Genomic DNA, 57,005 nt, shown 5'->3' with positions numbered 1-57,005 from the left:
CGCGCCCAGGTGCGCGGGGTCGGCCAGCTCGAAGGTGAACCGGCTGATCGCCACGCGGTCGCGGCTGGTCTGGACCGACGCCGAGAGGATGTTGACCCGCTCGTCGGCCAGCGCCTTGGTGACGTCGGACAGCAGCCGGTGCCGGTCCAGCGCCTCGACCTGGATGGCGACCAGGAACATCGCGCCGGGTTGGCTGCCCCACTCGACCTCGACCAGCCGCTCGGGCTTGCTCTGCAGGTCCGCCGCGTTGGTGCAGTCGGTGCGGTGCACGCTCACCCCGCCCCCGCGGGTGACGAACCCGAGGATCGAGTCCCCCGGCACCGGGGTGCAGCACTTGGCGAGCTTGGCCCACACGTCGGTCATCCCGTGGACGACGACGCCCGGGTCGCCGCTGGCACCACGCCGCGGGGTCGGCCGGCGGGTCGGGATCGCCGTCTCGGCGATGTCCTCGGTCGCGCCCTCGCTGCCGCCGAGGGCCACCATGAGCTTCTCGACCACCGAGGCGGCCGAGAGCTGGTTCTCCCCCACCGCCGCGTACAGGGCCGTGACGTCGGCGAACCGCAGGTCCTTGGCCAGGGTGGACAGCGCCTCGCCGCCCAGCAGCCGCTGCAGGGGCAGACCGGCCTTGCGCATCGCGCGGGTCAGGGCCTCCTTGCCGGCCTCGACCGCGTCCTCCCGGCGTTCCTTGGTGAACCACTGCCGGATCTTGGTGCGCGCCCGGGACGATCCGACGAACGTCAGCCAGTCCTTCGACGGCCCGGCGGTGGGCGACTTGGAGGTGAAGATCTCGACGACGTCACCGTTGGAGAGCTTGCTGTCCAGCGAGACCAGCGAGCCGTTCACCCGCGCGCCGATGGTCCGGTAGCCGACCTCGGTGTGCACCGCGAAGGCGAAGTCCACCGGCGTCGACTCGCCGGGCAGGCTGACCACGTCGCCCTTCGGCGTGAAGACGAAGACCTCCTGCGGGCCCAGGTCGTAGCGCAGGGTCTCGAGGAACTCGCCGGGCTCCTGGGCCTCGCGCTGCCAGTCCAGCAGCTGGCGCAGCCACAGCATGTCGTCGGCCGACCCCGCCTTGGCCGCCGGGGCACCGAACTCACCGGCGCTGGGCTTCCCTCCGGCGCGCGCCTTCTCCTTGTACTTCCAGTGCGCCGCGATGCCGAACTCCGCGGTGCGGTGCATGTCGTGCGTGCGGATCTGCAGCTCGACCGGCTTGCCCTGCGGACCGATCACGGTCGTGTGCAGCGACTGGTACATGTTGAACTTCGGCATCGCCACGAAGTCCTTGAAGCGGCCCGGCACCGGCTGCCAGTGCGCGTGCATGATGCCCAGCGCCGCGTAGCAGTCGCGCACCGAGTCGACCAGGATGCGGATGCCGACGAGGTCCCAGATGTCGGTGAAGTCGCGGCCGCGCACGATCATCTTCTGGTAGATCGAGTAGTAGTGCTTGGGCCGGCCGGTGACGACCGCCTCGATCTTCGCTGCCTTGAGCTGCTCGGTCACCTGCGAGGTGACCTCCGCGATGAACGTGTCGCGTGAAGGCGCCCGCTCGGCGACCAGGCGGACGATCTCGTCGTAGCGCTTGGGGTACAGCGTGGCGAACGCGAGGTCCTCGAGCTCCCACTTGATCGTGTTCATACCCAGCCGGTGCGCCAGCGGGGCGAGGATCTCCAGCGTCTCGCGCGCCTTCTTCTCCTGCTTCTCCGGCGGGAGGAAGCGCAGCGTGCGCATGTTGTGCAGCCGGTCGGCCAGCTTGATGACCAGCACCCGGGGGTCGCGGGCCATCGCGACGATCATCTTGCGGATCGTCTCGGCCTGGGCCGCATCCCCCAGCTTCACCTTGTCGATCTTGGTGACGCCGTCGACCAGGTGCGCCACCTCCGAGCCGAAGTCGGTGGTGATCGTCTCCAGGGTGACGCCGGTGTCCTCGACGGTGTCGTGCAGCAGGGCCGCGATGAGCGTCGTGGTGTCCATCCCGAGCCCGGCCAGGACGGTGGCGACGGCGAGCGGATGGGTGATGTAGGGGTCGCCGCTCTTGCGCTTCTGGCTGCTGTGCGCGGCCTCGGCGACGTCGTAGGCCCGCTGCAGGAGGGCCAGGTCGGCCTTCGGGTGGCTCTGCCGGTGCAGCGCGGCCAGCGGCTCGAGCACCGGCCGCACCAGGCTGGTGCGCTGCCCGGCGACGATGCGGCGGGCCAGCCGGTCGCGCACCCTCCGGCGCGGCGCCTCGGACTCCGGGTCGACCGGCTCGGACCCGACGTCGTCGGGCCGGCGGACCACCGGGCGCTCCGGCAGGGGGCTGCGGACCGGGAGGACCTCCTCGGCGGGCGATCCGGGCCGCGCGGGAGCCGCGTCTGCGGCTACTTCGGAGGCCACGGTTGCTCCCACGGGATCGAGGAGGGGGGACCCTCCCCATGCTAGCGGGACGGCGCGGACTGCCGCCGTGTGCGGCGAGCGCGTCTCACCCGGGCAGGCGAGGGGGAGCTCAGGTGATCCAGAGGGCGTGCACGGTGTGCGGCGCCAGGCGGTCGCGGCCACCCAGTGCAGCCAGCTCCACGACCACCGCCACCGCCGTGACGACCCCGCCGAGCTGCTCGATGAGGGCCACGGTCGCCGCGAGCGTGCCACCGGTGGCCAGCACGTCGTCGACGACCAGCACGCGCTGGCCGGGGCGGATCGAGTCGGAGTGCAGCTCGAGGGTCGCGGTGCCGTACTCCAGGTCGTAGTCGGCGGAGATCCGCTCGCGGGGCAGCTTGCCGGCCTTGCGCACCGGGACCACGCCGACGCCGGCCTGCAACGCCACACCCGCGGCCAGCAGGAACCCTCGGGCCTCCACCCCGACGACGACGTCGAAGGACCGCTCCCCCGGACGCGACTCGGCCAGCGCTGCCGCCCGCGGGTCGGAACCCTCCGGCGTGGCGAGGCCGTCGATCACCCGCCGGAAGGCGGGGCCGTCGGCGAAGACCGGTGTCAGGTCCCGGAAGAGAACGCCGGGCTCCGGGTGGTCCGGGATGTCGACGGTCAGCCCGGCGATCACCTCGTCCAGCGGAGGGAGCGCCTGCGGGGTCACCGCCGGCGCTTGCCGGGTCGCTGCTGCGGTCGCGCGCCGGGCCGCGGCGCGGCGGTCGCACCGTGCGGGCGGTCCGGGCGCACCGTGGCCGGCGACTCGACGACCACGTCGGCGTCCACCGTCTCCGGCAGCTCTGCGACCGCGACTCCCCCGCCGCCGCGACGGCGTCGAGCACTGGCGACCGGGCCGGTCGGAGCGCCGCCGCTGCGGGCAGCCGACGCACGGCGGGCGAGCACCCGCCGGCGCAGCGCCACCTGGGCCGGCTCGCGCTCCTTGAGGTCGGCGACGATCGGCGTGGCCAGGAAGATCGACGAGTACGTGCCGGCGGCCAGACCCACGAACAGGACCAGCGCGAGGTCCTTGAGGGTGCCGACCCCGAGCAGGCCGGCGCCCACGAAGAGCAGGCCCGCGACCGGCAGCAGCGCGATCACCGACGTGTTGATCGAGCGCATCAGCGTCTGGTTCACCGCCAGGTTCGCCGCCTCACCCCAGGTCAGACGGGCGCTGCGGTCGAGGTCCTTGACGTTCTCGTCCACCTTGTCGAACACGACGACGGTGTCGTACAGCGAGAACCCGAGGATGGTGAGGAAGCCGATGACGGTCGACGGCGTGACCTCGAACCCGATCAGCGAGTACACGCCGGCGGTGACGACGATGTCGTGCACGAGGGCCGCGATCGCCCCGATCGCCATCTTCGGCTGGAAGCGCACGGCCAGGAACAGGATGACCGCGACCAGGAAGACCACGAGGGCCACCAGGGCCTGGTCGGTGATGTCCCGGCCCCATTCGGCGCTCACCGACTCCGGGCTCACCTCGTCCGGGGCGATGCCCGCGGCGTCGGCGAGGCCCTGCACGACGGCGCGCTCGCCGTCGTTGTCCAGCTGCTCGGTGCGGATCAGCAGCGTGTTGCCGCCGACCACCTGGGCGCTCGCCACCTCTGCGCCGGCCTTCTCGGCCGCCGCCCGGGCGTCGGCGAGCTGGGACTCCGAGCCCGGCAGGCGGAAGCTGTTGCCACCCTCGAAGTCGATGCCGAAGTTGAAGCCGCGGAACAGCATCGAGGCGATGCAGAGGATCACGACGACGGCGGTGATCCGGTAGATGAGCGTGCTGCGCCCGACGACGTCGAGCCCCGCCTCACCGTTGTAGAGGCGGTGGCTCAGCCGGCCGCGCCGCTCGGATCCGCCGGCCGTCGCGGCCTCGGCGTCGCCACCGGGGTCCTGGGGAAGACCGGCGTCGGCCAGGGCCTCCTCGCCGGCGCCCACCGGGGACTCCTCCGTGCTCTGGTCGGTCGGGCGGGTCATGAGGTGCTCCTGTCCGTGCGACCGGCACCGGCAGCGGCACCGGCGAGCGCCCGCCCGCGGGCCGGCGCAGCGGCCCGGCGGGTGTGCTCGACCCGGCCGAGCCCGGAGAACCGGTTGGTGCCGAAGGACTTGATCCGGGCGAGGACCGCCATCAGCGGGTGGGTGAAGAGGAAGACGACGACCAGGTCGAGGACCGTGGACATGCCCAGGGTGAACGCGAAGCCCTTCACGTCACCGATGGCCAGCAGGTAGAGGATCGCCGCGGCGAGGAAGCTGACCGCGTCGGCCGAGAGGATCGTGCGCCGGGCACGGACCCAGGCGCGGGGCACCGCCGAGCGCAGCGACCGACCCTCGCGGATCTCGTCCTTGAGTCGTTCGAAGTAGACGACGAACGAGTCGGCCGTGATGCCGATCGAGACGATGAACCCGGCGATCCCGGCGAGGCTCAGGGTGAAACCGATCTCCCGGCCCAGGAGCACGAGGCAGCCGTAGACCACCACGGCCGACAGCCCGAGGCTGGCGATCATGACCAGGCCGAGGAGGCGGTAGTAGAGCAGCGCGTAGACGAACACCAGGGCGATGCCGATGGCCCCGGCGATCAGCCCCGCCTGCAACTGCTCCTCCCCCAGCTCGGTGGAGATCGACTGGGCCGTCGCCTGGGTGAAGGTCAGCGGCAGCGCGCCGTACTTCAGCTGGTTGGCCAGCTCGGTCGCCGACTCCTGGTCGAAGGAACCCTGGATCGTGGTCTGCCCGTTGATGGCGCCCTGGATGGTGGGTGCGGAGATGACCCGGCCGTCGAGGGTGAACGCCACGTTCTTGCCGACGTTGTCCGCGGTGTACTTCGCCCAGGTGTCGCGACCGCCGGACTTGAAGTCCAGCAGGACGATCCAGCTGCCGTCGGTGGGGTCCGTGGCGGCACCGGCGTCGTCGATCTCGGTGCCCTCGATGATCGTGGGGCCGAGCAGGTACTTGGCGGTGCCGTCCTCGTTGCAGGAGGCGACGTAGTCCTCGGGCCGCGAGGTCTCCCCCGTGACGTTCTCCTTGTCGCAGGTCAGCGTCGCGTAGGCCGCCTGCGCCTGCTCCTGCGTGACCGGGGGCGCGTCCGGGTCCGGCAGCGCCGGGTCGGCGACCGCGCCGTCGCTCGGCCGGGCGGCGTCCGTCGGCTGGGCGGCGTCCGTCGGCTGGGCGGCGTCCGTCGGCTGGGCGGCGTCCGTCGGCTGGGCGGCGTCGGTCGGCTGGGCGGCGTCGGGGGCGGGCGTCTCCTCGGCCGGCGCGGCCGGCTCCGGCCCGGTGACCACCGGGCGGAAGCGCAGCTGGGCGGTGGCGCCGAGCTCGCGCGCCTGCTCGCCGTCGTCGCCGGGCACGGAGATGACGATGTTGGAGTCGCCCTCGGTGACCACCTCGGCCTCGGCCACGCCGAGACCGTTGACCCGCTGCTCGATGATCTGCCGGGCCAGCTCCAGGTCCTCCTGGGCGGGGGCCTTGCCGTCAGGTGTGCGCGCGGTCAGCGTGACCGTGGTGCCGCCGCGGAGGTCGAGCCCCAGCTGCGGTGTACGGGTGTCGCCGACGAAGAAGATGAGCCCGTAGATCAGGGCGATGATCGCGACGAGCGCGGCGAAGTACCCCCGCGCCCGGGCCGGTCGGTTGGCCACGGACGTGCTCCTCCTGCTCAGACGGTGCCGTCGGCCGGGTGGGCCGGGCTGTCGTCGACGACCACCGGCTCGGCCGGGGTGCGCACCTCGAGGATCGCCTGCCGCACGAAGGTGACGACGACGCCGGGGGCGATCTCCAGGTCGACGGTCTTCTCGCCGAGGGCGGCGACCGTTCCGTGCAGCCCGCTCGTGGTCAGCACCGGGGTACCGATCTCGAGGGCGGCCTGCATCGCGGCGGCCTGCTCCTGCATGCGGCGGCGCTGGCGCGCGGGCAGCACGATGAGCACCACGAGCATGACGGCCAGGAGGATGAACGGGAAGAACTGCTCCACGACAGGTGTGCCTCTCTACCGCGTCGGGCGCCCGCGGTGGGTGCGGTCCGGATGAGGATCCGCTCGGGTTCGTCGGCACCGGCACGCGCGGCGACCAGACGCGACGCGCACGTCCGGCCTGCGAGTTGCGCGCCAGCGGCTCGTGAGTCTAGGCGTCGAAGAGGGCTTCTGACGACGCCCCCGATACCTGTGGGTCAGCTGTGACCCGACCGAGGGGGATGCCGCCCCGCGGCAGGGGCTGACCGAGGTGCTGCCAGGCCGCCTCCGTGGCGACCCGTCCGCGGGGTGTGCGCGCCAGGAGACCGGCCCGGACGAGGAACGGCTCGCACACCTCCTCCACGGTGTGCGGCTCCTCCCCCACGGCCACCGCGAGGGTCGCGACGCCGACCGGGCCCCCGCCGAACTTCACGACCAGCGCCTCGAGGACCGCGCGGTCGAGCCGGTCCAGGCCCAGGTGGTCGACGTCGTAGAGCGCCAGCGCGGCCTCGGCCACCTCGCGGGTGACCCGGCCGTCGGCCTCGACCTCGGCGTAGTCGCGGACGCGCCGCAGCAGCCGGTTGGCGATGCGGGGTGTGCCACGGGAGCGGCCGGCGATCTCCGCCGACCCCTCGGCGGTGAGCTCGACACCGAGCAGGTCCGCGCTGCGGGCCAGCACCTGCTGCAGCTCGGCGGGCTCGTAGAACTCCATCTGGCCGACGAAGCCGAACCGGTCGCGCAGCGGCCCGGTCAGCAGACCGGCCCGGGTGGTCGCGCCGACGAGGGTGAAGGGGTTGATCTCCAGCGGGATGGCCGTGGCGCCCGGTCCCTTGCCGACGACGACGTCGACCCGGAAGTCCTCCATCGCCATGTAGAGCAGTTCCTCGGCGGGACGGGCGATGCGGTGGATCTCGTCGATGAAGAGGACGTCGCCGGGCGCGAGGTTGGACAGCATCGCGGCCAGGTCGCCCGACCGCTCGATGGCCGGTCCGCTGGTGATCTTCACCGAGGTGCCGAGCTCCGAGCCGATGATGAGCGCGAGGCTGGTCTTGCCCAGCCCGGGAGGGCCGGAGAGCAGCACGTGGTCCGGGGTCCGACCGCGGCGCTTCGCGCCCTCGAGCACGAGCGCGAGCTGGCGGGCCACCTTGGGCTGGCCGATGAAGTCGTGCAGCGAGTGCGGCCGCAGGGCCGACTCGACCACCCGCTCCTCGTCACCGGCCTGCGGGGACACCGCCCAGTCCTGTCCGTCGCCGACGGCCAGCTCACCGGTCAGCGACCGGTCGAACGGCGCGCTCACGACCTACCCAGCAGCTGGAGCGCCTGGCGCAGCAGGACGGCCACCTCGACGCCTCCGGAGGCGAGGATCTGCTCGTCGGCGACCGGGGCCAGCTGGACCACGGCCCCCTCCGCCTCCTTCGCGCTCCAGCCGAGGCCGACCAGCGCGGAGGTGAGCTGGTCCCGCCACGGGGCGACCGGAGCGACGGCGGGCAGACCCGCGGGAGCCGGGGCGTCCAGCGACGTGTCGGTCGCCGTCGAGCCGAGCCGGTCGCGCAGCTCCAGCACCAGCCGCTCCGCGCCCTTCTTGCCGATGCCGGGCACCTGCATGAGCGCCTTCAGGTCGCCCATGATGACCGCGCGGCGGATCTCCCGCGGCGGGTGGATGGCCAGGATCGCCTGGGCCAGTCGCGGGCCGACGCCGTTGGCCGTCTGGAGCAGCTCGAACAGCTGGCGCTCGTCGTCGTCGGCGAAGCCGTAGAGCGTGAGCGAGTCCTCGCGCACGACGAGGCTGGTGGCCAGCCGTGCCTGCTCGCCCACCTGCAGCCGGGCGATGGTGCCGGGCGTGCACTGCACCGCCAGCCCCACCCCGCCGACCTCCACCACCGCGCCGTCCGGACCGACGGCGGCCACCCGGCCGTTGACCGAGGCGATCATCGGGCCGCCACCCCCTGCCAGCGCGGCAGGGTGCGCTGCACCACCGGGGCGCCGATGCCGCCGGCGAGCGCGGCCGAGCGCAGCCGCTGCTGGGCCGGGCCGCGCCAGGCATGGCACACCGCCAGCGCGAGGGCGTCCGCCGCGTCGGCGGGCTTGGGGGCGGTGGCGAGCCCGAGCACTCGGGTGACCATGAGGGTGACCTGCTCCTTGTCCGCGCGACCGTTGCCGGAGATGGCCGCCTTGACCTCGCTGGGCGTGTGCCAGGCGACCGGACGGTCTGCCTGGGCCGCGGCGAGCGCCGCGACACCGGCCGCCTGCGCCGTGCCCGTGGCGGTGCCCTTGTTGTTCTGCGTGAACACCCGCTCGATGGCGACGACGTCGGGCCGGTGCTCCCGCAGCAGCGCGGTCACCGCCGTGTGCAGCTCCAGCAGCCGGAGCTCCAGGTCCAGCTCCGCCATCGTGCGGACGACCCCCACGCCGATCGCCGTCGGCCGGGCGCCGGGACGTCCGTCGACCACCCCCCACCCGCACCGGGTGAGGCCCGGGTCGATGCCGAGCACCCGCATGGTCACGCTCCCGTCAGCCGAACGCCTGTTCGACCGAGGCTAACCGGAGGGAGGGACTCCTCCGCGTCGCAACACGCCTAGGCGTCGGCGGCGACCTTCTCCATGACGTCGTCGGGCACGTCGTAGTTCGCGTACACGTTCTGCACGTCGTCGAGGTCCTCCAGGGCGTCGATGAGCCGGAAGACCTTCGCCGCACCCTCCTCGTCCAGCTCGACCTGCACGCTGGGCAGGAAGCCCATGTCGGCCGAGTCGTAGTCGATGCCGGCGTCCTGCAGGGCCGTGCGCACGGCGACCAGGTCGGTGGGCTCGCACACCACCTCGAAGGTGTCCCCGAGGTCGCGGACCTCCTCGGCGCCGGCGTCGAGGACGGCCATCAGGACGTCGTCCTCGGTGTTGCCGGCCGCGGGCACCACGACGACGCCCTTGCGCGAGAACAGGTAGGACACCGAGCCCGGGTCGGCCATCGACCCGCCGTTGCGGGTCATCGCCGTCCGGACCTCCATGGCCGAGCGGTTCTTGTTGTCGGTGAGGCACTCGATGAGCACCGCGACACCGCCGGCCGCGTAGCCCTCGTAGGTGATGCCCTGGTAGTCGACGCCGCCGGCCTCGGCACCGGACCCACGCTTGACGGCGCGGTCGATGTTGTCGTTGGGGACGGAGCTCTTCTTCGCCTTCTGGATGGCGTCGTAGAGAGTCGGGTTGCCGGCGGGGTCGCCCCCGCCGGTGCGGGCCGCGACCTCGATGTTCTTGATCAGCTTGGCGAAGAGCTTGCCGCGCTTGGCATCGATGCCGGCCTTCTTGTGCTTGGTCGTCGCCCACTTGGAGTGGCCACTCACGACTGTCCCCTCTCGTGACGGCGCACGATGTCGACGAACAGCGCGTGCACCCGGCGGTCCCCGGTCAGTTCCGGGTGGAAGCTGGTGGCCACCACGTTTCCCTGGCGGACCGCGACGATCCTACCGTCGGCCGGTCCGCCCTCGACCCGGCCGAGCACCTGGACCCCCTCGCCGGCCTCCTCGACCCACGGGGCGCGGATGAAGACGGCGGGCATCGGCGGGCCGTCCAGCCCGGCGAACCGCACGGTCGACTCGAAGGAGTCGGCCTGCCGGCCGAACGCGTTGCGCCGCACCGTGACGTCGAGCCCGCCCACCGTGACCTGGTCCGGTGGGGCGTCGAGCAGCCGGTCGGCCAGCACGATCATCCCGGCGCAGCTGCCGTAGGCCGGCATCCCAGAGGTGACGGCGTCGCGCAGCGGCTCGAGCAGGCCGAACCGGGCGGCGAGCTTCCCGATGGTCGTCGACTCGCCGCCGGGCAGGACGATGCCGTCGACGGTCGCCAGCTCCTCCGGCCGGCGGACGGGGCGCGCGTCGGCGCCCTCGGCCCGCAATGCCGCCAGGTGCTCGCGGACGTCGCCCTGCAGCGCGAGCACTCCGACGACGGGGACCCCGACGACCGGCGCGCTCACCAGCCGCGGGTGGCGTAGCGCTCGCTGTCGGGCAGCGTCGCCACGTTGATGCCGACCATCGGCTCGCCGAGCCCGCGCGACACCTTGGCGATCACGTCGGGGTCGTCGAAGAACGTGGTGGCCTGGACGATCGCCGCCGCGCGCTGGGCCGGGTCGCCGGACTTGAAGATGCCCGAGCCGACGAAGACGCCCTCGGCGCCCAGCTGCATCATCATCGCGGCGTCGGCCGGGGTGGCCAGGCCGCCCGCGGTGAAGAGCACGACCGGCAGCTTGCCCGCCGCGGCGACCTCGCGGACCAGCTCCACCGGGGCGCGCAGCTCCTTGGCGGCGACGAACAGCTCGGTCTCGTCCAGCGTGGCCAGCCGCCGGATGCCGGCGCGGAGGGCCCGCATGTGCCGGGTGGCCTCCACGACGTTGCCGGTGCCGGCCTCGCCCTTGGAGCGGATCATCGCCGCGCCCTCGGAGATCCGGCGCAGCGCCTCCCCGAGGTCGGTGGCCCCGCAGACGAACGGCACCGTGAAGGCGCTCTTGTCGATGTGGTGCGCCTCGTCGGCGGGGGTGAGCACCTCGGACTCGTCGATGTAGTCCACACCCAGGGACTGCAGCACCTGCGCCTCGACGAAGTGGCCGATCCGCGCCTTGGCCATCACCGGGATCGAGACGGCGTCGATGATCCCCTGGATCATGTCCGGGTCGCTCATGCGCGCGATCCCACCCTGGGCCCGGATGTCGGCGGGCACCCGCTCGAGGGCCATCACGGCGACCGCGCCGGCGTCCTCGGCGATGCGCGCCTGCTCGGGCGTGACGACGTCCATGATCACGCCGCCCTTGAGCTGCTCGGCCATGCCGCGCTTCACGAGCTCAGTGCCGGTGCCGGACCGGTCGGGAGAGGGAGCCACGGTTTCCGCCTTCAGGTCGACAACGTCGGGCGGTCGCGACTCTACGGGCGTCAGCGGGCCGGTCGGCCCGCGGTGTCGGCGTCCTTGGTCACACTGCCGATGCGGTCGTCGATGTCGAAGTAGCGCGGCAGCGGCCGCGACCGGTGCAACCCGACCCAGCGGGGGAACCGCCGGCCGCGCAGCTCCCGGGTGTCGCGCACGGCGTCGTTGTAGAACCGCCGGGCCAGCGCGACCCGGGTCAGCGTCCCCGCCAGATCGGTCCGCAGCGGAGCCGGCACGCCGGGGAGGTCCGACGAGAGCCGGCGCAGCTCCTGGCCCAGCGCGTTCTCCGCCAGCTCGCGGTCCCCGCCGCGGGAGGCCCGGGCGTCCGCGGCGGCGGCCGCCAGCCGTTCCGCCGTCTCCTCGCCCAGCGCCGCCGGGTGGTTCCGGGCGAGCTCCTCGGCCAGGCCCGCCCGCCGGCGCAGCTGGGCGTCCAGGGCCGCCTCCGCCCGCTGCACCCGCACGGCCAGCCGACGCAACCGGGTCAGCGTCCAGCCGGCCCACACGAGGAGCAGCAGCAGGACGCCGGCGGCGATCAGCAACCACACCTCGGACGTCACGGTCGTCGAGGCTAGCGGTGCCCCCGCCGGATGCGGGGAGGTCGCGCCGCGGTCCCCGTCGGCGGCACACCGGGCACGTCGTCGTCCGGGCCGGCGGTGACCGTCCCACCGCCGGCCGGCAGGACCGTCTCGTAGACGGCGAGGATGCGCCGGGCGAGCAGCTGCCAGTCGTAGCGCGCGGCGACCGCCGACCCGCGGGCGGAGAGCTCGGCGCGCCGGACCGGGTCGGCGAGGAGGTCCGCCAGCGCCCGCCCGAGCTGCGCCGCGTCGTCCCGGCGCACCACCACCCCGGCCGCCCCGTCGTCGAGGACCGTGACGAAGGCGTCGAGGTCGCTGGCGACCACCGGCGCGCCGGCAGCCATCGCCTCGATGAGGATCACGCCGAAGGACTCGCCCAGCAGGTTCGGGGCGCAGTAGACGTCGATGCTGCGCAGCAGCGCCGCCTTCTCCGCTTCGGGCACCTCGCCGAGCAGCGTGACGTGCGCGCGGAGGTCCTCCCCCACCAGCGACCACAGCTGCTCGGCGTCGCCGCGGCCGGCGACGAGCAGGCGGGCGGTCGGATGCTCCCGGACGACGGTGCGCATGGCGCTCAGGAGGACCGGCAGCCCCTTGCGCGGCTCGTCGAAGCGACCCACGAAGCCGATGGTGGGTCCGTCGGCTCCCCGGGGACGACCGGTGAGGGTCGGGCCCTCGGCGAAGAAGCCGACGTGCACGCCGTTCGGGATGATCACCGCGTCGCCGCCCAGGTGCTCCACCTGGACGCGTCGCGCGAAGTCCGAGACGGCGATCCGCCCGGCGATGCGCTCCAACCAGGGCCGAGCGGCCGGACCGAGCACGACCAGCATCTTCGAGCGCGTGGTGGCCGTGTGGAAGGTGGCGACGATCGGCCCGCGGGCGATCATGCAGACGAGCAGCGACACCGACGGCGTCGACGGCTCGTGCACGTGCACGACGTCGAACCGCCCGTCCCGGAGCCAACGGCGCACCCGGGCGGCCGAGACCGGGCCGAACTGGATGCTGGCCATCGAGCCGTTGTACGGGACCGGCACCGTGCGACCGGCGAAGGTGATGTCGGGGTCGGTGATCGACTCCTCGCGTTCGGCCGGGGTCAGCACCTCGACGTGGTGCCCCATCCCGCGCAAGGTCTCGGCCAGGTCGCGCACGTGGTACTGGACGCCGCCGGGGACGTCCCACCGGTAGGGGCAGACCAGGCCGATGCGCATCAGCCGCGGCTCCGCTGCGGCGTCCGGGGGGCGTCGGCCGGCACGTCCGCCCAGATGCGGCCCAGCATGTGCCAGTCCTCGGGCCGCTCGGCGATCGAGGTCGTGAACGCGTCCGCGACCGCCTGCATCGCGGTGGGCACGGCGTCCCTGGGGTCGTCGGCTGCGGTCAGGGGAACCTCGGGGTGCACCTGCAGGTGCCACCCGCGCTCGGTGAACCGGCAGACCACCGGGTGCAGCGCGGCCCCGGTCTCCGCGGCCAGGAGCGCTGCACCGCCCGGCATCCGTGCCTCGCGTCCGAAGAACCGCACGGGCACACCGCCGGCGCCCAGGTTGCGGTCGACCAGCAGGCAGGCCGAGCCGCCGTCGGCCAGCCAGTCCCGCAGCACCTCGGAGCTCGGCCGGTCGCCACCGGTCAGGGGGACGACCCGCATGCCGAGCGTCTCGCGGTACTCCAGGAAACGGCGGTAGAGCGACTCGGGCCGCAGCCGCTCGGCGACGGTCATGAACGGGCCGCCGAGCCAGTTGATGAACCAGACGCCGGCGGCGTCCCAGTTGCCGCTGTGCGGGAGGGCCAGGATCACGCCCCGGCCGGCGGCGCGCGCCTCCTCCAGGTACTCGATCCCGGGCACGGTGGTGCCGGCGACGATCCGGTCGAGGCCGAGCGTCGGCAGCCGGAACGCCTCCTGCCAGTACCGGGCGTAGGACCGCATGGCACGCCGGGTCAGGTCGTCGAGCTCGGCCTCGGGGAGCGTGCCACCGGTGACGACGCGCAGGTTGGCCCGGAGCCGGCGCACGCCGGCCCCCTCGCGTCCCGCCGCCCAGTCACCCGCGCGGTCGAACAGGGTGCGTGCCGCGGGCTCGGGCAGCATGCGCACGGCGCGCCAGCCCGCCGCGTACCCGGAGTCGGCCACCCGGCCGAGCAGTCGCTCGCGGGCGCCGCTCACGGCGCCTCGACCACCGGGATGGGCCGGCCGCGCCCGGCCCGCCGCACGGCGAGGAAGCGCTGCGTCACCGTCACCGCGCTGCCGGCGAGCAGGATCCACAGGCAGACGTGCAGCGCGTACGGGATGCCCAGCCCGACGAACCCGGTGCCGACCAGCGCCAGGATCAGCCGCTCGGTGCGCTCGACCACGCCCACGTCGCAGGGGATGCCGACGCCCTCGGCCCGCGCCTTGATGTAGGAGGTCAGCAGCCCGAGCCCCGCACAGAGCAGGGCCAGGAGGACCAGCAGCCGGTTGTCGCCCTCCCCGGAGAACCACCAGACCAGCGCGCCGAAGATCGCGGCGTCGACGGCCCGGTCGCCGGTGGAGTCCAGCACCGCGCCGTAGAGGGAGCCGCCGCCGCGCGCTCGCGCCAGCGCCCCGTCGAGCATGTCCAGGAGGACGAAGACGGTGACGGTGAACGCGCCCCAGAACAGCACGCCGCGGCCGATCAGGCCCAGTGCACCGGCCAGCGCACCGAGCGTGCCCACCGCCGTCACGACGTCGGCGGTGATGCCGGTCCGGAGCAGCCCGCGCACGACCGGCTGCCAGAAGCGGGCGACCGCGGGCCTGAGGTTGGCGCCGAGCACGTCAGACCTCCGTCGCCGGGGCCACGGCGTGGTCGGCCCAGGCGGCGGCGAGCAGGTCGCGGGTCTCCCCCAGCACCTGCGGCAGGACGCGGGTGAGCCCGACGACCGGCATGAAGTTCGTGTCGCCGCCCCAGCGCGGCACCGCGTGCTGGTGCAGGTGGTCGGCGATGCCGGCACCGGCGACCGAGCCCTGGTTCATCCCGATGTTGAACCCGTGGGCTCCGGCGACCGCGCGGATCGTCCGCATCGCGGTCTGCGTGAAGGCGCCCAGCTCGGCGACCTCGGCGACCGTGAGGTCGGTGTAGTCGGGCACGTGCCGGTAGGGCACCAGCATGAGGTGCCCGGCGTTGTACGGGTACAGGTTGAGGACGGCGAAGACGGCCTCGCCGCGCGCCACGACCAGCCCGTCCTCGTCGCTCATCGTCGGGATGACGCAGAACGGGCAGTCGTGGGCGCCGGTGGGCTTGCCCTCCCCCCGGATGTAGGCCATGCGGTAGGGCGTCCACAGGTGCTCGAAGGCCTGGCCGGGGCTCTGCGCCACGGTCGGGCCGCCGTCGTCGCTCATCCCGCGTCCCCTGCGACGTTCTCCGCCGTCGGGTCGGCGTTGTTCCGGGCCGCCACCCAGCGCGCGATCTCCTCGACGGCCTCGTCGACCGGCACCCCGTTGCGCTGGCTGCCGTCGCGGAAGCGGAAGGACACCGCACCGGCCTCGGCGTCGGTGGCCCCGGCGATGAGCACGAACGGCACCTTCTGCTTGCTGGCGGTGCGGATCTTCTTCTGCATGCGGTCGTCGGAGTCGTCCAGCTCGAACCGCAGCCCGCGCGCCTCGAGCTTCAGGGCGACGTCGCGCAGGTAGGGCACCTGGTCGTCGGTGATCGGGATGCCGACGACCTGGACCGGAGCGAGCCAGGCCGGGAAGGCACCCGCGTAGTGCTCGGTGAGGACGCCGAAGAAGCGTTCGATCGAGCCGAACAGCGCGCGGTGCAGCATCACCGGCCGCTGCCGGGACCCGTCGGCCGCGGTGTACTCCAGCCCGAACCGCTCGGGCAGGTTGAAGTCGACCTGGATGGTCGACATCTGCCACGTGCGGCCGATCGCGTCCTTCGCCTGGACGGAGATCTTGGGGCCGTAGAAGGCGGCGCCGCCGGGGTCGGGGACCAGCTCGAGGCCGGAGTCCATCGCAGCCTGGCGCAGCGCCTCGGTGGCCCGCTCCCAGCCCTCGTCGGTGCCGACCGACTTCTCCGGGTTCCGGGTGGACAGCTCCAGGTAGAAGTCGCGCAGCCCGTAGTCGGCCAGCAGCCCGAGCACGAAGTCGAGCAGCCCGCGCAGCTCCCCGGCCATCTGCTCCGGGGTGCAGTAGATGTGCGCGTCGTCCTGGGTGAAGCCCCGTGCACGGGTCAGGCCGTGCACGACGCCGGACTTCTCGTAGCGGTAGACGGTGCCGAACTCGAACAGCCGCAGCGGCAGCTCGCGGTAGGACCGGCCGCGGGAGGCGAAGACCAGGTTGTGCATCGGGCAGTTCATCGGCTTGAGGTAGTAGTCCTGCCCCTGCCGGCGGACGTTGCCCTCGGCGTCGCGCTCCTCGTCCAGCTGCATCGCCGGGTACATGCCCTCGGCGTACCAGTCGAGGTGACCGGAGACCTCGAAGAGGTGCCCCTTGGTGATGTGCGGGGTGTTGACGAAGGAGTAGCCGGCCTCCTCGTGGCGGCGCTGGCTGTACTTCTCCAGCTCGCGCCGGATGATGCCGCCCTTCGGGTGGAACACCGCCAGCCCCGAGCCCACCTCGTCGGGGAAGCTGAACAGGTCCAGCTCGGCGCCCAGGCGCCGGTGGTCGCGGCGCTCGGCCTCGGCCACCTGCTCCAGGTGGGCCTTGAGCGCGTCCTTGCTCTCCCACGCGGTGCCGTAGATGCGCTGCAGCTGCGGGTTCTTCTCGCTCCCCCGCCAGTACGCGGCCGCGCTGCGGGTGAGGCCGAAGGCCGGGATGGCGTTGGTGCGCGGCAGGTGCGGGCCTCGGCACAGGTCGGTCCAGACCCGCTCGCCGGTGCGCGCGTCGAGGTTGTCGTACATGGTCAGCTGCGCGCCGCCGACCTCCACGTCGGCGCCCTCGGCGTCACCTGCACCGCCCTTGAGGCCGATCAGCTCCAGCTTGTAGGGCTCGGAGGCCAGCTCGGCCTGCGCGTCGGCGTCGCTGATCTCCCGCCGGGAGAAGTTCTGCCCCGCACGGACGATCTCGGTCATCTTCTTCTCGAGGGCCGCCAGGTCCTCGGGCGTGAAAGGCCGCTCCGGGTCGAAGTCGTAGTAGAAACCGTTCTCCACCGGCGGTCCGATGCCGAGCCGGGTGCCCGGGAAGAGCTCCTGGACCGCCTGTGCGAGCACGTGCGCGGTCGAGTGGCGGATGACCGCGCGTCCGTCGGCGCTCGAGGCCGGGACGGGCTCCACCTCGGCGTCGGACTCCGGCGCCCAGGCCAGGTCCTTGAGCTCACCGGTCACCAGGTCGCGGACGACGACGGCGCCGTCGGGACCCTTGAGCGGGACCCCCGCGTCCTTGAGCGCCTGCATCGCCGTCGTCCCGGCCGGCACCCGGATCGAGCTGGACGCCCCAGGCTGGCGTGACGACGAGGGCGGGGTGGACACACGTACTCCCAGGGGTCGGCGCGACGGTTCGATCACCGGACGAGGCCGGTCACCGGCCCTGAGCCTAGTGCGCCGCCCGGTTCACCCCGGGACGATGCCCAACCCGGCGGCGACGGCGCCGCGCCGGTCCAGGACGGCGGCGATCCGGGCTGAGCTCGCGGGGTCGGCCGGGACCACGCGCACGGAGCCGGTCCCGATCTCGATCCGCAGCGGCACCGCCTCGGCCCGCGTCACGGCGAAGCGTCCGTCGTCCCCGCGGGTGAAGGTGAACCGCGCGGCGACCGAGTCCTCGGTCGGGTGTCCGCGCGTCTCGTGCTCGGCCAGGTGGTTGCCCAGGCCGTAGGCCACCCACTTCCCACCGATCTGCTCGAAGGGCTGGACGACGTGCGCGTGGTGGCCGAGCACCAGGTCGACGTCGGGCGAGGCGAGCAGCGCACGGACCGCGGCCACCTGCGCCGGCGTCGGGTCCTCGTCGTACTCCCGGCAGCAGTGCAGGCTGGCGACGACGATCTCCGCCCCCGCGGCCCGCGCCGCCGCGGCCTGCGCCAGCATCCCGTCCACGTCGGGAACGGCCGCGACGTCCACCGCCCAGTCCCTGCCCGCGGGAAGCGGCACCCCGTTGAGGCCGAAGGTCGCCGCGACGTGCCCCACCGCCACCCCGTGGACGTCGACGAGCGTCGGGCTCTCGGCCTCGCTGCGATGGGTCCCGGTGTGCGCGACACCGGCCTCGTCCAGGGTGTCGAGGGTGCGCGTCAACCCCTCGAACCCGGCGTCCAGCGAGTGGTTGGACGCGGTGGAGCACAGGTCGTAGCCGGCCCCGGCCAGCGCACCGACGATCTCCGGCTGGACCGCGAAGCTGGGATAGCCGCGGTAGGGGCCACCCTCGGGTGCCACCGGCGTCTCCAGGTGGCAGATCGCCAGGTCGGCGCCGGAGACCAGCCCGGCCACGGGGGCGAACACCTGGCCGAAGTCGTAGGAGCCGTCCGCCTGCCGCGCACCCGTGGTGAGCGCCCGGCCCTGGTGCACGAGCACGTCACCGGTGGCCAGGATCGTCAGGCTCTCCGGCTCGGGGGGCGCGGGCGCGCTCGCCCGCGGATCGGGCGCGAGGGCCGGGTTCTCCGCCGTCCCGGCCTCGGGACCGCAGCCGCAGAGCAGGACTCCGGCCGCGACGGCGGCCACCCAGCGGCGCATGCCGCGCAGGCTAGAGCAGGACGGCGTCCCCGACGGTGATCTCGCCGGGGCGGCGCACCTCGGCGTACACCCCGAGGCAGTGCTTCGGCGTGCGGGTCACGTGCAGCTCGACCGCGCCGATGCGGACGGTGCGGCCCACCCAGTCCCGCTCGTCCCCGTCGGGGAGGTCGAGCAGGACGTTGGCGCGCGGGTCGTCCGCGGAGCACCCCTCGGGGACGTCGCCCGACTCCGCCCGGTCGATCGCCTGCCGGGAGACCAGGTGCACGGCGGCGGCGTCGACCTGCGGCCCGGCATCCCCGGTCGCGAGGCGCACCGGCCGGCCCAGCACCTCGGTGAGGGTGATCGTGTCGGCCTCGGTGTCCCCGGTGGCCACCACCTGCCGCAGCTCCGGCGCGGTCTTCACCGGAACGCGCTCGCCGGTGTCGGCGTCGACCACCGCGTAGGCACGATCACCGCGCAACCCGGCCGGGTCCACGAGCGCCGCCGGGACGCTGCGCCCGGCCAGGGACTTCACCGGGTACACCGAGATCGACGCGACCGTGCCGACGGCGCGCCCTGCTCCCTCGCTCATCCCCGACACGCTACGCGGACGTGGGACGGCGAATTTGACATCAAACCGATCGGCTTACGAGACTCGCGCCATGACGGGAGACCGGGGAGTCGGCGGAATGCTGACCCGACGCCGGCACGTCGACCTGCTCCGGGTCGACAGCGCGGCCTGTCCGCGCCTCCGCATCGTCCGTCGCTGAGGCGGCCGGTGCGGCTCGCCGCCCCCACTCCTCCGGCACGCCCACGCCGCGCGCCGGGATCCCACGTCTGGACTCGTCATGACCCGCGTTCCCACCCTGCCCGCACCCACCGACCCGTTCGCCGTCGCGCCGCTTCCCGGTGGCGGCCGCCGTCCCCTCACCGCGCACTGGTTCCTGCCCACCTACGGCGACTCCCGGGGCCTCGTCGGCGGCGGCCACGGCATGGCGGCCTCGGCCGCCGGCGCCGCACGCCCCGCGACCCTGCACTACCTCACCCAGGTGGTGCAGGCGGCCGAGTCGGTCGGCTTCGAGGCCGCCCTGACCCCGGCCGGGCTCTGGTGCGAGGACGCCTGGCTCACCACCGCGATGCTGGCGGGGCGGACCGAGCGGCTGAAGTTCCTCGTCGCCTTCCGTCCGGGACTGCTCTCCCCCACCCTCGCCGCGCAGATGGCCACCACCTTCCAGCGCCACTCCGACGGGCGGCTGCTGCTGAACGTGGTGACCGGCGGCGAGCCCGCCGAGCAGCGGGCCTACGGCGACTTCCTCGGCAAGGACGACCGCTACCGCCGCGCCGGCGAGTTCCTCGAGGTGGTCCGCCGGCTGTGGCGCGGCGAGACCGTCGACCTCGCCGGCGAGCACGTGCGGGTGGAGCAGGCCCGGCTGGAGTCGGTCCCCGATCCGATCCCCCCGGTCTACTTCGCCGGTTCGTCCCCCGTCGCCGGGCAGATCGCCGTCGAGCACAGCGACGTCTACCTGACCTGGGGCGAGCCGCCCCGGCAGGTGGCCGAGAAGATCGAGTGGATCCGCGGCCTGGCCGCTGCCCGCGGGCGCAGCGTGCGCTTCGGCGTCCGGCTGCACGTCATCGCGCGCGACACCGCGGACGCCGCGTGGGCGCAGGCCGAGGCGCTGCTGGCCGGCATCCCCGACGGGATGATCGAGAAGGTGCAGGCCAACCTGGCGCGCAGCGAGTCCGAGGGTCAGCGGCGGATGCGCGCGCTGCACTCCGGGGGCACGTCGCGGGCGGCCGACCTGGAGGTGTCGCCGAACCTGTGGGCCGGCGTCGGCCTGGTCCGCGGCGGCGCCGGGACCGCCCTGGTCGGCAGCCACACCGAGGTGGCCGACCGGATCGCCGAGTACCACTCCCTCGGCATCGACGAGTTCATCCTCTCCGGTCATCCGCACCTGGAGGAGGCCTACTGGGTCGGGGAGGGTGTGCTGCCCGAGCTCGGCCGGCGGGGCCTGTGGACGCCGCCCGCCGGCTCGCCCGCCGCCTCCGCACCGACCGCCTCGATCCCCTTCGCCGGCCGATGACTGCCACCGCGCTCGCCCCCGAGCCCCAGGTCGAGGCGGAGCCCAGCTCCCGCACGGTGCTGGTCGCCAGCCTGATCGGCACGACGATCGAGTGGTACGACTTCTTCCTGTTCGCCACGGCCGCCGGGATCGTGTTCCCGACCGTCTTCTACGGCGACGGCGACCCGACGGTGGCGACGCTGCTGTCGTTCGCCACGTTCGCCGTCGGCTTCCTCGCCCGCCCCCTGGGCGGCCTCGTGTTCGGGCACATCGGCGACCGGGTCGGCCGGCGCACGACGCTGATCGTGACCATGGCGCTGACCGGCGTCTCGACCGCGCTGATCGGCCTGCTGCCCTCCCCCGACTCCATCGGCGTGCTGGCCCCGGTCCTGCTGGTGCTGCTGCGGATCCTCCAGGGGATCGCCGTCGGCGGGGAGTGGGGCGGGGCGGTGCTGCTCGCCGTCGAGTACGCACCACCCGGTCGACGGGGGCTGTACGGCGCGATGCCGCAGGTCGGGCTCGGCCTGGGCCTGGCCCTGGGCACCGGCGCCTTCGCGCTGCTCGGCTCGGTGATGGACGACGACGCGTTCACCGGCTGGGGCTGGCGGATCGCGTTCGTGTCCAGCCTGGTGCTGGTGCTGGTGGGCCTGGTCGTCCGGCTCAAGGTCCTGGAGACGCCGGCCTTCCGGCAGGTCCAGGAGCGGGCCGAGGTCGCCCGCGTCCCCGCCGTCGAGGTCTTCCGCGACGAGCGGTCGCGGCGGAACCTCGGCTGGGCGCTGCTGGCCCGCTGGGCGGAGGGCGCCTCCTTCAACACCTGGGCCGTCTTCGTGCTGACCTACACCGTCACCACCATCGGCATGGACCGCACCGGCGTGCTGGTGGCGGTGACCGTCGCCGCGCTGGTGGAGGCGGCCGTCGTCCCGCTGGCCGGGGCACTCGGCGACCGGATCGGCCGTGGTCGGGTCTTCGCCCTCGGCTGCGGACTCCTGGCGCTCGGGGTCTTCCCGGCGTTCGCCCTGCTCGGGTCGGGACAGGTCGTGGTGGTCGGCGTCGTCCTCGTCGCCATGCTGGGCGTGAGCTACGGGCTGACCAGCGGCGCGGAGTCCACCCTGTTCGCCGAGGTCTTCCCGACGCGGACCCGGTACACGGGCATGTCGCTGGCCTTCCAGGGCGGCGGGATCTACGCGAGCGGCTTCACCCCGCTGATCATGACCGCGCTGCTGGCCACCACCGGTGGCTCGCCGTGGCTCGCGGCCTCCTACCTCCTGGTCGCCGCACTGGTCAGCGGGTTCGCCGCACTCCGGGCCCGCCCGCTCGAGCAGCTCTGACTCACCCCACCTGCCCGGCTGCGCCGTCCGTCCGGCGGCGCAGCCGGCGCAGTTGCGCGTCCAGGTAGGGCCGGGCGCGGCGCTGGCCACCGAGGGCCCCGATGGCCTCGGCCAGGGCGGCGAGCGCGCGGCCCAGCCGCGCCTCGTCGGCCGGCCATCCGCGGCGCAGGCACTCCTCGAGCCACTCCACCGGCGTCCGGTGCCCTCGTTCGGCGTTGCACCGGCGGCAGGCCGCGACCTCGTTCTCCAGCCACGAGGGGCCGCCCTTGACGCGCGGGACGACGTGCTCCGTGGTCGGCCGCACCAGCCCGGCGAAGACGCGGCCGCACCAGATGCACGTCGGGCCGTCGCGCTCCAGCACCAGCTCGAGACGGTTCGCGCGGTCCGGTCGGGCGCCCATCTCTCCCATGGTCCCCCGGCGCGGCCCCGGGCGAGCGATCTTGGTCTCACTACGCTGCCGCGCATGACGACCCCTCCGCGCCTGGTCGAGTCCGGCAGCCGCCACCACGGCTGGTTCGACGCCCGCCCCTCCGACGTCAACCCGGCCGACGAGTTCTCCGGCCTGCGCCGCCGCTGGCACGACTTCCGGACCAAGGAGTGGGTGGGCTTCACGCTGGTCCACCCCGAGCTGTACGGGGCGATGATCATCCAGGACGCGAAGTACCTCTCCTCCTCCGAGTTCTACGTCCGCGACCGGGCCAGCGGGCGGCTGACCGAGTTCGCGGCCACCGCGCGCGGCGGGTTCGCCCAGCTGCCGCGGATTCTGCTCGAGGGCGGGCACTGCGAGTTCGTGAAGCCCGGCTACGCCGTGCGGTACGACTTCGACGACGCCGGCGGCAGCCACAGGGTCCGGTTCGAGCTCGCCGCCACCGCGTCGAGCGAGGCGGTCTCGGGAGAACTCCTGCTCGACGTCCGGCAGGCCTCCCCCGCGCTGTCGATGAGCGCCCGGATGCCGCGCCGCAGCACCCTCTACACCCACAAGCGGATCTTCCCGGCCTCCGGGCACGTCACGGTGGGTTCGCGGACCTACGGCTTCCACGCCGCCGAGCACCTGGTGATCATCGACGAGCACCGCTCGCAGCTCGCCTACCGCACCGAGTGGACGTGGGGCACCTTCGCGGTACGCCTGCCCGACGGCGTGGTGGGCGCGAACTTCGCCACCCGCCCCCAGCTCCCGGACGAGTTCGAGGAGTCCGGCGTCTGGACGCCGGAGGCCGCCGAGCCGCTGCACGGGATCCGGTTCACCCCCGATCCGGGAGACCGGCCGGCCGATCTGCAGGCCCCGGTCACCGTGGTCGACGCCGACGGGCGGCTGGACCTGGTCTTCACGCCGGACGGGCACAAGGCGGTGCGCCACCAGCTCGTCGTGGCCGCCATCCGCTACGCCCAGATGTACGGCAGCTACTCGGGCACGATCCGCGCGCGGGACGGGCGCGAATGGGCCATCGAGGGCGTGCCGGGAGTGCTGGAGCGCATGGACGCCCGCATGTGAGTGCGTGCTCCCCCGACAGCGAAGGCCCGGCCCGCAGCTGCGGACCGGGCCTTCGCGACGGTGGGCGATACTGGGTTCGAACCAGTGACCTCTTCGGTGTGAACGAAGCGCTCTACCACTGAGCCAATCGCCCGTTGCGCGTCTGATTGTGCCAGACGCTCATCGCCAGAGCGGCACCCACCCCGGTACCCAGTCGGGAACCCCCGTGACGTGCAGGGTGACGACCAGGACGCCGTAGACGAAGGCCGCCGTCGCGGCCGCGATGAGCAGCCGGACCCACACCGGCTGCGCGGTCACCCAGTCGGTCCAGCGCTTCACGTGGGCCTTGGTGAACTCCAGCAGCCGCTCGGCCCAGGTGAACTCGGTGGCCAGCACGAAGAGCCCGGCGATCACCGTGAGCCAGCCCGGGCCCGGCAGCGGGATGGTGACCAGCCCGACCGCGACGATCAGCCCACCCACGATCCCCACGCCGACCCGGTAGCCGTGGTTGATGCTGCGACTGGCCGCCAGCCGGCGCCGCCAGCGGGCCTCGGCGACCCGCTCGCGCAGGCTGTGCACCTCGTCCGCGTCGTACCGCGCGCGTCGTTCGTCGGCGGACTCCGCGCGCGCCCGTGCCCGAGCGGTGGTAGGAGTCGTCGTGTCTGGTCCGCTCAGCTGGTCACCTGCCCGGTCGCGACGACGTCCGTCGGTGCCGACGGAGCCTGTCGACCGGGCTCGATGCTGATGCCGTATCCGGGGAAGTCGTCGAGTCCGGTCCCTCCGGAGCCTACGGTCTGCACGGCGATCTGTGACCGCACGACGTCGAACGTGCCCAGCGCCACGGGGGCGCCGTCGCCGAGCCCCCACAGGACGTAGGTCTGCGCGGAGACGTCGTTGCGCGAGAGCCCGTCGGAGACCACCTGGACGACGTCGTCACGGGCGACGACGGTCGCGACGTCGCGCTCCCCCGTCGTCAGCGGGATGACGGTCGCCTCCCCCGGCTTGGTGAGCTCGCTCAGCACGGCCTGCTGCGCGGCCAGGTCGGACCGCAGGTCGTCGCGGGACTGGCTCAGCACCGCGGCCCACGTACCGAGTCCCACGACCGCGGCGACGGCGGCGGCCACCAGGGACCGGGTGAGCAGCCGCGTGCGGCCGGCCGGACGGGGGACCCGCGTGGCCTGCACGGGGAGCGCGACCGGTCGCGGCTCCGCCGTCGGTGCGGGCAGCTGCTCGGTCGACTCGACCGCCGCGCGCAACCGCGAGCGGAGCTCCGGGGAGGGCTCGGCCGACGGCAGGTCGCGAGCCATCGCCGCCATCACCTCGGAGGTCTCGGTCACCGTGCGCGCGCACCGGTCGCAGCCGGCCAGGTGCCGGGCGAAATCCGCCTCGTCGTCGGGCTCGAGCGCGTGCAGTGCCCAGCCGACGGCGAGCTCGTCGTAGGAGTGCTCCCCGGTCATCGTGCCGTCCCGTCCAGGGGGGCGCTGCCGTCGAGCGCGCTCTCGCCCTGCGCCGACAGACCTCCCAGCTCCGTCTTCAACCGGCGCATCCCGGCGAGCATGCGGGTCTTGACCGTCCCGAGAGGCGTATCGGTCAGCGCGGCCACCTCCCGCTGCGTGTATCCGCCGTAGTAGGCCAGGGTCAGCGCCTCGCGCTGCGCGGTGGGCAGCACACCGAGGGCCGACCGCACCTGGTCGGCCACCACCCGCGACCAGGCGTCGTCCTCGACGTCCCGCGCGGCGACGGGCGCGTCCAGCACCGCCTCGTCCTCCGCGCGGGCCTGGCGCCGGCGCTGCGACTCCTCGCGCCGCACGGCGTCCACGGCCTTGTGGTGCACCACGGCCAGGAGCCACGAGGAGAAGCTCCCCCGGGCGCCGTCGTAGGCGTGCGGGTCGCGCCACACGCCGAGGAAGACGTCCTGCAGCACGTCCTCGGCCAGGCCGTCGTCGGCGAGGATCCGGCGGGCGAGCGCGAAGGCGGGCCGGCGGAAGCGCTCGTACAGGTCGTCGACGGCGTCGCGGTCACCCGCACGGATGCGCCGGAGGATCTCGAGGTCCCCAGCGCCGTCCTCCTGTCGGCGCACCGGTCGACTCACGATTCCCATGGTCACACGGGGCGTTCGCAAGCACCCCCCTCGTCGGTTCGATGTGACCGGATCGATGTGTCCGATGGGGCGCGTGTGACAGATGGGGCACGACGGATGGCAGGACGTCACTCATCGGGCACTGCGTCGTTGACCGGACATGACGAGCCGATGGACCCCCGGTCACATCACCCCCATCACTCTTCAGCTGGTCGGCCCCCAGTCGTGGACCGAGGTCCCCGCGCTGCTCTGCTACGACCCCGCGGACCCGTTCGCGGTCCGGATCGCGTTCGGCGAGGTGGGCGAGCAGGACGACGACGGGATCGCCTGGCTGGTGGGCCGCGAACTGCTCCAGGCCGGCCTCGAGCACCCCACCGGCGACGGCGACGTGCGCATCTGGCCCGCCCAGGCGGCCACCGACGTGCTCTTCCTGCACCTGCGGGCCCCCTCCGGCGAGGCGCTCTTCGAGCTCTCCCGGGCGACCGTCGCGGCGTTCCTCCGGCACACCGAGGCGATGGTCCCCTCGGGCTCGGAGACGGCCCTGCTGCGTCTCGACCAGGAGCTCGATGCCCTGCTGTCCAACGGCGGCGGGGACGCGTCAGGCCTCTGACCTGCGGAGATGTTCAGGCGGACCCCCACGGAGGGGGGCCCGGGGACCCCCCCTTCAAACCCCCTCCGCGGGTCCGCTAGAGTTCTATCCGTAACGCGGACGTGGCTCAGTGGTAGAGCATCACCTTGCCAAGGTGAGGGTCGCGGGTTCGAATCCCGTCGTCCGCTCGGAACCTCGGGTGCTGGTCGAGAGACCGGCACCCGCGTGCGGTGGAGTGGCCGAGAGGCGAGGCAACGGCCTGCAAAGCCGTCTACACGGGTTCAAATCCCGTCTCCACCTCGTCTCCTCCGGAGAACGAGCGCGGAGGAGGGTCCGGCCGCGAGGCCGGAACGGGCGATTGGCGCAGCGGTAGCGCGCTTCCCTGACACGGAAGAGGTCACTGGTTCGATCCCAGTATCGCCCACCACGCAGAGCCCCAGGTCACCTCGACCTGGGGCTCTTGTCATCCCCGGGAGACGTGCTCGGCCCAGAAGCGGGCCACCTGTTCGGCGAGCTGTTCCGGCGTCCCGCTGTTGTCCAGCACCACGTCGGCGACCGCACGGCGCTGCTCGTCCGTGGCCTGGGCGGCGATCCGGGCGCGGGCGTCGGCCTCGGCCAGCCCGCGACCGACCAGGCGACGGATACGCGTCTCGGGATCTGCCTCGACCACGACCACGAGGTCGTAGGAACCGGCCTGCCCGGTCTCCACCAGCAGTGGGACGTCGTTGACCACCACGGCGTCCGGTTCGGCCGCGGCGAGCAGCTCCGCGGACCGGGCCCGCACGAGCGGGTGGACGATCGCGTCGAGCCGGCTGCGCGCCGCGGCGTCGGAGAAGACGATGGCAGCCAGTGCCGGCCGGTCCAGTGCGCCGTCGGGGGTGAGCACCCCCGGGCCGAACTCCGTCGCCACGGCTGCGAGCCCAGGCGTCCCCGGTTCGAGCACCTCGCGGGCGATGCGGTCGGCGTCCACGACCACGGCACCGCGCTCCGCCAGCAGGGTCGACACCGTGCTCTTTCCCGAGCCGATGCCGCCGGTCAGTCCGATCCTCAGCACGTACGGACAGTAGCGACCGCCCGGGAAAGATCACGGACGGGTAACACGCAGCTCACCTGCCCGGCGCGTCGCAGTAGTCACACGAGTCCCACGGATAACGTTCTGCCTGGCGATCTTCCCCGCCGAGAGAGGCAGAACGAGAACATGTCCGGTTCCACGCACACCGCATCCCCGTCGACCCGAGCCGCCCGCCGTGGCGCCGGACGGCACCGGCTCGGCGCGGCCGCCGGCGTGCGCTGCGCGGACATCCCGGCGGTGCGCGACCGCATGCAGTTCCAGCGGCCGGCCGTCGCACACCGCAGCTCGCTGCTGCGGTGGATGTTCTCCACCCCCACCACCGGCCGCCACACCTGGGGCTTCCTGGCCGGATCCGGCGGGCGCCCGCGCACGGCGTTCGCCATCATCCTCAGCCTCTGAGCCCCGCCGCCGGTCCCCCGACGGGTCGACGGCGGCTCCCGCTCCGAGGTCATCGACCACACCGCCCGCGGTGCGGCGGGGAACCGCATCGCCACGAAGGGCCCATGGACGACGTCGTCCATGGGCCCTTCGTCGTGCCGCAGCGGGTCGACGGTGCTGACAGCCGGCACCCCCGGGAACGCCAGAGGCCCAGGACCCCGAGGGGTCCTGGGCCTCCGACGCGCAGAACTGGCGGGTCAGACCCTCGGGGTCACTCGCCGCCGGCCAGCTTGGCGCGCAGCGCGGCGAGCGCCTCGTCGCTGGCCAGGGTGCCACCGCTGGCCGGGGCGTCGGCACCGGCGGCGTCGTCGCTGGAGTAGCTGCCACCGGCAGCGGCCTCGGCGTCGGCCTCCTTGGCGGCCGCGATCTGCTTGCGGTGCGCCTCGAAGCGGGCCTGGGCCTCGGCGTACTGCCGCTCCCACGTCTCGCGGGCCTCGTCGTAGCCCTCGAGCCACTCGCCGGTCTCCGGGTCGAAGCCCTCGGGGTAGATGTAGTTGCCCTGCTCGTCGTACGAGGCCGACATGCCGTAGGCGGCGGGGTCGAACTGCTCCTCGTCGCCGACGACGCCCTCGTTGGCCTGCTTGAGCGAGAGCGAGATGCGGCGGCGGTCCAGGTCGATGTCGATGACCTTGACCAGGATCTCGTCGCCGACCTGCACGACCTGCTCCGGGATCTCCACGTGGCGCTCGGCCAGCTCGGAGATGTGCACCAGGCCCTCGATGCCCTCGTCGACGCGCACGAACGCACCGAAGGGAACCAGCTTGGTGACCTTGCCCGGGACGACCTGACCGATCTGGTGCGTGCGGGCGAACTGACGCCACGGGTCCTCCTGCGTCGCCTTCAGCGACAGGGAGACCCGCTCGCGGTCCAGGTCGACGTCGAGGACCTCGACGGTGACCTCCTGGCCCACCTCGACGACCTCGGACGGGTGGTCGATGTGCTTCCAGGACAGCTCGGAGACGTGCACCAGGCCGTCGACGCCGCCGAGGTCCACGAACGCGCCGAAGTTGACGATCGAGGAGACGACACCCGAGCGCACCTGACCCTTGGCGAGCTTGTTGAGGAACTCGCTGCGGACCTCGGACTGCGTCTGCTCCAGCCACTGGCGGCGGGAGAGGACGACGTTGTTGCGGTTCTTGTCGAGCTCGATGATCTTCGCCTCGAGCTCGCGGCCCACGTAGGGCTGCAGGTCGCGGACGCGGCGCATCTCGACCAGCGAGGCGGGGAGGAACCCGCGCAGGCCGATGTCGAGGATGAGGCCACCCTTGACGACCTCGATGACGGTGCCGGTGACGACCTCGTCGGCTTCCTTCTTGGCCTCGATCGTGCCCCAGGCGCGCTCGTACTGGGCGCGCTTCTTGGAGAGGATCAGCCGGCCTTCCTTGTCCTCCTTCTGGAGAACCAGGGCTTCCACCTCGTCGCCGACCTTGACGACCTCGTTCGGGTCGACGTCGTGCTTGATGGAGAGCTCGCGCGAGGGGATGACGCCCTCGGTCTTGTAGCCGATGTCCAGCAGCACCTCGTCCCGGTCGACCTTGACGATGACGCCCTCGACGATGTCGCCTTCGTTGAAGTACTTGATCGTCTGGTCGATGGCGGCGAGGAAGTCCTCGGCGCTACCGATGTCGTTGATGGCGACCTGGGGGGTGCTGGAAGGACGGACCTGGGTGGAGGTCATGTGGTTGGTAGCTCCGGACGGGGAATGCGTAGGGACAGGACACCCACGGCCGCACGACCGCGGGGAGGAACAGCGGGAAAGAACCGGCGCGGGCCACCCTGCGGAACGGGGTGGGCACGTCAGACCTCTGGCGCCCCTCCATGGTACGGACGTCGAGACGGCCCGGTCCACCTGGGTGGGACCGGTCACCGCGGCTCCGCGGCGTGTCACGATCGGCGCGTCATGACCGCTCCCCCGCAGCCCCCCTCCCTCCCGCTGGCCGACGACGGCTACCCAGCCGCCGGAGGGGTCGCCCGCCGGCCCGCCGGGCCGGTCGAGTCGGCCCGCGCCAACCGCGCCTGGTGGGACGCCGCCGCCCCCGCGTACCTGGCCGAGCACGGCTCCGACCTCGGCGATGCGGACTTCCTGTGGTGCCCCGAGGGCCTGCGCGAGGCCGAGGCCCACCTGCTCGGTGACGTCGCCGGCCGCCGGGTCCTGGAGGTCGGGTGCGGCTCGGCCCCGTGCTCCCGCTGGCTGCGCACCGCGGGCGCCGACGTCGTGGCGCTGGACCTCTCCGGCGGCATGCTGGCCCGCGCCGCCGAGCTGAACCGCGCGACCGGCATCGCCGTCCCGCTGCTGCAGGCCGACGCCGGCGCGCTCCCGGTGGTCGACGGCAGCGTCGACCTGGCGTGCTCGGCGTTCGGCGGCCTGCCGTTCGTGGCCGACGTCGAGGGCGCCCTGCGGGAGGTGGCGCGGGTCCTCCGGCCCGGAGGGCGGTTCGTGGCGTCGGTGAACCACCCGATGCGCTGGCCGTTCCCCGACTCTCCGGACCCCGAGGACCTGCGGATCGTCTCGTCCTACTTCGACCGGACGCCCTACGTGGAGACCGACGACGCCGGCCGCACGGTCTACGTCGAGCACCACCGCACGGTCGGCGACTGGGTCCGGGCCGTCGTCGGGGCCGGGCTCGTGCTCGCGGAGCTGGTCGAGCCGGAGTGGACCCCGGGCCGCACCGAGAACTGGGGGCAGTGGTCCCCGGAGCGCGGCGCGCTCGTGCCCGGCACCCTGATCTTGGTCTGCCGGCGACCCTGAACCTCTGGTCGAGGGTCAGACCGTCTGCCGTTGCAGCCACTGGTCGGCCTGCCGGGCGCCGCGCAGCCGCACCACCACGACGCCTCGCGCGGCCGCCCCGGACAGCTCGTGCGCCGTCCGCCGCCGCTTCCGCCAGAACTCCGGACCCAGGACGACGCGGAGCGGGTGGCTGGCCCGCGCCCAGAGCCCGAACCGCTCGACGTTCCCGTTCACGAGCGGCCGGCGCGTGGCCGCGCGGACGAACGACCGTCGCAGCAGCCGCCAGGCCACCAGGGGGAACGGGTGGTCGAGCCAGACGACCGCGTCGGCCGCGCCGAGCAGCGCCGCCTTCACCGGCCGGTACTGGTACTCGGTCACCCAGCGGCCCGCCGCGAGCATCCCTGCCACGTCGTCGGAGAACTCCGGGCGCGGCTGCCAGCCGGGCCCGTGCCACAGGGCGTCCAGCTCGGTGTACGGCAGGTCGAGCGCCGTCGCCAGGGCTCGCGCAGCCGTCGACTTCCCGGCTCCCGTGCTGCCGGCGACCAGCACCCGCTGCGCACCCGCGGGCAGCGAGGCCGTCACCAGAGGTCGCCGTCGCGCCAGTCGCAGGTGAGCTCGCCGGTCGGGTCGAGGTCGGCGGCGGCCGGCAGGACGAACACCGCGTCGTCGTCCTCCTCGGTGCGGATGCGTCCGGTCGGCGTCTCGGCCCAGGTGCTGCCACGCCACCGCACCCAGCCCCGCGCCGAGTAGAGCGCGGCCCCCTCGTCCGTGGCCCCCAGGGCACCGGCGTCGTGGTCGCGACGCACGACGTCCTCCAGCGCGGCCATGACCGCGGATCCGAGCCCGCGCCGCCGCCGCGCCGGATCGACTGCGACCGCCTCCACGTAACCGACCCGCAGGACGCGCCCGGCGTGGTGGAAGCGCCGGGGCACCAGCGCACCGTGCGCGACGACCCGGTCGCCGTCCACCACGAGTGCGTGCAGGCCCCCGAGCGCGTGCTGCCAGTCCTCCTCGCCGAAGCCCTCGCCCTCGAACGCCACCTCGCAGAGCCCGCGAGCGCCGTCGAGCACGGCGGGGTGGAGCAGCGCCGTCGAGGCCAGCGTCACGGGTCCGTTCACGGTAGGGACCGGAGCGCCCGCACGTAGCGCGAGCGGTACCAGCGCTGCGCCACCAGGACCACGGGGAAGGCCAGGCGCCACGAGCCCCGGCCGGCCGCGGTCACCGACCGCAGGGTGAGCCGGACGACGCCGTCGCCGTCGCGGTGCAGGACGAAGGCCTCCTCGCCCGACACCGGGTGGCCCTCCAACGTCCCGTAGGCGTAGCCCCGGCGGTCCGGCCGGTCCACGACGGCGACGACCCGCGCCGGCTCGCGGATCCGCAGCGGTCCGACGGAGGCGACCAGCCAGTAGTCGGCGCCCTCCCGGACGACCGGCTCGCCGCCGGCAGCCGCCTCCACGACGAACCTGCTGCGCGTCTTCACGCCCCAGGACATCAGCGCCTCCGTCGCCGTGGACCAGCAGGCGTCGCCGCGTCCGAGCTCGACCGTCCGCTCGTAGCCGCGCCGGTCCGCGGGAGGCGGCCACGACCCGTCGCCCGGACGTGTCGTCCCCGCGGGGCCGTACGTCAGGGAGCGCCCCCGCAGCGGAGCGGAACCGGCGGCCGTCATCAGTGCGCGGCGGCGTCCCAGCTGGCGCCCACGCCGACCGAGACCTCCAACGGCACCGACAACTGCGCGGCACCCGCCATCTCGCGGCGGACCAGCGTCTCCAGGGCCTCCTCCTCCCCCGGTGCCACCTCGAGCACGAGCTCGTCGTGCACCTGCAGCAGCATCCGGGACCTCAGCCCCTCGGCCGCGATCGCCTTCTCCACGTTGAGCATCGCGACCTTGATGACGTCGGCCGCCGACCCCTGGATCGGGGCGTTGAGTGCCATCCGCTCGGCCATCTGCCGGCGCTGGCCGTTGTCGCTGGTGAGGTCGGGCAGGTAGCGCCGCCGGCCGAGCGTGGTCTCGGTGAAGCCGGTCTGCCGGGCCTCGTCGACGACCCCGTCGAGGTAGTCGCGGATCCCGCCGAAGCGCTCGAAGTAGGCGTTCATCTGCTCGCGCGCCTCCTCGACGGAGATCCGCAGCTGCCCGGACAGCCCGTAGGCGGAGAGACCGTAGGCCAGGCCGTAGCTCATCGCCTTGATGCGCCGGCGCATCTCCGGGTCGACCTCGGAGATCGGGATGTCGAACGCCTTGGAGGCGACGAAGGAGTGCAGGTCCTCCCCCGACGTGAACGCCTCGATCAGCCCCTCGTCGCCGGAGAGGTGGGCCATGATCCGCATCTCGATCTGGCTGTAGTCCGCCGTCATGAGGGACTCGTACCCCTGCCCGACGACGAATGCCTGCCGGATCCGGCGACCCTCGGCGCTGCGGATCGGGATGTTCTGCAGGTTCGGGTCGGTCGAGGAGAGCCGGCCCGTGGCGGCGATGGTCTGCTGGAACGTGGTGTGGATGCGCCCGCCGTCGTCGACCATCGGGATGAGGCCGTCGATGACCGTGCGCAGCCGGGTCACGTCGCGGTGGCGGAGCAGGTGCTCCATGAACGGGTGCCCGGTCTGCTCGAACAGCCAGGTGAGCGCGTCGGCGTCGGTGGTGTAGCCGGTCTTGTTCTTCTTCGTCTTGGGCAGGCCCAGCTCGTCGAAGATCACCGCCTGCAGCTGCTTGGGCGAGCCGAGGTTCACCTCGCGGCCGATCACGGCGTAGCACTCGGCGGCCGCCGCGGCGACGGCGTCGGAGAACTCCTTCTGCAGGTCCTGCAGGAAGTCCAGGTCGACGGCGATGCCCCGGTACTCCATGGAGGCGAGCACCCGGGTCAGCGGCAGCTCGATCTCGCCGAGCAGGTGGTCCCCGCCCTTCTGGCCGAGCACCTGCTCGAGGGCGTCGGCGAGGTCGTTGACGGCCACGGCCTTCAGCACGTCGGCCTTGGCCGCCTCGGCGGCGACGTCGTCCTCGCTCGGGCCGAGGCCGTCGAGGGTGAGCTGCCCCTCCGGTTCGGCGGCGTCGGTGAGCTCGCGACGCAGGTAGCGCACCGCGAGGTCACCGAGGTCGAACGACCGCTGCCCGGGCAGGGCGAGGTACGCCGCGAGCGCGGTGTCGCTCACCAGGCCGGCCAGTTCCCAGCCGCGCGCCCAGATCGCCAGCAGCGGCCCCTTGACCTCGTGCACCACCTTGGGCCGGTCGGCGTCGGCGAGCCACGCGGCCAGGGCCTGCTCGTCGGCCACGTCGAGGGCGGGGCCGAGGTCGACGAAGGTGGTGTGGTCGTCGGCGGCGGCGAGGGCCAGGCCGGTCAGCTCACCGGTGCCCCGGCCCCACGTGCCCCGGAAGATGAGGCCGGTGTGCCCCGTCCGGGCGTGCGCGTCGAGCCAGGCACCCAGCTCCCCGGCCGCCACCGCGTCGACGGTGGCGTCGAAACCGCCCTCGACCTCGGGCTCGGCGCTGGTGAGCGTGGCGAAGAGCCGCTCGCGCAGCACGCGGAACTGCAGGTTGTCGAAGAGCGTGTGCACCTCGTTGCGGTCCCACGCCTGGACGGCGAGGTCCTGCGGGCCCACCTCGAGCGGGACCGCGCGGTCCAGCTCGGTGAGCCGCCGGTTCTGCAGCACCGAGGAGAGGTGCTCGCGCAGCTTCTCCCCCACCTTGCCCTTGACGGTGTCGACCTGGTCGACGAGCGCGTCGAGCGAGCCGTACTCGCGCACCCACTTGGCGGCGGTCTTCTCCCCCACGCTCGGGATGCTCGGCAGGTTGTCGCTCGGGTCGCCGCGCAACGCCGCGAAGTCGGGGTACTGGGCCGGCGTGAGGTTGTACTTGGCCTCGACCTCCTCCGGCGTGAACCGGGTCATGTCCGAGACGCCCTTGCGCGGGTAGAGCACGGTGACGTGCTCGTTCACCAGCTGGAGCGCGTCCCGGTCCCCGGTCGCGATCAGCACGTCCATGCCCTGCTCGACCGCCTGCACGGTGAGGGTGGCGATGACGTCGTCGGCCTCGTACCCCTCGGCGGTGATCACCGGGACGCGCAGCGCGCCCAGCACCTCCTGCACCAGGCTGACCTGACCGCGGAAGTCCGTGGGGCTCTCCGAGCGGTTGGCCTTGTACTCGGCGTAGATCTCGCTGCGGAAGGTCTTGCGGCCGACGTCGAACGCGACGGCGAGGTGACTCGGCTGCTCGTCGCGCAGGATGTTGATCAGCATCGACGTGAAGCCGTAGACGGCGTTCGTCGGCTGGCCCGTCGTGGTGGAGAAGTTCTCGACCGGGAGCGCGAAGAACGCCCGGTAGGCCAGCGAGTGCCCATCGAGGAGCAGCAGCCGCGGGCGGGTGCCCGGCGCCGACGCGGTGGTCGGCGCGGGGGTGGACACGGAGGTGGAGACCGGAGCGGACATCGCCGCCGATCGTATGTGCAGGCACCGACGCCCGAGCGGCCCCCGACCGCCGTTACGGTGCGGGGGTGAGCACCCCTCCCCCCGCCTGGCTCCCCGACGGCATCAGCAGCCCGCTGGACGACAAGCTCGGCGTGCAGATCACCGACTGGAACCCCGACCGGCTGGTGGCGACCATGCCGGTCGAGGGCAACCAGCAGCCGTTCGGGCTGCTCCACGGGGGTGCGACGTGCACGCTCGTGGAGACCATCGGTTCCATGGCGGCCGCGGTCGGCGCGGGGCCGGACAAGCAGGTCGTCGGCATCGAGCTGAACGCCAGCTACCTGCGCGCCGCGACCTCCGGCACCGTGACCGCGGTGTGCACCCCCGTGCGCCGCGGGCGCACGCTGTCCACGTTCCTCATCCAGGTGAGCGACGACCAGGGCCGTCAGACCGCTACCGCGCGGCTCACCTGCATGACGCTGAACGCGCCGAAGAAGGCCTGAGCCCTCAGCTCGCGAGTTCCTCGCCGAGGTAGGCCGCCCGGATGCGGTCGTCGGCGAGCAGCTCGCGGCCGGAGCCGGCCAGCACCAGCTCGCCGGTCTCGAGCACGTAGCCGCGGTCGGCGAGCGACAGGGCCTGCCGCGCGTTCTGCTCGACCAGCAGGATCGAGACACCGTCGGCGTTGATGCTGCGGACGATGTCGAAGATCTGCTGGACGATCAACGGGGCCAGCCCCATCGACGGCTCGTCGAGCAGCAGCAGCCGTGGCTTGCCCATCAGCGCCCGGCCGATCGCGAGCATCTGCTGCTCACCGCCGGAGAGCGTGCCGCTCTGCTGCCCGTACCGCTCCTTGAGCCGCGGGAACAGGTCCAGGACGTGGGCCAGCACGTCCTGGTCGGGCGAGCGGAAGCGGAACGCCCCCATCGCGAGGTTCTCCTCGACCGTCATCCGCGGGAAGACGTGCCGCCCCTCCGGGACGTGGCAGATGCCCAGGTCGATCAGCTTGTGCGGCGGGATGCCGTCGATGCGCTGCCCGTCGAAGGTGATCGAGCCGGCGGCCGGCCGGAGCATGCCCGACACGGTCTTCTGGGTGGTCGTCTTCCCCGCCCCGTTGGCGCCGAGCAGGGCGACGATCTCGCCCTGCTCGACGTGGAAGGAGATGCCCTTGATGGCCGCGATCGCGCCGTAGCGGACCTCCAGGTCCTGCACGTCCAGGAGCACGGAGCCCGTGCGCCCGGGGACGGACGAGCCGCCTGCCTGCTCGCTCATGAACGCGGTCCTTCCGGGGTGCCGGAACCGGCGGGGCCGTGGCCCAGTGGGTCGCCGGACGTGTCGATGGTGTGCAGCTCGGGCTGGTCGTGGGTCTCCAGCTCCTGCTCCGCCTCCTCCTCCGAGGTGCCGAGGTAGGCGGCCACGACGACGGGGTCCCGCTGGATCTGCTCGGGCGACCCCTCGGCGATCCGCCTGCCGAAGTTCAGCACGACGATCCGGTGCGCCACCGACATGACCAGCTTCATGTCGTGCTCGATCAGCAGCACGCTGACGCCCTCGGCGTTGATCTGCTCGATCAGCGCCGCGAGCTCGCGCTTCTCCACCGGGTTGGTCCCGGCCGCCGGCTCGTCGAGCAGGATGACGCCCGGTCCCGTGGCGAGCGCCCGCGCGATCTCCAGCCGGCGCTGCTCGCCGTAGGCGAGGGAACCGGCCAGCTCGTTCGCGCGCGCCGCCAGGCCCACCCGCTCGAGCAGGGCGTAGGCCGTCCGGGTGGACTCACGCTCCTCCCGCCGCTGCCACGGGAGCCCCAGCATCGCCGAGACGGGACCGGACTTCTGCCGGGTCTCGACGCCGACCTTGACGTTCTCCAGCGCGGTGAGCGCGGGGAACAGCCGGATGTTCTGGAAGGTCCGGGCGACCCCCATGTGGTTGACCACATGGGTCTTCTTCCCGAGGACGCTCTGCGGCGAGTCCCCCGGCCGGGCCGACACCAGGATCTCCCCCTCCTGCGGCGTGTAGACGCCGGTGAGGGAGTTGAACAGCGAGGTCTTGCCCGCGCCGTTCGGCCCGATGATCGCCAGGATCTCGCCCCGCCGCATCTGCAGCGTGACGTCGTCCAGGCTGGTGACGCCGCCGAAGCGCAGGGTGATCCCCCGCACGTCGAAGATCAGGTCCTCGGCTCCGACGGAACTCGTCGCGGCCGAGCTGGTTGCTGTGCTCATCGCCGGCTCACACCCCTTCGCTGGCCGGAACGGCCTGGACGGCCGGCCGCACGGACGGGTCGTGGCCCGCCAGGCCGGTCAGCTCGGCCTCCCGGCGCTTGGCCGGGATGAGGCCCTGCGGACGGAAGATCATCATGATCACCAGGACGGCGCCGATCCACATGACCCGGTCCTCGCTCGGCACCTGGTCGCGGAGGAAGTTCGGCAGCCAGGTGAGCACCGCGGCGCCGGCGATGGCGCCGGTCAGCGAGCCCATCCCACCGAACACGACGTAGGCCACGATGAGGATCGAGTTGTTGAGGATGAAGTTCTGCGGGTTGAAGTAGCCGATGTCACTGGCGAAGAAGACGCCCGCGAGCCCCGAGGTCGACGCACCGATCGCGAAGGCCAGCAGCTTCACCCGGGTGGTGTTGACGCCGGTCGCCTGTGCGGCCACCTCGTCCTCGCGCACCGCCGCCCAGGCGCGCCCGAGCCGCGAGCCCTCCAGGCGGTAGAAGAAGAAGATCAGGATCGCGAGCAGCACCAGGAGCAGGTACCAGTACTGCAGCTGGTTGCCGCCCCACTGGATCCGGAGGAAGCCGAGGTCGATGACCGGGTGCGGCACCGCGGACTCGACCCCTCGCGGGCCGTTCGTGATGTTGCCCGGGTTGTTCACGGCGACGATCCGGATGATCTCACCGAAGCCCAGGGTGACGATCGCCAGGTAGTCCCCGCGCAACCGCAGCGTCGGCGCGCCGAGGAGGACGCCGGCCACGAGGCAGACCGCGATGGCGACCGGGATCGCCCACAGCGGCGAGAGCTGCAGCCACGACGGCGGCTGCACCGGCAGGGAGCCCGTGAGGTACGCGGTCGTGTACGACCCCAGCGCGTAGAAGGCGATGTACCCCAGGTCCAGGAGCCCGGCCCAACCGATGACGACGTTGAGGCCGATGGCCAGCAGGACGTACACCCCGATGTCGGTGACCAGCGCCTGCTGCCAGAAGGTGGTCGCCGTCGGCGGGTAGAACAGCGCCAGGCCGATCCCGAACAGCGCCAGGCTGAGCACCGTCGTGGAGGCGCCTGCCTGGTGCAGCCGACCCGTGACGGTGCCACGGGCCTCGTCGGCACCCGCGGGACGGTGCGCCCGCCGCGCAGCGACGAAGGCTCCGGCACCGATGCTGAAGACCGCGATGGACAGCAGCCAGCCACCGGTGCCCAGGTCGCGCCAGGGCCCGTCGGCCCCCGGGTAGCCGGCCTCGGTCGCGGTCGCGCTGATGTCGTGCAGGGTGACCAGGACGATGAGGATCGTGACCGCAGCGAGCCCGGCCGCGACGTAGCCGACGACCCGGTTGCGGGTCCAGACGGCCGCTGCTCCCGCCAGCAGGACGACGACGAAGAGCACGTACCCCAGCCAGCCCAGGAATGCCTCGGAGAGACCGGACGCGTCGCTCCCGGAGAACAGCGAGCTGGTGTCCACCAGGGTGGCGTTGGCCTGCTGGGGGGCGAACCAGGTGGCCGAGACCAGCGCCAGGACGCCCAGCAGCAGACCCATCAGGACCAGCGGCAGCCCGGGCCGGAACGCCATGACCCGCTCGACGAACTCGCGCGTGGCAGCGGTCTCGCTCCGGGACCGGGCCGCGAGGACCCCGGCGCCGGCGAGCACGAGGTAGCCGACCAGGGCGGTGGGCGCACCGTAGGAGTGGTCGATGCCCCCGCCGGCGTCGGCGGCAGCCGCGTGCGCGACGAGCGCCACGACGCCGACCACGACGGCCAGCCCCGCCATCGCCCAGCCGAGCGCGCGCAGGCGTCGCGCGATGGCCACGAAGATCCCCACCACGAGGACCACCAGGGACACCCACCACAGCCAGCCGAAGAATGCCTTCGCCAGCGGCGCGAGACCGCTCGTGCTGGCCACGGCGTCGGCCAGTCCGGCGAACTTGGCGTTGTTGCCCAGCGGGTCGTACCAGCGCATGAGGAAGTACGAAGCGAGAAGCACCAGCAGCCCGGCGACGAGCGGGCGGACCCCGGGCCGGCTCGCGTAGCGCCGGACGACGTCCTGGTAGGTGATCGCGAAGAACACGAGCACCCCGATGAGCAGGAAGTAGAAGATCCGCGGGTTGAGCACCGCCTGGCGGAAGCCCACGCCGTAGTCGTTCTGCGAGCCCTGCTGGGGGCCGACCATCATGGCCAGCACCACGGAGCCGAAGAGGCAGGCCACAGCGCGCCCGGCCCAGTCGGGAAGGTTCAGTCGCTGGTTCACGCCGCACGCCCCAGACGCTCGCCGAGGATCCCGGTGGGCCGGAAGACCAGGATGAGGATGAGCAGGACGAAGGCGACCACGTCGGTCCACTCCTGGCCGATCCAGGCGTCACCGCCCACCCATGGTGCCGTCGGGATGAGGTTCTCGGCGACGCCCAGGAGCAGACCGCCGATCATGGCGCCCCGGATGTTGCCGATGCCGCCGAGCACGGCCGCGGCGAAGGCCTTGATGCCGGGGATGAATCCCATGGTGTTGGAGAAGACGAAGGCGTAGCCGAAGAGGAAGCCGGCAGCACCGGCCAGCGCCCCCCCGATGATGAACGTCCGCGAGATCGTGCGGTCGATGTCGACACCCATCAGGGCGGCGGTGGGTGCGTCCTCGGCGGTGGCGCGGATGCCGCGGCCGAGCTTGGTACCCGACACGAGACGGTCGAGGAAGATCATCAGCAGCACGGCCGAGATGATGATGACCACCTGCAGCAGCTTGATCCGCGCGCCGAACGGCGTCCACAGGACCTCGCCCTTGTGCAGGTAGTCGGGGAACTGGTTGTTGCCCAGCCGGTTGAAGAGCTTGCCGAACAGCTGGGAGAGGAAGAACGACGCGCCGATGGCGCTGATGAGGAAGGCGAGCTTCGGGGCACCTCGCCGGCGCAGCGGCCGGTAGGCCACGCGCTCGAGGACGAAGGCGACCACCGCTCCGGAGATCGCTCCGGCCACCAGGCCCAGCAGCGTGACGAGGAGCTGCTCGAACCCGCCCAGGCCCTCACCCTCGCCGACCACCAGGTGGACGACGAGGAAACTGCCGAACGCGCCGGCCATGAAGACCTCGCTGTGCGCGAAGTTGATCAACTGGAGCACGCCGTAGACCAGCGTGTAGCCGAGGGCGATGAGGGCGTACATCGAGCCACGGGTGAGCCCGAGCATCAGGAAGTTCAGGAATTCGGACAAGAACGGGCGCCTCTCGGGTCAGGCGGACGATCGTCTCGCGCGGTGGGCGCCGCGAGGGGGTGTGCGTGATCGTGACAGAGCGGAGGGGCGGCCCGGGCCACTGCGGACCCGTTCCGCCCCTCCGGTCTTCAGGACACGACGTGCGTGCCCGGGCTGGTGCTGATCAGGCCTGGTCCTTGATGTTGCCCAGGAGCTTGATCTGGCCGTTCTCCTGCACGAACAGGTTCACGGTCTGGGCGGAGGCGTCGACCTCGCCGTTGTCGTCGAACTTCACCGACGTGGTGATGCCCTTGTAGTCCAGCCCGTCGACGGCCTTCTCGACCGAGTCGCGGGTGGGAGCGCCGTCCTCGGCCGCGGTCTTGATGGCCTCGATCATCGCGTTGGCGGCGTCGAACGCCTCCGGCGAGTAGGTCGAGGGCGGGCTGTTGAACGCCTCCTGGTAGGCCTTGCTGAACTCCTTGGCCTCGGGGGCGACGGTGGCGTCGGAGCAACCGCAGGTGAAAAACCAGCCGTCGCCGGCGTCGCCGGCACCGTCGGTGAACACCGAGGACTTGCCGCCGTTGCCGGTGTACTTGTCACCGGTGAAGTTCGCGGCCTTGAGAGCCTGGGCCAGCAGACCGGCCTGCGCGTCGTAGCCGCCGTAGAACAGCGCGTCCGCGCCGGCCGACGCCACCTGGGTGGCCGTCGAGCCGTAGTCGGTGGTCTTGGCGTCCACGCCGATCCGCTGGACGGCGACGCCCTTGGCCTCCAGGCCCTTCTGCAGCTCGTCGGCGACGCCCTTGCCGTAGTCGGACAGGTCGTCGATCACGACGACCTTCTTGTAGCCCTTGGCGGCGAACAGGTCGGCAGCCTGCGACCCCTCGACGTTGTCCGAGGGGACGATGCGGTGGAACGTCGGGAAGCCCTGCTCGGAGAGCGTCGGGTTGGTGGCCGACGGGGAGATGAAGGACAGCCCCGCGTCGCCGTAGGTGGCACCGATGGCCTTGGTGGCACCGGAGAAGGAGGGGCCGATGACGCCGAGCACGGCCTCGTCCTGCAGGACCTGCGCCGCGGCGGTGGGCGCCTGCTCCGGCGAGCCCTGGTCGTCGGCCTTCACCAGCTCCAGCGTGAAGTCCAGGTCGCCGCTCTCGTTGGCCTGGTCGATCGCCAGCTGGACGCCGTTGACCTCGTTGATGCCGAGCTGGGCGTTGTCGCCGGACAGCGGACCCTGGAAAGCGATCTTGTAGGTCTCGCCCCCGCCGGAGCCGCCCAGTCCGCCGCCGCCCTTGTCGTCGGAGCTGTCGTTGGAGCAGGCCGAGAGCGTCAGGGCGCTGACCAGCGCCAGCGGCACCAGCCAGGTGGCGGGTCGGGTGGATCGCATCAAGTAGGTCCTCCTGCTGGATCGCGACGGCGCAGCGCCGACGCGGAGTCGAGTCTCGGTGGAGCGAGGAGGACGGTAGGCAGGCCCGCGCTGCGGTGTCTAGGCATCCTCGACAGTCCGGTGGCCGCGTGATGAAAACGTGATCGCCGGCGGGTGGTGCGGATGACGATCATGTGTCCTCGCGGTCGTCCGGCGTCATCCGGCCGTCATCCGCGTGTGCTCGACGGCCGCGCGCTCAGCCCTCGGTGGGCTCCGCAGAGGGCGACGGACCGACGAGGATGCTCTCGGCGAGCGCCTTCATGCTCGTGCGCTGGTTCATGGCCGTGCGCTGGATCCAGCGGAAGGCCTCCGCCTCCGTCATCCCCTGGTCGCTCATGAGCCGGCCCTTCGCCTGCTCGACCACCTTGCGGGTCTCCAGCCGCTCCTCGAGCGTGCGCACCTCGCCGTCCAGGGCGGTCATCTCCGCGAACCGGCCGCGCGCCACCTCGATCGCGGGCACCAGGTCGTTCTTCGAGAACGGCTTGACCAGGTAGGCCATGGCGCCGGCGTCCCGCGCCCGCTCCACCAGCTCCCGCTGGCTGAAGGCGGTCAGCACGATGACCGGGGCGATCCGGGCCGAGGCGATCTGCTCGGCGGCGGAGAGCCCGTCGAGGACCGGCATCTGGATGTCGAGGATGACCAGGTCGGGGTGCAGCTCCTGGGCGCGGTCGACCGCCTGCTGCCCGTCGCCGACCTCGGCGACGACGCTGTACCCCTCCTCCTCGAGCATCTCCTTGAGGTCGAGGCGGATCAGCGCCTCGTCCTCGGCGATCAGGACGCGGATCGGGTCGCTGCTCACGGGGCGGGAGCCTATCGGCGTCGGGTGGCCTCCACCGCCCCGCTACGCTTCTCCGGCGCCGGTCGCACCCGGCACGCCCCCGTACCCCAATCGGCAGAGGGAGCGGATTCAAAACCCGCGCAGTGTGCGTTCGAGTCGCACCGGGGGCACCCACCGAGCGCGCCGGTCCGGGCAATACGCTCGGCCGGTGACCGAGCCCGTGCCGCACATGACTCCCGATCAGTTCCGGCGCCACGGCCACGAGGTGGTCGACTGGATCGCCGACTACTGGGAGCGGATCGGCTCCTTCCCCGTCCGCTCGCAGGTCTCCCCCGGCGACGTGCGGGCCGCGCTCCCGGAGACCGCCCCGGACCAGGGCGAGCCCTTCGCCGCGGTGCTGGCCGACCTCGACCGCGTCGTCATGCCGGGGATCACGCACTGGCAGCACCCGGGCTTCTTCGGCTACTTCCCGGCCAACACCTCCGGCCCCTCGGTGCTGGGCGACCTCGTCTCGGCCGGTCTCGGCGTGCAGGGGATGTCCTGGGTGACCAGTCCCGCGGCCACCGAGCTGGAGCAGCACGTCCTGGACTGGTTCGCCGGCCTCCTCGGCCTGCCGGACTCGTTCCTCTCCACCGGCAGCGGCGGCGGGGTGGTGCAGGACTCCAGCTCCGGCGCGAACCTCGTCGCCCTGCTGGCCGCCCTGCACCGGGCCTCCGGTGGCGCCACGGTGCGCCAGGGCGTGCACGAGCGCGCGACCGTCTACGTCTCCAGCGAGACGCACTCCTCGATGGAGAAAGCCGTCCGCATCGCCGGTCTCGGCACCGACGCCGTCCGGATCGTGGAGGTCGACGACGACCTGGCCATGAACCCCGGCGCCCTGGCCGCCCGCCTCGTGCGGGACGTGGACCGCGGCTACCGTCCGGTGCTGGTCTGCGCGACGGTCGGCACCACCTCGACAACCGCCGTCGACCCGCTGGCGGCCATCGGGCCGATCTGCCAGAAGTTCGGTGTCTGGCTGCACGTCGACGCCGCGTACGCAGGCGTGAGCGCGGTCGCGCCGGAGCTGCGCGAGCTGCAGGCCGGCGTCGAGTGGGCCGACAGCTACACCACCGACGCGCACAAGTGGTTGCTCACCGGTTTCGACGCCACCCTCTTCTGGGTCGCCGACCGCGCGGCCCTCACCGGGGCGCTGTCGATCCTCCCCGAGTACCTGCGCAACGCCGCCACCGACACCGGCGCGGTCGTCGACCTCCGCGACTGGCAGGTCCCGCTGGGCCGGCGCTTCCGGGCGCTCAAGCTGTGGTTCGTGCTGCGCTGGTACGGGGCCGAGGGGCTGCGGGCGCACATCCGCTCGCACGTGGCGATGGCGCAGGAGCTCGCCGCGTGGGCGGAGGCCGACGAGCGCTTCGACGTCGTCGCCCCGCACCCGCTCTCGCTGGTGTGCCTGCGGCCGCGGTGGCCCGAGGGCGTGGACGGCGACGTGGCCACCATGACGCTGCTCGACCGGCTCAACGACGGCGGCGAGGTCTTCCTGACCCACACGACCGTGGGGCACCGCCCGGTCCTCCGGATCGCGGTGGGCTCCCCCGCCACGACCCGGGCGCACGTGGAGCGGGTGTGGGCGCTGCTGACCGAGGGCCACGACTGGCTGGCCAACGACTTCGCCGAGCAGGCCGCGGCCCTCACACCGCGCGGATGAGACCTTCCTGCGCCACGGTCGCGACGTGCGTGCCGTCGGCCGACCAGATCGTGCCGAAGCAGAGCGCACGGCCCGCCGAGGCCGCCGGGCTGTCGGTCTCGTAGAGCAGCCACTGGTCGGCCCGCACCGGCTGGTGGAACCAGACGGCGTGGTCCAGGCTCGCCCCGGCGAAGTCCGGCCATCCGCCGCCGAGCCGGGCGAAACCCGCCGACAGCAGCGACAGGTCGCTCACGAAGGTCAGCGCCGCCGCGTGCACGGCCGCGTCGTCCCCGAGGTCCCCGGCCACGCGCACCCAGGAGCGGCTCTGGGTGTGCGGCGGGGACTTCGGCGGCGCGGCGAACGGGTCGTCCATGAAGCGCTGCTCGACCACGCGCGCCATCGCCGCCATGAACGACGCCTTGTCGCCGTGCCGGGCCACGATCTCGTCGGTGCCGAGGGACTCCTCGGGCGACGGGACGTCGGGCATCGGCGTGCTGTGCTCGGCCACGGCCTTCTCCCCCGCGTGGAAGTCGGCGGTCAGCGCGAAGATCGCGACCTCCTCCCCCTTGCGCTCCTGCCAGGCGACCACCCGGCGGGTGGTGAAGGAGCGGCCGTCGCGGATGCGGTCCACCGCGTAGCGGATCTCGGCGAAGGGGTCGCCCGGGCGCAGGAAGTAGGCGTGCAGCGAGTGCACGCCCCGGTCCTCCGCCACGGTCCGCCCGGCGGCGACAAGCGCCTGACCGGCCACCTGGCCGCCGAAGATCCGCTGCCGCTCGGTCGACGGCGTCTTGCCGACGAACACGTCGGCGTCGCGCTCCTCGAGGTCGAGCACGGAGAGGAGCGCGGCCGCCTGGCTGTCCCCGCGTCCGCCGGTCACGAGTCGGTACCCACCTCGTGCACCCGGATCAGGTTCGTCGACCCGACGGTGTTCGGCGGGCTGCCGGCCACGACGACGACGCGGTCGCCCACCTCGAGCCGGCCGATGGACAGCAGCGAGAAGTCGACCTGGTCGACCATGTCGTCGGTGTGCTCGACCGAGGGCACGAGGAAGGTCTCGACGCCCCAGGAGAGTGCCAGCTGGCTGCGCACCCGGGCGTCGACGGTGAAGGCCAGCAGCGGCTGCCGCGGGTGCAGCGCCGCCAGGCGGCGGGTGGTCTCGCCGGTCTGGGTGAAGGTGGCCAGCGCCTTGACGTCCAGCGACTCGCCGATGTCACGGGCGGCCCGGACGATGGCGCCCGAGCGGGACCGCGAGCGGCGGACGACCTCGGGGACCCACAGGTGGTCGCTCTCGACGGCGTCGATGATGCGGTCCATCGTGCGCACCGCCGCGATCGGGTAGGCGCCGACCGACGTCTCGCCGGAGAGCATCACCGCGTCGGCCCCGTCGAGGACGGCGTTGGCGACGTCGGATGCCTCGGCCCGCGTCGGGCGCGAGTTGGTGATCATCGACTCGAGCATCTGGGTGGCGACGATGACCGGCTTGCTCCGCTCGCGGGCGGCCTGGATGGCGCGCTTCTGCACCAGCGGGACCTGCTCCAGCGGCAGCTCCACGCCGAGGTCGCCGCGGGCGACCATGATCCCGTCGAACGCCTCGACGATCGCATCGAGGTTGCGGACCGCCTCGGGCTTCTCCAGCTTGGCGATGACGGGGACGTGGATGTCCTCCTGCCGCATGATGTCGCGGACCAGCGCCACGTCGGTCGGCGAGCGCACGAACGACAGCGCCACGAAGTCCACACCCAGGTGCAGGGCGAACCGCAGGTCGCGCTCGTCCTTGTCCGACAGCGCCGGCACGCTCACCGCGACGCCGGGCAGCGACAGCCCCTTGTTGTTGGAGACCGTGCCGCCCTCGACGACCAGGCAGAACACGTCGGGGCCCTCGACGCCGACGACGCTCAGGGAGAGGTTGCCGTCGTCGACCAGGAGCCGGTCGCCGACCCGCACGTCGTTGGCGAGGTTCTTGTAGGTGGTGGAGACCCGTTCGGCGGTGCCGGCGACGTCCTCCACGGTGATGCAGACCTGGCTGCCGGTCTCCCAGACGACCGGCCCGTCGGCGAAGGTGCCGAGACGGATCTTGGGGCCCTGCAGGTCGGCCAGGACGGCGACGGCGTGCCCGATCCGGTCGGAGGCCTCGCGGACGAGGCGGTAGTTCTCCGCGTGGTCCTCGTGCGAGCCGTGGGAGAAGTTGAGGCGGGCGACGTCCATCCCCGACTCGACCAGGGCCGTGACCTGTTCGGCGGAGCCGGTGGCCGGACCCAGGGTGCAGACGATCTTCGCGCGGCGGGACATGGCGATAACGCTAGTGCCACGACGAACTCGTCGGCGGAGCGGCCCGGGCCCGCATCCCGCGTGTCGGGGTTACCGACCGGTAGGGATCCGGGCCCGGCCGGTCAGCGGAGCGCGACCGCCGTGGGGGTCACCGGACGGGGCAGCATGGAGCTGCCGGTGAGCCAGGTGTCGACGGCGGCCGCGGCGGCGCGGCCCTCGGCGATGGCCCAGACGATCAGCGACTGCCCCCGCCCCATGTCGCCGGCGACGAACACGCCGGGCACGGTGGACATGAACTCGCCGTCGCGGGCGACGTTGCCGCGCCCGTCGACCTCGACGCCGAGGGTGTCGACGAGGCCCTCGCGCTGTGCGCCGGTGAAGCCCATCGCCAGGAAGACCAGGTCGGCCGGCAGCTCGCGCTCGGTGCCCTCGACCTTCTGGAACCGGCCGTCGACCCGCTCCACGTCGTGGATCAGCAGCGCGCGGACGTTGCCGTTCTCGTCGCCCAGGAACCGCTCGGTGTTGACCGAGTAGAGCCGCTCGCCGCCCTCCTCGTGCGCGCTGGAGACGCGCATGATCATCGGGTAGGTCGGCCAGGGGTTGCTGCCGGCGTCCCGGCGGTCCGGCGGCGACGGCATGATCTCCAGCTGCGCGACCGAGGCCGCGCCCTGGCGGTGCGAGGTGCCCAGGCAGTCCGCACCGGTGTCACCGCCACCGATGATCACGACGTGCTTGCCGTGCGCGTCGATCGGCGGGGTGTCGAGCTCGCCCAGCGCCTGGCGGTTGCCGTAGGGCAGGTACTCCATCGCGAGATGGATGCCGTTCAGCTCGCGGCCCGGAGCGGGCAGGTCGCGGCCGACGGTCGCGCCACCGGCCAGGACCACGGCGTCGAAGTCGCCGCGCAGCTGCTCGACCGACAGGTCGGCCTTGGCGCCCCCGCCCACCTCGACACCGGTGACGAACCGGGTGCCCTCGGCGCGCATCTGGTCCAGCCGCCGGTCCAGGACGGACTTCTCCATCTTGAACTCGGGGATGCCGTAGCGGAGCAGGCCGCCGACGCGGTCGGCCCGCTCGAACACGGTGACGTCGTGCCCGGCGCGGGTGAGCTGCTGGGCGGCGGCGAGCCCGGCCGGCCCGGAGCCGACGACGGCGACCTTCTTGCCCGTCCGCTCGGCCGGGGTCTGCGGGGTCACCCAGCCCTCGTCCCAGGCGCGGTCGATGATCTCCCACTCGATCTGCTTGATCGTCACCGGCGACTCCTGCAGGTTCAGCACGCAGGAGCCCTCGCACGGCGCGGGGCAGAGCTTCCCGGTGAACTCCGGGAAGTTGTTGGTCGAGTGCAGCCGCTCGATGGCGTCGTGCCAGTCGTCGCGGCGAGCGAGGTCGTTCCACTCCGGGATCAGGTTCGCCACCGGGCAGGCGTGGTGGCAGAACGGGATGCCGCAGTCCATGCAGCGGGCGGCCTGGGTGCGGACCTCCGCCGTCGGGAAGAGCGGGTCCTCCCCGTTCTCGCGGCGGCTGTAGACGTCCTTCCAGTCCAGCAGCCGCAGCTCGACGGGACGCCGCGGCGGCAGCGCCCGGTCGTACTTCAGGAAACCGGTGTTGTCAGCCACGAGCTGCCTCCATCACTGCCAGGTCCACGTCGGTGCCGTTGGCCTCGGCCATCCGCCGGGCCTCCATGGCCCGCCGGTAGTCGCGCGGCATGATCACGCTGAACTGCTCCGACCAGCGGCCCCAGTCGGCCAGCAGCGCCTGCGCCACGGTCGACTCGGTGTCGGCGGCGTAGCGCACCAGGACGTCGCGCAGCCACTGGGCCTGCTCGCCGTCCAACGGCTCGACGTCGACCATCTCGGTGTTGACCCGGTGCCGGGCGAGGTCGAGCACGTAGCCGATCCCGCCGGACATGCCGGCCGCGATGTTCCGGCCGGTCGGGCCGAGGATGACCGCCCGGCCGCCGGTCATGTACTCCAGCGCGTGGTCGCCCACGCCCTCGACGACGGCGAGCGCACCGGAGTTGCGCACGCAGAACCGCTCGCCGACCCGGCCGCGCAGGAAGATCTCACCGCCCGTGGCGCCGTACCCGATCACGTTGCCGGCGATGACGTTGTCCTCGGCCAGGAACGGCGACTCCCGCGACGGGCGGACGACGATCCGGCCGCCCGACAGGCCCTTGCCGACGTAGTCGTTGGCGTCGCCGAACAGCCGCATGGTGATGCCGCGGGGCACGAAGGCGCCGAACGACTGCCCGGCCGACCCACCGAAGGTGAGGTCGATCGTGCCGTCGGGCAGCCCCTCTCCCCCGAACCGGCGGGTCACCATCGAGCCGAGCATCGTGCCGACGGTGCGGTTGACGTTGCGCACCGGCAGCTCGAGGCTGACCGGCCGCGCGTCGAGCAGCGCGCCTTCGCACAGCTGGATGAGGGTCTGGTCCAGCGCGACGTCGAGACCGTGGTCCTGCCCGCGGACGCGGCGCAGCGGGGTGTTCTCCGGCAGCTCCGGCACGACGAGGACCGGCGAGAGGTCCAGGCCCTGCGCCTTCCAGTGGCCGACGGCCTTGCGGGTGTCCAGCAGCTCGGCGTGGCCGACGGCCTCGTCGATCGAGCGGAAGCCCAGCTCGGCCAGGTAGTGCCGCACCTGCTCGGCCAGGAACTCGAAGAAGGTGACGACGAACTCCGGGCGCCCGGTGAACCGCTTGCGCAGCTCCGGGTTCTGGGTGGCCACGCCCACCGGGCAGGTGTCGAGGTGGCAGACGCGCATCATCACGCACCCGGAGACCACCAGCGGAGCGGTCGCGAAACCGAACTCCTCGGCGCCCAGCAGCGCGGCGACGATGACGTCGCGGCCGGTCTTCATCTGCCCGTCGACCTGCACGGTGATGCGGTCGCGCAGGCCGTTGGCCAGCAGCGTCTGCTGGGTCTCGGCCAGCCCCAGCTCCCACGGGGAGCCGGCGTGCTTCAGCGAGGTCAGCGGGGCGGCACCGGTGCCGCCGTCGAACCCGGAGATCAGGACGACGTCGGCGTGCGCCTTGCTGACCCCCGCCGCGACCGTGCCGACACCGACCTCGGCGACCAGCTTGACGTGCACCCGCGCCTCGTTGTTCGCGTTCTTGAGGTCGTGGATGAGCTGCTTGAGGTCCTCGATCGAGTAGATGTCGTGGTGCGGCGGCGGGCTGATCAGGCCGACGCCCGGCGTCGAGTGCCGGGTCCGGGCCACCCACGGGTAGACCTTGCCGCCGGGCAGCTGGCCGCCCTCGCCGGGCTTGGCGCCCTGCGCCATCTTGATCTGGATGTCGTCGGCGTTGACCAGGTACTCGCTGGTGACGCCGAACCGGCCGGAGGCGACCTGCTTGATCGCCGAGCGGCGCAGGTCGCCGTTCGGGTCGGGCGTGAAGCGGTCGGGGTCCTCGCCGCCCTCACCGGTGTTGGAGCGGCCGCCGAGCCGGTTCATCGCGATGGCGAGGGTCTCGTGGGCCTCCTGCGAGATGGAGCCGTAGCTCATCGCGCCGGTGTTGAACCGCTTGACGATCTCGCTGACCGGCTCGACCTCGTCGATGGGCACCGGCGGGCGCACACCGGTCCTCAACGTGAACAGTCCGCGCAGGGTGGCGGCGTCCTCGGACAGCTTGTCGACGGTCTGCGTGTACTTCTCGAAGACCTCGTACTGCCGCGACCGGGTGGCGTGCTGGAGCAGGAACACCGTCTCGGGGTTGAAGAGGTGCACCTCGCCCTCGCGGCGCCACTGGTACTCGCCACCGGTCTCCAGCCGGCGGTGCGCCCGCTCGGTCGGGTTCTCCGGGTAGGCGCGGCGGTGGCGCAGCGCCACCTCCTCGGCCAGCACGTCGATGCCGACCCCGCCCAGGGGCGCCGACGTGCCGGTGAAGTACTCGTCGACGACCTCCTTCGACAGGCCGACCGCCTCGAAGATCTGCGCCATCGTGTACGAGCCGACGGTGCTGATGCCCATCTTGCTCATGACCTTGAGGACGCCCTTGCCGAGCGCCTTGACCACGTTGCGCACGGCCTGCGCCGGCTCGATGCCGGTCAGCTCGCCGTCGCGGATGAGGTCCTCGATCGACTCGAACGCCAGGTACGGGTTCACCGCGGCCGCGCCGTAGCCGAGCAGCAGCGCGACGTGGTGCACCTCGCGGCAGTCGCCGGACTCGACGACCAGGCCGACCTCCATGCGGGTCTTCTCCCGCACCAGGTGGTGGTGGACCGCCGCGGTCATGAGCAGCGACGGGATGGGCGCGCGCTGCTCGTCGCAGTCGCGGTCGGACAGCACGATGATCCGGGCGCCCGCGGCGATGGCCTTGGAGACCTTCGTCCGCAGCTGCTCCACGGCCTCGGCCAGCGCCGTCCCGCCGCCGTTGACGTCGAAGTGACCGGTGATCCGGACGGCGGCGAAACCGGGCAGGTCGCCGTCGTCGTCGATGTGCAGGATCTTGGCCAGCTCGTCGTTGTCGATCACCGGGAACGGCAGGTGCACCTGCCGGCAGGACGCCGGGGACGCCGTCAGCAGGTTCTGCTCGGGGCCGAAGGTGCGGCCCAGGCTGGTGACGAGCTCCTCGCGGATCGCGTCCAGCGGCGGGTTCGTCACCTGGGCGAACAGCTGACCGAAGTAGTCGTAGAGCAGCCGGGAGCGGTCCGACAGCGCCGCGATCGGGGTGTCGGTGCCCATCGAGCCGATCGGCTCGGCGGCGGTGGCCGCCATCGGCGTGACGAGCAGGCGCAGGTCCTCCTCGGTGTAGCCGAAGAGCAGCTGCCGGCGGACCACGGACTCGTGGCTGGGCCGCGACCGGCGGCGCTCGGGCAGCGAAGGCAGGTGGACCAGGCCGGCGTGCAGCCAGTCGTCGTAGGGGTGCTCGGCGGCCAGGGCGCCCTTGACCTCCTCGTCGGAGACGATCCGCCCGGAGGCGGTGTCGACGAGGAACATGCGGCCCGGCTGCAGCCGGCCCTTGGCGACGATGTCGGCGGCCGGGATGTCGAGGACGCCGACCTCGCTGGCCATGACGACCAGGTCGTCCTTGGTGTGCCACCAGCGGCCGGGGCGCAGGCCGTTGCGGTCGAGGACGGCGCCGATGAGCGTGCCGTCGGTGAAGCAGACCGCGGCCGGCCCGTCCCACGGCTCCATGATCGAGGAGTGGAACCGGTAGAAGGCCCGGCGGGCCGGGTCCATCTCGTCGTGGTTCTCCCACGCCTCCGGGATCATCATCAGCACCGCGTGCGGCAGCGAGCGGCCGGACAGGTGCAGCAGCTCGAGCACCTCGTCGAAGGTCGCCGAGTCGCTGAAGTCGCCGGCGGTCACCGGGAAGATCCGCTCCAGGCCGAGCTCGGACGCCGGACCCGCGGGGCCGTCGAACATCTCGGTGGCGAGCTTGGCCTCGCGGGCCCGCATGCGGTTGCGGTTGCCCTTGATGGTGTTGATCTCGCCGTTGTGCGCGATGAAGCGGAACGGGTGGGCCAGGGGCCAGCTCGGGAACGTGTTGGTCGAGAACCGGCTGTGCACCAGCGCGATCGCCGACTCGTAGCGCTCGTCGCGCAGGTCGGGGAAGAACAGGGGCAGCTGGTCGGTGGTCAGCATGCCCTTGTACGTGATGGTGCGCGAGGACAGCGACGCGATGTACAGCGAGCTGCCGGCGTCGACGGCGGCGCGCTCGGCCCGCTTGCGCAGCACGAAGGAGCGCCGCTCCAGGCGGGTGACGCCGTGGCACTCCACGCTGCCGCCGAAGGCGGACTCGTCGGCCCGGGCGCCCATCGTCTCGGCGACGAACAGCTGCGCGAAGTGCGGCATGACCGCCCGGGCGGTGGGGCCGAGGTCGGCGCCGTCCGGGTCGATCGGGACGTCGCGCCAGCCGAGGACCGTGAGGCCCTCCTCCTCGGCGAGCCGGGCGACGTCCTCGTAGCGGGCGGCCCGCTCGTCGGCGTCGGCCGGCAGGAAGGCGATGCCGACGGCGTACTCGCCCAGGGGCGGCAGGTCGAAGTCGACGCCGGCGCGCAGCAGCCCGTCGGGCACCTGGGTCAGGATGCCGGCGCCGTCACCGGAGTTGGGCTCGGCGCCCGCGGCGCCGCGGTGGTCCAGGTTGTGCAGCGCGGTGAGACCGGCCTGCACGATGCGGCGGCTGCGCCGGCCACGGGCGTCGGCCACGAAGGCCACGCCACAGGCGTCCTTGTCGTTGGCCGGGTCGTAGAGGCCGTGCGCTGCGGGCACGGCGGAGAACGGGACAGCCGAACCGCGGCGGCGCGAGGCGCCGTCGGTGGCGGGGGCGGGAAGGTCGGTCACAGTCACTCCCGTCGTCGGCGCACCGTCGTCCCCTCGGGGTGAGGGGCGGACGGAGGGCGTGGGCCCGGCCGGAGGTCGAAGGCGGCGGAGAAGGCGGCACTGCGGAGCGCCCGTGGCGGCCGGACGCAGATCACCGGCCGAACGTGCGCGTGCGAGCCCGGCGGATGGTGCCGCTGAGCCGTCGTCCGCGGGGCGACGCTGGCCCGGTTCCGACACTACGACCCGGCCAGGATCGCTGGCGAGTCAGTCGGAAGGGTACACAGCCGTAACACGCTCCTGACATGACGGAAGCCACGCCACGCGAGAGTGGCCGGAACGACGCGAACGGTGTCCGGACCAGGGGTCTTCCCCCACGGTCAGGACGGCGGGGTCTCCTCGTGATCATCCCCACGTACGGGGGCGGGGGCGGCCACCGCGCGCGTGCGCCGAGCGCCCTCGACCCGTCGCTGCTCGGCCACCGCGGAGCGGTCCACCACCTCGCGGGGGCGGCCGCGCTGCCAGACCAGGTAGGCCACCGCCAGCAGCCCCACGATCACCGCGGTGAACACGTTGAGGCGGATCCCGAAGAACGTCTCCGCGGGGTCGCTGCGCAGCAGCTCGATCCAGAGCCGGCCGGTGCAGTAGGCCGCGACGTACAGCGCGAACGCCCGGCCGTGGCCCAACCGGAAGCGGCGGTCGGCCCAGATGACCAGGGCCGCCGCGGCGAGGTTCCACAGCAGCTCGTAGAGGAACGTGGGATGGAAGGTGCCCAGCAGCACCGGCTGGCCGTCCGCGCCGGTGACCGCACGGCCGCCGTCCCAGTCGTAGATCTTCAGTGCCCAGGGCAGGTCGGTCGCCCGGCCGTACAGCTCGTTGTTGAACCAGTTGCCCAGCCGGCCGATGGCCTGGGCGACCAGCAGCCCGGGGGCGAGGGCGTCGGCGAAGGCCGGGAGCGGGATGCCCCGGCGCCGGCAGGCGATCCACGCCCCCACTGCGCCCAGGGCGATCGCGCCCCAGATGCCCAGGCCGCCCTCCCAGATGGCGAAGGCGCGCAGCGGGTCGCCATCCTCGCCGAAGTAGGCGCGGGGGCTGGAGATCACGTGGTAGATCCGACCTCCGACGATGCCGAACGGAACGGCCCAGACGGCGATGTCCAGGACGTCGCCGGGCGCTCCGCCACGGGCGATCCAGCGCCGCTCGGTGAGCCAGATCGCGGCGATGATCCCCGCGACGATGCAGAGCGCGTAGGCGCGCAGCGGGAACGGGCCGAGCTCCCAGACGCCCTGGGTGGGGCTGGGGATGGCGGCGAGGACGGTCACGCCGGCACCCCCGCCCGGCGCACGCCCTCGGCGAGGTCCGCGGTGAGGGCGCGGACGCCCTCGGCGCCCCGCCCCTCGAGCATCTCGCGCACGTAGGCGGAGCCGACGATGACGCCGTCGGCGAAGGCGGCGATCTCGGCGGCCTGGTCGCCGTTCGAGACGCCGAGGCCCACGCACAACGCGATGTCCGGCCGCGCCTGGCGGGTACGGGCCACGAGTGTCCGTGCAGCGTCGCTGACCGTGTCACGGGCGCCGGTGACGCCCATGGTGGAGGCGACGTACACGAAGCCCCGGCTGGCCTCGGTCGTCGAGCGCAGCCGCGCGTCGGTCGAGGAGGGTGCCACCAGGAAGACCCGGTCCAGGCCGGCCCGGTCGCTGGCGGCGATCCACTCGCCGGCCTCCTCGGGGATGAGGTCCGGGGTGATCAGGCCGGCGCCGCCGGCGGCGGCGAGGTCGGTGGCGAACCGCTCGACCCCGTAGCGCTCGATCGGGTTCCAGTAGGTCATGACGACGGGGACGGCACCGGCGTGGGCGACCGCGCGCACGGCCCGCAGGACATCGGGGATGCCGACACCCGCCCGCACGGCGACGTCGACCGCCTCCTGGATGACGGGACCGTCGATGCCCGGGTCGCTGTAGGGCACGCCGATCTCGATCGCGTCGCAGCCGGCCTCGACCATGGCCACCATCGCCTCGATCGAGGTGTCGACGTCGGGGTACCCGACGGGCAGGTAGCCGATGAGCGCCGCCCGTCCCTCGGCCTTGGCGGCGCCGATGCGCTCGGCGAGGATGCTCACAGCTCTTCTCCCGCGTCCTGGCCGGCGACGGCCTCGTCGTTGCTGACCGCACCCTCGGTGGGCTGCTGCTCGGTGTCCAGTCCTGGCCCGGGGTCGACGTCCTCGCGGTCGCCGAGACCGAACCACCGCGAGGCGGTCTCGACGTCCTTGTCGCCGCGGCCGGAGAGGTTGACCAGCAGCAGAGCGTCGGGACCGACCTCCTGCCCGAGCTTCATCGCCCCGGCCAGGGCGTGCGCCGACTCGATCGCCGGGATGATCCCCTCGGTGCGGCAGAGCAGCGCGAACGCCTCCATGGCCTCGGCATCGGTGACCGGCCGGTACTCGGCACGGCCGATGTCGTTGAGGTAGGAGTGCTCGGGGCCGACACCCGGGTAGTCGAGGCCGGCGCTGATCGAGTGCGACTCGATGGTCTGGCCGTTGTGGTCCTGCAGCAGGTAGGAGCGGGCGCCGTGGAGCACGCCGGGCGATCCGCCGGTGATGGTGGCCGCGTGCCGGCCGGTGTCGACGCCGTCGCCGCCGGCCTCCAGCCCGATCAGGCGGACCCCGTCATCCGGGACGAAGGCGGTGAAGATGCCGATCGCGTTGGAGCCGCCGCCCACGCAGGCGAGGACGGCGTCGGGGAGCCGGCCCTCGCGCTCGAGCACCTGGGCGCGCGCCTCGTCGCCGATCACCCGCTGGAAGTCACGGACCATCGCCGGGAAGGGGTGCGGCCCGGCGACCGTGCCGAACACGTAGTTCGTCGTCTCCACGTTGGTCACCCAGTCGCGGAACGCCTCGTTGATCGCGTCCTTGAGGGTGCGCGAGCCGGTGGTCACCGGGATCACCTCGGCGCCGAGCAGCCGCATGCGGGCGACGTTGAGCGCCTGGCGGCGGGTGTCCTCCTCGCCCATGTAGACGGTGCAGGACAGCCCCATGAGGGCGGCGGCGGTGGCGGTGGCGACCCCGTGCTGGCCGGCGCCGGTCTCGGCGATGACGCGCGTCTTGCCGATCCGCTTGGTCAGCAACGCCTGACCCAGCACGTTGTTGATCTTGTGCGAGCCGGTGTGGTTGAGGTCCTCGCGCTTGAGCAGGACCCGGGCGCCGCCGCAGTGCTCGGCGAACTTGGGCACCTCGGTCACCGGGCTCGGGCGGCCGGTGTAGTCGCGCTGCAGCCGGGCGAACTCCTCGAGGAACGCCGGGTCGACCCGCATGGCCTCGTAGGCCTCGGTCAGCTCGTCCAGCGCGGCGATCAGAGCCTCGGGAACGAAACGGCCGCCGAAGATCCCGAAGTGCCCGGTCTCGTCCGGCCAGCCCGGACGCGCCGGGAGCGAGAGTTCTCCGGTCTGCGGGGGGCTGGTCGTCGTCATGCCGTCCAGTGTCGCGCGCTCCGCCCCGACACCGACGCAGGGGTCACCGCCACGTCACGCGATCGGTGTCAGAACGGTGGTGGGTCGTCGGCCGGGTCCGGTGGCGGTTGCGGTGGTTCGGTGAGCACGCGGTAGCCCGGTGGTCGGCTGATCCGGGTGACGCCGGAGGGGGTGATGACGGTGAGCACGCCGTCATCACTCATCGTGTGGGTCCAGCCGGGGGCGAAGGTCTTCAGCCGGTGGTGGCGCCGGCACAGGCAGCACAGGTTGTCGCAGGAGGTCTCGCCGCCGTCGGCGTGGGCGATGACGTGGTCGAGGTCGGCCCACCCGGCGCGCACGGTGCAGCCGGGATGCCGGCAGGTGCGGTCGCGGGCCTTGATGAAGCGGTACAGGGACGCGGAGGGCCGGTAGCGGTCCACCGGGTCGGGCTTGTCGAGGACCGGGCAGGCGCAGGGGGCGTCCGCGTGCTCGAGGCACCCGCGTCGAGCGAGGCGCTCGACCTCCGAACGACCGGAAGCGGCCAGCAGCTTGCCGGTGCGGTCGGTGATCGCGATCTCCAGGCTGCCGCCGGCCGGAGCTCGTAGGCCCAGGGCGTCCAGGCGGGTGAGGAGCTCGCGCAGGTGGGCGGCGGTGATCGGTTCGCCGTCCACCTCGCCGCTCGGCGAGGTGGTGCCTGGCGGGGTGAACGCGTCGGCCGTCAGTGCATTCAGCGGGGCGACGACCGTGAGGTGGGCGGTGACCGGCGGCTGCTGCTGCCAGGGGCGCAGCAGCAGATCAGCCGCAGCACCGGCGCGCAGCATCCCGATCGGACGGGTGTCACCGGCGTCCTTGGCGGCGCGGGCGTGCTGGTCGACCCGGTCGCGGCAGGCGCGGGCGTCGTCGTGCGGCATCAGCGCCCGGAACTCGCTCATCCCGTCACCCACCGGCCGCACGCTCACATCCGCGCCGCGGGCCCTCAGCTCCCGCCGCCGGTCAGCCGCGGCGGCGTCGCGGGCCAGCAGCTCCGCGCGGACCGCTTCCCGCAGACTGCGCACCGACAACTCACCGGCACGCGGCAGCACCGCGCCCTCGGTGGCGGCGATCACCGCCGGATCGGTCTGCGCGCCGGTGGCCGCGACCTCCGCGGCGATCGCCCGCGCCCGCGGCCAGTCCAGCTCACCTGCACGCAGGCGGGCGAAGGTCCCGGGCAGGACGGTGGTCAACAACTGCGCGTGCTCCA

General features: G+C 72.8%; 51 protein-coding genes and 5 tRNA genes (1 of these 56 running past the window's edge). 12 read left to right on the top strand and 44 right to left on the bottom strand.

Annotation, left to right across the window (positions count from 1 at the left end; all coding sequences use genetic code 11):
• The 19 genes from DQ237_RS16400 to DQ237_RS16310 form a co-directional block, all read right to left on the bottom strand.
• Window positions 1-2,370: the 5' portion of a bifunctional (p)ppGpp synthetase/guanosine-3',5'-bis(diphosphate) 3'-pyrophosphohydrolase gene (locus DQ237_RS16400; protein WP_113801211.1), read on the bottom strand. Its footprint begins 60 nt before the window's first position; the window shows 2,370 of its 2,430 coding nt (coding positions 1-2,370); the start codon lies at window positions 2,368-2,370; the stop codon falls past the left edge of the window.
• 109 nt (window positions 2,371-2,479) lie between these two features.
• Window positions 2,480-3,064: an adenine phosphoribosyltransferase gene (locus tag DQ237_RS16395; protein ID WP_113801210.1), complete on the bottom strand. Its 585-nt coding sequence runs from the start codon at window positions 3,062-3,064 to the stop codon at window positions 2,480-2,482.
• Window positions 3,061-4,365, bottom strand: a complete 1,305-nt coding sequence (gene secF / locus DQ237_RS16390) for a protein translocase subunit SecF (protein WP_113801209.1) — start codon at window positions 4,363-4,365, stop codon at window positions 3,061-3,063. The genes DQ237_RS16395 and secF overlap by 4 nt, the downstream gene beginning before the upstream one ends.
• On the bottom strand, window positions 4,362-6,017 hold the full coding sequence (secD, locus tag DQ237_RS16385; RefSeq protein ID WP_113801208.1) for a protein translocase subunit SecD: 1,656 nt from the start codon (window positions 6,015-6,017) through the stop codon (window positions 4,362-4,364). Before secD ends, secF begins: the two co-directional genes overlap by 4 nt.
• 17 nt (window positions 6,018-6,034) lie before the next feature.
• Window positions 6,035-6,349, bottom strand: a complete 315-nt coding sequence (yajC, locus tag DQ237_RS16380; RefSeq protein ID WP_240619688.1) for a preprotein translocase subunit YajC — start codon at window positions 6,347-6,349, stop codon at window positions 6,035-6,037.
• Window positions 6,350-6,497: 148 nt separating this feature from the next.
• Window positions 6,498-7,556, bottom strand: coding sequence for a Holliday junction branch migration DNA helicase RuvB (gene ruvB, locus DQ237_RS16375; protein ID WP_369832228.1), 1,059 nt, complete (start codon window positions 7,554-7,556; stop codon window positions 6,498-6,500).
• 62 nt (window positions 7,557-7,618) lie between these two features.
• Window positions 7,619-8,257, bottom strand: coding sequence for a Holliday junction branch migration protein RuvA (ruvA, locus tag DQ237_RS16370; protein ID WP_113801206.1), 639 nt, complete (start codon window positions 8,255-8,257; stop codon window positions 7,619-7,621).
• Window positions 8,254-8,823: a crossover junction endodeoxyribonuclease RuvC gene (gene ruvC, locus DQ237_RS16365; protein WP_113801205.1), complete on the bottom strand. Its 570-nt coding sequence runs from the start codon at window positions 8,821-8,823 to the stop codon at window positions 8,254-8,256. The genes ruvA and ruvC overlap by 4 nt, the downstream gene beginning before the upstream one ends.
• 77 nt (window positions 8,824-8,900) lie before the next feature.
• Complete coding sequence (locus DQ237_RS16360; protein WP_113801204.1) at window positions 8,901-9,659, bottom strand: YebC/PmpR family DNA-binding transcriptional regulator; 759 nt, start codon at window positions 9,657-9,659, stop codon at window positions 8,901-8,903.
• Complete coding sequence (gene pdxT / locus DQ237_RS16355) at window positions 9,656-10,288, bottom strand: pyridoxal 5'-phosphate synthase glutaminase subunit PdxT (RefSeq protein WP_205730253.1); 633 nt, start codon at window positions 10,286-10,288, stop codon at window positions 9,656-9,658. Before pdxT ends, DQ237_RS16360 begins: the two co-directional genes overlap by 4 nt.
• Window positions 10,285-11,187 carry a pyridoxal 5'-phosphate synthase lyase subunit PdxS gene (gene pdxS, locus DQ237_RS16350; protein ID WP_205730252.1) on the bottom strand — a complete coding sequence of 301 codons (903 nt, stop codon included), beginning with the start codon at window positions 11,185-11,187 and terminating at the stop codon, window positions 10,285-10,287. The genes pdxT and pdxS overlap by 4 nt, the downstream gene beginning before the upstream one ends.
• Before the next feature lie 50 nt (window positions 11,188-11,237).
• Complete coding sequence (locus DQ237_RS16345; RefSeq protein ID WP_113801203.1) at window positions 11,238-11,786, bottom strand: hypothetical protein; 549 nt, start codon at window positions 11,784-11,786, stop codon at window positions 11,238-11,240.
• An 11-nt stretch (window positions 11,787-11,797) separates the two neighbouring features.
• On the bottom strand, window positions 11,798-13,009 hold the full coding sequence (locus tag DQ237_RS16340; protein ID WP_113801202.1) for a glycosyltransferase family 4 protein: 1,212 nt from the start codon (window positions 13,007-13,009) through the stop codon (window positions 11,798-11,800).
• Window positions 13,009-13,953, bottom strand: coding sequence for a phosphatidylinositol mannoside acyltransferase (locus tag DQ237_RS16335; RefSeq protein ID WP_113801201.1), 945 nt, complete (start codon window positions 13,951-13,953; stop codon window positions 13,009-13,011). Before DQ237_RS16335 ends, DQ237_RS16340 begins: the two co-directional genes overlap by 1 nt.
• Window positions 13,950-14,579, bottom strand: a complete 630-nt coding sequence (pgsA, locus tag DQ237_RS16330; RefSeq protein WP_113801200.1) for a phosphatidylinositol phosphate synthase — start codon at window positions 14,577-14,579, stop codon at window positions 13,950-13,952. Before pgsA ends, DQ237_RS16335 begins: the two co-directional genes overlap by 4 nt.
• A 1-nt stretch (window position 14,580) precedes the next feature.
• Window positions 14,581-15,144, bottom strand: a complete 564-nt coding sequence (locus DQ237_RS16325; protein WP_113801199.1) for an HIT domain-containing protein — start codon at window positions 15,142-15,144, stop codon at window positions 14,581-14,583.
• Window positions 15,141-17,213, bottom strand: a complete 2,073-nt coding sequence (gene thrS, locus DQ237_RS16320) for a threonine--tRNA ligase (RefSeq protein WP_113801198.1) — start codon at window positions 17,211-17,213, stop codon at window positions 15,141-15,143. The genes DQ237_RS16325 and thrS overlap by 4 nt, the downstream gene beginning before the upstream one ends.
• Before the next feature lie 81 nt (window positions 17,214-17,294).
• Window positions 17,295-18,404 carry a CapA family protein gene (locus tag DQ237_RS16315; protein WP_113801197.1) on the bottom strand — a complete coding sequence of 370 codons (1,110 nt, stop codon included), beginning with the start codon at window positions 18,402-18,404 and terminating at the stop codon, window positions 17,295-17,297.
• Window positions 18,405-18,414: 10 nt separating this feature from the next.
• Window positions 18,415-18,975: an MOSC N-terminal beta barrel domain-containing protein gene (locus DQ237_RS16310; RefSeq protein WP_113801196.1), complete on the bottom strand. Its 561-nt coding sequence runs from the start codon at window positions 18,973-18,975 to the stop codon at window positions 18,415-18,417.
• Window positions 18,976-19,231: 256 nt separating this feature from the next.
• Here DQ237_RS16310 and DQ237_RS16305 point away from each other — a divergent pair, with 256 nt between their 5' ends.
• Complete coding sequence (locus DQ237_RS16305; RefSeq protein ID WP_113801195.1) at window positions 19,232-20,464, top strand: LLM class flavin-dependent oxidoreductase; 1,233 nt, start codon at window positions 19,232-19,234, stop codon at window positions 20,462-20,464.
• Window positions 20,461-21,771, top strand: a complete 1,311-nt coding sequence (locus DQ237_RS16300; protein ID WP_113801266.1) for an MFS transporter — start codon at window positions 20,461-20,463, stop codon at window positions 21,769-21,771. The genes DQ237_RS16305 and DQ237_RS16300 overlap by 4 nt, the downstream gene beginning before the upstream one ends.
• 1 nt (window position 21,772) lies before the next feature.
• Here the strand turns inward: DQ237_RS16300 and DQ237_RS16295 are convergent, their stop codons facing one another.
• A complete protein-coding gene (locus tag DQ237_RS16295) occupies window positions 21,773-22,171 on the bottom strand; it encodes an HNH endonuclease (RefSeq protein ID WP_113801194.1) in 399 nt (132 codons plus the stop codon).
• Between the two features lie 63 nt (window positions 22,172-22,234).
• On the opposite strand from DQ237_RS16295, the gene DQ237_RS16290 reads away from it, so the two are divergent.
• On the top strand, window positions 22,235-23,263 hold the full coding sequence (locus tag DQ237_RS16290; RefSeq protein ID WP_113801193.1) for a DUF2804 family protein: 1,029 nt from the start codon (window positions 22,235-22,237) through the stop codon (window positions 23,261-23,263).
• A 61-nt stretch (window positions 23,264-23,324) separates the two neighbouring features.
• Here DQ237_RS16290 and DQ237_RS16285 read toward each other — a convergent pair.
• The 4 genes from DQ237_RS16285 to DQ237_RS16270 all read right to left on the bottom strand — a co-directional run bounded on the left by DQ237_RS16285 (window position 23,325) and on the right by DQ237_RS16270 (window position 25,343).
• Window positions 23,325-23,396 (bottom strand) — tRNA-Val (locus DQ237_RS16285).
• Between the two features lie 26 nt (window positions 23,397-23,422).
• Window positions 23,423-23,821, bottom strand: a complete 399-nt coding sequence (locus DQ237_RS16280; RefSeq protein ID WP_113801192.1) for a TIGR02611 family protein — start codon at window positions 23,819-23,821, stop codon at window positions 23,423-23,425.
• 92 nt (window positions 23,822-23,913) lie between these two features.
• Complete coding sequence (locus tag DQ237_RS16275) at window positions 23,914-24,699, bottom strand: anti-sigma factor domain-containing protein (protein WP_113801191.1); 786 nt, start codon at window positions 24,697-24,699, stop codon at window positions 23,914-23,916.
• On the bottom strand, window positions 24,696-25,343 hold the full coding sequence (locus DQ237_RS16270; protein WP_240619687.1) for a sigma-70 family RNA polymerase sigma factor: 648 nt from the start codon (window positions 25,341-25,343) through the stop codon (window positions 24,696-24,698). The genes DQ237_RS16275 and DQ237_RS16270 overlap by 4 nt, the downstream gene beginning before the upstream one ends.
• Window positions 25,344-25,482: 139 nt before the next feature.
• On the opposite strand from DQ237_RS16270, the gene DQ237_RS16265 reads away from it, so the two are divergent.
• From DQ237_RS16265 to DQ237_RS16250, 4 genes are all read left to right on the top strand, one after another.
• Window positions 25,483-25,932, top strand: coding sequence for an SsgA family sporulation/cell division regulator (locus DQ237_RS16265; RefSeq protein ID WP_113801189.1), 450 nt, complete (start codon window positions 25,483-25,485; stop codon window positions 25,930-25,932).
• A gap of 95 nt (window positions 25,933-26,027) precedes the next feature.
• Window positions 26,028-26,099 (top strand) — tRNA-Gly (locus DQ237_RS16260).
• Between the two features lie 41 nt (window positions 26,100-26,140).
• A tRNA-Cys gene (locus tag DQ237_RS16255) sits at window positions 26,141-26,211 on the top strand.
• 52 nt (window positions 26,212-26,263) lie between these two features.
• Window positions 26,264-26,338 (top strand) — tRNA-Val (locus tag DQ237_RS16250).
• Window positions 26,339-26,374: 36 nt separating this feature from the next.
• Here DQ237_RS16250 and coaE read toward each other — a convergent pair.
• Window positions 26,375-26,965: a dephospho-CoA kinase gene (gene coaE / locus DQ237_RS16245; RefSeq protein ID WP_113801188.1), complete on the bottom strand. Its 591-nt coding sequence runs from the start codon at window positions 26,963-26,965 to the stop codon at window positions 26,375-26,377.
• Between the two features lie 144 nt (window positions 26,966-27,109).
• Here coaE and DQ237_RS16240 point away from each other — a divergent pair, with 144 nt between their 5' ends.
• Complete coding sequence (locus tag DQ237_RS16240; protein WP_113801187.1) at window positions 27,110-27,382, top strand: hypothetical protein; 273 nt, start codon at window positions 27,110-27,112, stop codon at window positions 27,380-27,382.
• Between the two features lie 250 nt (window positions 27,383-27,632).
• On the opposite strand, the gene rpsA is transcribed toward DQ237_RS16240, so the two are convergent.
• The gene (gene rpsA, locus DQ237_RS16235; protein WP_113801186.1) at window positions 27,633-29,099 is read right to left on the bottom strand and encodes a 30S ribosomal protein S1; all 1,467 of its coding nucleotides are present in this window, start codon (window positions 29,097-29,099) and stop codon (window positions 27,633-27,635) included.
• 222 nt (window positions 29,100-29,321) lie between these two features.
• Here rpsA and DQ237_RS16230 point away from each other — a divergent pair, with 222 nt between their 5' ends.
• Window positions 29,322-30,170: a class I SAM-dependent methyltransferase gene (locus DQ237_RS16230; RefSeq protein ID WP_113801185.1), complete on the top strand. Its 849-nt coding sequence runs from the start codon at window positions 29,322-29,324 to the stop codon at window positions 30,168-30,170.
• Window positions 30,171-30,185: 15 nt separating this feature from the next.
• Here the strand turns inward: DQ237_RS16230 and DQ237_RS16225 are convergent, their stop codons facing one another.
• Genes DQ237_RS16225 through polA form a run of 4 tightly spaced genes read right to left on the bottom strand, consistent with a single transcriptional unit; the run spans window position 30,186 to window position 34,565 of the window.
• A complete protein-coding gene (locus DQ237_RS16225) occupies window positions 30,186-30,731 on the bottom strand; it encodes a hypothetical protein (RefSeq protein WP_113801184.1) in 546 nt (181 codons plus the stop codon).
• On the bottom strand, window positions 30,728-31,267 hold the full coding sequence (locus DQ237_RS16220) for a GNAT family N-acetyltransferase (protein WP_205730251.1): 540 nt from the start codon (window positions 31,265-31,267) through the stop codon (window positions 30,728-30,730). The genes DQ237_RS16225 and DQ237_RS16220 overlap by 4 nt, the downstream gene beginning before the upstream one ends.
• A complete protein-coding gene (locus DQ237_RS16215; RefSeq protein ID WP_205730250.1) occupies window positions 31,264-31,815 on the bottom strand; it encodes a DUF1990 family protein in 552 nt (183 codons plus the stop codon). The genes DQ237_RS16220 and DQ237_RS16215 overlap by 4 nt, the downstream gene beginning before the upstream one ends.
• Window positions 31,815-34,565 (bottom strand): DNA polymerase I, encoded by a 2,751-nt coding sequence (gene polA / locus DQ237_RS16210; RefSeq protein ID WP_113801183.1) that lies wholly within the window; start codon window positions 34,563-34,565, stop codon window positions 31,815-31,817. The genes DQ237_RS16215 and polA overlap by 1 nt, the downstream gene beginning before the upstream one ends.
• A gap of 65 nt (window positions 34,566-34,630) precedes the next feature.
• On the opposite strand from polA, the gene DQ237_RS16205 reads away from it, so the two are divergent.
• Window positions 34,631-35,047, top strand: a complete 417-nt coding sequence (locus DQ237_RS16205) for a PaaI family thioesterase (RefSeq protein ID WP_113801182.1) — start codon at window positions 34,631-34,633, stop codon at window positions 35,045-35,047.
• 4 nt (window positions 35,048-35,051) lie between these two features.
• Here DQ237_RS16205 and DQ237_RS16200 read toward each other — a convergent pair whose 3' ends face one another.
• The 6 genes from DQ237_RS16200 to DQ237_RS16175 all read right to left on the bottom strand — a co-directional run bounded on the left by DQ237_RS16200 (window position 35,052) and on the right by DQ237_RS16175 (window position 42,141).
• Window positions 35,052-35,813: an ABC transporter ATP-binding protein gene (locus DQ237_RS16200; protein WP_113801181.1), complete on the bottom strand. Its 762-nt coding sequence runs from the start codon at window positions 35,811-35,813 to the stop codon at window positions 35,052-35,054.
• A complete protein-coding gene (locus DQ237_RS16195; protein WP_113801180.1) occupies window positions 35,810-36,757 on the bottom strand; it encodes an ABC transporter ATP-binding protein in 948 nt (315 codons plus the stop codon). Before DQ237_RS16195 ends, DQ237_RS16200 begins: the two co-directional genes overlap by 4 nt.
• Window positions 36,758-36,764: 7 nt before the next feature.
• The gene (locus tag DQ237_RS16190; protein ID WP_205730249.1) at window positions 36,765-38,996 is read right to left on the bottom strand and encodes a branched-chain amino acid ABC transporter permease; all 2,232 of its coding nucleotides are present in this window, start codon (window positions 38,994-38,996) and stop codon (window positions 36,765-36,767) included.
• Window positions 38,993-39,943: a branched-chain amino acid ABC transporter permease gene (locus DQ237_RS16185; protein ID WP_205730248.1), complete on the bottom strand. Its 951-nt coding sequence runs from the start codon at window positions 39,941-39,943 to the stop codon at window positions 38,993-38,995. Before DQ237_RS16185 ends, DQ237_RS16190 begins: the two co-directional genes overlap by 4 nt.
• A 163-nt stretch (window positions 39,944-40,106) precedes the next feature.
• Window positions 40,107-41,303, bottom strand: a complete 1,197-nt coding sequence (locus DQ237_RS16180; RefSeq protein WP_113801179.1) for a branched-chain amino acid ABC transporter substrate-binding protein — start codon at window positions 41,301-41,303, stop codon at window positions 40,107-40,109.
• A 235-nt stretch (window positions 41,304-41,538) separates the two neighbouring features.
• Entirely contained in the window at window positions 41,539-42,141 is a 603-nt protein-coding gene (locus DQ237_RS16175) for an ANTAR domain-containing response regulator (protein ID WP_113801178.1), read from the bottom strand.
• A gap of 75 nt (window positions 42,142-42,216) precedes the next feature.
• On the opposite strand from DQ237_RS16175, the gene DQ237_RS16170 reads away from it, so the two are divergent.
• Window positions 42,217-42,290: transfer RNA gene (locus DQ237_RS16170), tRNA-Leu, on the top strand.
• A 38-nt stretch (window positions 42,291-42,328) separates the two neighbouring features.
• On the top strand, window positions 42,329-43,819 hold the full coding sequence (locus DQ237_RS16165; protein WP_240619686.1) for a pyridoxal-dependent decarboxylase: 1,491 nt from the start codon (window positions 42,329-42,331) through the stop codon (window positions 43,817-43,819).
• On the opposite strand, the gene DQ237_RS16160 is transcribed toward DQ237_RS16165, so the two are convergent.
• The 8 genes from DQ237_RS16160 to DQ237_RS16125 form a co-directional block, all read right to left on the bottom strand.
• Window positions 43,803-44,675, bottom strand: a complete 873-nt coding sequence (locus DQ237_RS16160) for an acyl-CoA thioesterase II (protein ID WP_113801177.1) — start codon at window positions 44,673-44,675, stop codon at window positions 43,803-43,805. The genes DQ237_RS16165 and DQ237_RS16160 overlap by 17 nt on opposite strands.
• Window positions 44,672-46,087, bottom strand: coding sequence for a pyruvate kinase (gene pyk / locus DQ237_RS16155; RefSeq protein WP_113801176.1), 1,416 nt, complete (start codon window positions 46,085-46,087; stop codon window positions 44,672-44,674). The genes DQ237_RS16160 and pyk overlap by 4 nt, the downstream gene beginning before the upstream one ends.
• Window positions 46,088-46,188: 101 nt before the next feature.
• Window positions 46,189-47,679 carry a glutamate synthase subunit beta gene (locus tag DQ237_RS16150; RefSeq protein ID WP_113801175.1) on the bottom strand — a complete coding sequence of 497 codons (1,491 nt, stop codon included), beginning with the start codon at window positions 47,677-47,679 and terminating at the stop codon, window positions 46,189-46,191.
• Window positions 47,672-52,345 (bottom strand): glutamate synthase large subunit, encoded by a 4,674-nt coding sequence (gene gltB, locus DQ237_RS16145; RefSeq protein ID WP_113801174.1) that lies wholly within the window; start codon window positions 52,343-52,345, stop codon window positions 47,672-47,674. The genes DQ237_RS16150 and gltB overlap by 8 nt, the downstream gene beginning before the upstream one ends.
• Before the next feature lie 356 nt (window positions 52,346-52,701).
• Complete coding sequence (gene lgt, locus DQ237_RS16140) at window positions 52,702-53,643, bottom strand: prolipoprotein diacylglyceryl transferase (RefSeq protein WP_113801173.1); 942 nt, start codon at window positions 53,641-53,643, stop codon at window positions 52,702-52,704.
• Window positions 53,640-54,440, bottom strand: a complete 801-nt coding sequence (gene trpA / locus DQ237_RS16135; protein WP_113801172.1) for a tryptophan synthase subunit alpha — start codon at window positions 54,438-54,440, stop codon at window positions 53,640-53,642. Before trpA ends, lgt begins: the two co-directional genes overlap by 4 nt.
• A complete protein-coding gene (gene trpB, locus DQ237_RS16130; protein ID WP_113801171.1) occupies window positions 54,437-55,786 on the bottom strand; it encodes a tryptophan synthase subunit beta in 1,350 nt (449 codons plus the stop codon). The genes trpA and trpB overlap by 4 nt, the downstream gene beginning before the upstream one ends.
• A gap of 68 nt (window positions 55,787-55,854) precedes the next feature.
• Window positions 55,855-57,005: HNH endonuclease signature motif containing protein (locus DQ237_RS16125; protein WP_147251840.1), on the bottom strand; the 1,151-nt coding region annotated here is incomplete at its 5' end.

It is taken from the genome of Blastococcus sp. TF02-8 (assembly GCF_003319175.1).
Taxonomy (GTDB): Bacteria; Actinomycetota; Actinomycetes; order Mycobacteriales; family Geodermatophilaceae; genus Blastococcus.
Note: the sequence above shows the minus strand (reverse complement) of the source record. Positions and strands in the feature narration are given on the sequence as shown.

Bases quoted from the DNA above. Each gene is read 5' to 3' on its own strand.
- secF (WP_113801209.1), bottom strand. From the start codon at position 4,365: ATGACCCGCCCGACCGACCAGAGCACGGAGGAGTCCCCGGTGGGCGCC.
- pyk (WP_113801176.1), bottom strand. From the start codon at position 46,087: ATGTCCCGCCGCGCGAAGATCGTCTGCACCCTGGGTCCGGCCACCGGC.
- DQ237_RS16215 (WP_205730250.1), bottom strand. From the start codon at position 31,815: ATGACGGCCGCCGGTTCCGCTCCGCTGCGGGGGCGCTCCCTGACGTAC.
- DQ237_RS16275 (WP_113801191.1), bottom strand. From the start codon at position 24,699: ATGACCGGGGAGCACTCCTACGACGAGCTCGCCGTCGGCTGGGCACTG.
- DQ237_RS16295 (WP_113801194.1), bottom strand. From the start codon at position 22,171: ATGGGCGCCCGACCGGACCGCGCGAACCGTCTCGAGCTGGTGCTGGAG.
- DQ237_RS16305 (WP_113801195.1), top strand. From the start codon at position 19,232: ATGACCCGCGTTCCCACCCTGCCCGCACCCACCGACCCGTTCGCCGTC.
- ruvC (WP_113801205.1), bottom strand. From the start codon at position 8,823: ATGCGGGTGCTCGGCATCGACCCGGGCCTCACCCGGTGCGGGTGGGGG.
- polA (WP_113801183.1), bottom strand. From the start codon at position 34,565: ATGTCCGCTCCGGTCTCCACCTCCGTGTCCACCCCCGCGCCGACCACC.
- DQ237_RS16300 (WP_113801266.1), top strand. From the start codon at position 20,461: ATGACTGCCACCGCGCTCGCCCCCGAGCCCCAGGTCGAGGCGGAGCCC.
- DQ237_RS16340 (WP_113801202.1), bottom strand. From the start codon at position 13,009: ATGCGCATCGGCCTGGTCTGCCCCTACCGGTGGGACGTCCCCGGCGGC.
- ruvA (WP_113801206.1), bottom strand. From the start codon at position 8,257: ATGATCGCCTCGGTCAACGGCCGGGTGGCCGCCGTCGGTCCGGACGGC.
- DQ237_RS16315 (WP_113801197.1), bottom strand. From the start codon at position 18,404: ATGCGCCGCTGGGTGGCCGCCGTCGCGGCCGGAGTCCTGCTCTGCGGC.
- rpsA (WP_113801186.1), bottom strand. From the start codon at position 29,099: ATGACCTCCACCCAGGTCCGTCCTTCCAGCACCCCCCAGGTCGCCATC.
- trpB (WP_113801171.1), bottom strand. From the start codon at position 55,786: ATGACGACGACCAGCCCCCCGCAGACCGGAGAACTCTCGCTCCCGGCG.
- DQ237_RS16290 (WP_113801193.1), top strand. From the start codon at position 22,235: ATGACGACCCCTCCGCGCCTGGTCGAGTCCGGCAGCCGCCACCACGGC.
- DQ237_RS16325 (WP_113801199.1), bottom strand. From the start codon at position 15,144: ATGAGCGACGACGGCGGCCCGACCGTGGCGCAGAGCCCCGGCCAGGCC.
- DQ237_RS16230 (WP_113801185.1), top strand. From the start codon at position 29,322: ATGACCGCTCCCCCGCAGCCCCCCTCCCTCCCGCTGGCCGACGACGGC.
- DQ237_RS16310 (WP_113801196.1), bottom strand. From the start codon at position 18,975: ATGAGCGAGGGAGCAGGGCGCGCCGTCGGCACGGTCGCGTCGATCTCG.
- DQ237_RS16200 (WP_113801181.1), bottom strand. From the start codon at position 35,813: ATGAGCGAGCAGGCAGGCGGCTCGTCCGTCCCCGGGCGCACGGGCTCC.
- DQ237_RS16195 (WP_113801180.1), bottom strand. From the start codon at position 36,757: ATGAGCACAGCAACCAGCTCGGCCGCGACGAGTTCCGTCGGAGCCGAG.
- DQ237_RS16240 (WP_113801187.1), top strand. From the start codon at position 27,110: ATGTCCGGTTCCACGCACACCGCATCCCCGTCGACCCGAGCCGCCCGC.
- DQ237_RS16270 (WP_240619687.1), bottom strand. From the start codon at position 25,343: ATGGGAATCGTGAGTCGACCGGTGCGCCGACAGGAGGACGGCGCTGGG.
- DQ237_RS16265 (WP_113801189.1), top strand. From the start codon at position 25,483: ATGACGAGCCGATGGACCCCCGGTCACATCACCCCCATCACTCTTCAG.
- DQ237_RS16180 (WP_113801179.1), bottom strand. From the start codon at position 41,303: ATGCGATCCACCCGACCCGCCACCTGGCTGGTGCCGCTGGCGCTGGTC.